The sequence below is a fragment of the Nocardioides sp. NPDC047086 genome, assembly GCF_040643685.1.
Classification (GTDB): domain Bacteria; phylum Actinomycetota; class Actinomycetes; order Propionibacteriales; family Nocardioidaceae; genus Nocardioides.
This window is the reverse complement of record NZ_JBEYUV010000006.1, coordinates 114,582-170,181: the sequence shown is the minus strand read 5'-3', so window position 1 is coordinate 170,181 and position 55,600 is coordinate 114,582. Positions and strand designations below refer to the sequence as shown.

General features: G+C 68.9%; 59 protein-coding genes and 1 tRNA gene (2 of these 60 only partly in view). 27 read left to right on the top strand and 33 right to left on the bottom strand.

Annotated elements, in window-relative coordinates; all coding sequences use genetic code 11:
- The 7 genes from ABZ796_RS07250 to bioB all read right to left on the bottom strand — a co-directional run.
- Positions 1-959, bottom strand: partial view of a metal ABC transporter permease gene (locus tag ABZ796_RS07250; protein WP_357335788.1) — the 5' portion only. 61 nt of this gene lie to the left of the window's left edge; 959 of the gene's 1,020 nt are visible here — the first part of the coding sequence; it begins with the start codon at positions 957-959; its stop codon lies beyond the left edge, outside the window.
- A complete protein-coding gene (locus tag ABZ796_RS07245; protein WP_357335786.1) occupies positions 959-1,783 on the bottom strand; it encodes an ABC transporter ATP-binding protein in 825 nt (274 codons plus the stop codon). The genes ABZ796_RS07250 and ABZ796_RS07245 overlap by 1 nt, the downstream gene beginning before the upstream one ends.
- The gene (locus ABZ796_RS07240; protein ID WP_357335784.1) at positions 1,780-2,745 is read right to left on the bottom strand and encodes a metal ABC transporter substrate-binding protein; all 966 of its coding nucleotides are present in this window, start codon (positions 2,743-2,745) and stop codon (positions 1,780-1,782) included. Before ABZ796_RS07240 ends, ABZ796_RS07245 begins: the two co-directional genes overlap by 4 nt.
- A gap of 11 nt (positions 2,746-2,756) precedes the next feature.
- Positions 2,757-3,404 (bottom strand): dethiobiotin synthase, encoded by a 648-nt coding sequence (gene bioD / locus ABZ796_RS07235; protein ID WP_357335782.1) that lies wholly within the window; start codon positions 3,402-3,404, stop codon positions 2,757-2,759.
- Between the two features lie 258 nt (positions 3,405-3,662).
- The gene (locus ABZ796_RS07230; protein WP_357335780.1) at positions 3,663-4,781 is read right to left on the bottom strand and encodes an 8-amino-7-oxononanoate synthase; all 1,119 of its coding nucleotides are present in this window, start codon (positions 4,779-4,781) and stop codon (positions 3,663-3,665) included.
- Positions 4,781-6,082 carry an adenosylmethionine--8-amino-7-oxononanoate transaminase gene (locus ABZ796_RS07225; RefSeq protein ID WP_357335778.1) on the bottom strand — a complete coding sequence of 434 codons (1,302 nt, stop codon included), beginning with the start codon at positions 6,080-6,082 and terminating at the stop codon, positions 4,781-4,783. Before ABZ796_RS07225 ends, ABZ796_RS07230 begins: the two co-directional genes overlap by 1 nt.
- A complete protein-coding gene (gene bioB, locus ABZ796_RS07220; protein WP_357335777.1) occupies positions 6,075-7,238 on the bottom strand; it encodes a biotin synthase BioB in 1,164 nt (387 codons plus the stop codon). The genes ABZ796_RS07225 and bioB overlap by 8 nt, the downstream gene beginning before the upstream one ends.
- Before the next feature lie 120 nt (positions 7,239-7,358).
- Here bioB and ABZ796_RS07215 point away from each other — a divergent pair, with 120 nt between their 5' ends.
- The 5 genes from ABZ796_RS07215 (at position 7,359) to ABZ796_RS07195 (ending at position 10,736) form a co-directional block, all read left to right on the top strand.
- Positions 7,359-8,594 (top strand): alpha/beta fold hydrolase, encoded by a 1,236-nt coding sequence (locus tag ABZ796_RS07215; protein ID WP_357335775.1) that lies wholly within the window; start codon positions 7,359-7,361, stop codon positions 8,592-8,594.
- 66 nt (positions 8,595-8,660) lie between these two features.
- Positions 8,661-9,131, top strand: a complete 471-nt coding sequence (locus ABZ796_RS07210; RefSeq protein WP_357335773.1) for a hypothetical protein — start codon at positions 8,661-8,663, stop codon at positions 9,129-9,131.
- Positions 9,132-9,155: 24 nt separating this feature from the next.
- A complete protein-coding gene (locus ABZ796_RS07205) occupies positions 9,156-9,701 on the top strand; it encodes a GrpB family protein (RefSeq protein ID WP_357335771.1) in 546 nt (181 codons plus the stop codon).
- Complete coding sequence (gene uppS / locus ABZ796_RS07200) at positions 9,701-10,375, top strand: polyprenyl diphosphate synthase (protein ID WP_357335770.1); 675 nt, start codon at positions 9,701-9,703, stop codon at positions 10,373-10,375. Before ABZ796_RS07205 ends, uppS begins: the two co-directional genes overlap by 1 nt.
- 85 nt (positions 10,376-10,460) lie before the next feature.
- Positions 10,461-10,736 carry an HAD family hydrolase gene (locus ABZ796_RS07195; protein ID WP_357335768.1) on the top strand — a complete coding sequence of 92 codons (276 nt, stop codon included), beginning with the start codon at positions 10,461-10,463 and terminating at the stop codon, positions 10,734-10,736.
- A gap of 13 nt (positions 10,737-10,749) precedes the next feature.
- On the opposite strand, the gene ABZ796_RS07190 is transcribed toward ABZ796_RS07195, so the two are convergent.
- A complete protein-coding gene (locus ABZ796_RS07190) occupies positions 10,750-11,082 on the bottom strand; it encodes a hypothetical protein (RefSeq protein WP_357335766.1) in 333 nt (110 codons plus the stop codon).
- A gap of 40 nt (positions 11,083-11,122) precedes the next feature.
- On the bottom strand, positions 11,123-11,989 hold the full coding sequence (locus tag ABZ796_RS07185) for a hypothetical protein (RefSeq protein WP_357335765.1): 867 nt from the start codon (positions 11,987-11,989) through the stop codon (positions 11,123-11,125).
- Positions 11,990-12,155: 166 nt separating this feature from the next.
- Between ABZ796_RS07185 and ABZ796_RS07180 the strand changes: the two genes are divergently transcribed.
- The 5 genes from ABZ796_RS07180 to ABZ796_RS07160 all read left to right on the top strand — a co-directional run bounded on the left by ABZ796_RS07180 (position 12,156) and on the right by ABZ796_RS07160 (position 17,909).
- Entirely contained in the window at positions 12,156-13,556 is a 1,401-nt protein-coding gene (locus ABZ796_RS07180; protein ID WP_357335763.1) for a glycine--tRNA ligase, read from the top strand.
- 80 nt (positions 13,557-13,636) lie between these two features.
- The gene (locus ABZ796_RS07175; RefSeq protein WP_357335761.1) at positions 13,637-14,314 is read left to right on the top strand and encodes a hypothetical protein; all 678 of its coding nucleotides are present in this window, start codon (positions 13,637-13,639) and stop codon (positions 14,312-14,314) included.
- 51 nt (positions 14,315-14,365) lie between these two features.
- Positions 14,366-15,502 (top strand): tRNA dihydrouridine synthase DusB, encoded by a 1,137-nt coding sequence (dusB, locus tag ABZ796_RS07170; RefSeq protein WP_357335759.1) that lies wholly within the window; start codon positions 14,366-14,368, stop codon positions 15,500-15,502.
- A gap of 366 nt (positions 15,503-15,868) precedes the next feature.
- Positions 15,869-16,639 (top strand): mucin-2 protein, encoded by a 771-nt coding sequence (locus ABZ796_RS07165; RefSeq protein ID WP_357335758.1) that lies wholly within the window; start codon positions 15,869-15,871, stop codon positions 16,637-16,639.
- A gap of 286 nt (positions 16,640-16,925) precedes the next feature.
- Entirely contained in the window at positions 16,926-17,909 is a 984-nt protein-coding gene (locus tag ABZ796_RS07160) for a mucin-2 protein (protein ID WP_357335756.1), read from the top strand.
- A gap of 143 nt (positions 17,910-18,052) precedes the next feature.
- Here ABZ796_RS07160 and ABZ796_RS07155 read toward each other — a convergent pair whose 3' ends face one another.
- Positions 18,053-18,484: a cupin domain-containing protein gene (locus tag ABZ796_RS07155; RefSeq protein WP_357335754.1), complete on the bottom strand. Its 432-nt coding sequence runs from the start codon at positions 18,482-18,484 to the stop codon at positions 18,053-18,055.
- A 105-nt stretch (positions 18,485-18,589) separates the two neighbouring features.
- The gene (locus ABZ796_RS07150) at positions 18,590-19,432 is read right to left on the bottom strand and encodes an SDR family oxidoreductase (RefSeq protein WP_357335752.1); all 843 of its coding nucleotides are present in this window, start codon (positions 19,430-19,432) and stop codon (positions 18,590-18,592) included.
- Positions 19,433-19,512: 80 nt separating this feature from the next.
- On the opposite strand from ABZ796_RS07150, the gene ABZ796_RS07145 reads away from it, so the two are divergent.
- The 10 genes from ABZ796_RS07145 to ABZ796_RS07100 all read left to right on the top strand — a co-directional run bounded on the left by ABZ796_RS07145 (position 19,513) and on the right by ABZ796_RS07100 (position 27,731).
- Complete coding sequence (locus tag ABZ796_RS07145; protein ID WP_357335750.1) at positions 19,513-19,974, top strand: Rrf2 family transcriptional regulator; 462 nt, start codon at positions 19,513-19,515, stop codon at positions 19,972-19,974.
- A gap of 129 nt (positions 19,975-20,103) precedes the next feature.
- On the top strand, positions 20,104-21,522 hold the full coding sequence (locus tag ABZ796_RS07140; RefSeq protein ID WP_357335749.1) for a citrate:proton symporter: 1,419 nt from the start codon (positions 20,104-20,106) through the stop codon (positions 21,520-21,522).
- A 17-nt stretch (positions 21,523-21,539) separates the two neighbouring features.
- Positions 21,540-22,784, top strand: a complete 1,245-nt coding sequence (locus ABZ796_RS07135) for a deoxyguanosinetriphosphate triphosphohydrolase (protein WP_357335747.1) — start codon at positions 21,540-21,542, stop codon at positions 22,782-22,784.
- A 42-nt stretch (positions 22,785-22,826) separates the two neighbouring features.
- Positions 22,827-23,144, top strand: a complete 318-nt coding sequence (locus tag ABZ796_RS07130) for a metalloregulator ArsR/SmtB family transcription factor (RefSeq protein ID WP_357335745.1) — start codon at positions 22,827-22,829, stop codon at positions 23,142-23,144.
- A complete protein-coding gene (locus ABZ796_RS07125) occupies positions 23,141-23,620 on the top strand; it encodes an SRPBCC family protein (RefSeq protein ID WP_357335744.1) in 480 nt (159 codons plus the stop codon). The genes ABZ796_RS07130 and ABZ796_RS07125 overlap by 4 nt, the downstream gene beginning before the upstream one ends.
- A 12-nt stretch (positions 23,621-23,632) precedes the next feature.
- Positions 23,633-23,803: a hypothetical protein gene (locus tag ABZ796_RS07120; protein WP_357335742.1), complete on the top strand. Its 171-nt coding sequence runs from the start codon at positions 23,633-23,635 to the stop codon at positions 23,801-23,803.
- 158 nt (positions 23,804-23,961) lie between these two features.
- Complete coding sequence (locus ABZ796_RS07115; protein WP_357335741.1) at positions 23,962-24,894, top strand: 2-hydroxyacid dehydrogenase; 933 nt, start codon at positions 23,962-23,964, stop codon at positions 24,892-24,894.
- The gene (locus ABZ796_RS07110; RefSeq protein WP_357335739.1) at positions 24,894-25,697 is read left to right on the top strand and encodes a carbon-nitrogen hydrolase family protein; all 804 of its coding nucleotides are present in this window, start codon (positions 24,894-24,896) and stop codon (positions 25,695-25,697) included. The genes ABZ796_RS07115 and ABZ796_RS07110 overlap by 1 nt, the downstream gene beginning before the upstream one ends.
- A gap of 11 nt (positions 25,698-25,708) precedes the next feature.
- Positions 25,709-27,592, top strand: a complete 1,884-nt coding sequence (gene dnaG / locus ABZ796_RS07105) for a DNA primase (RefSeq protein WP_357335738.1) — start codon at positions 25,709-25,711, stop codon at positions 27,590-27,592.
- A 66-nt stretch (positions 27,593-27,658) separates the two neighbouring features.
- Positions 27,659-27,731: transfer RNA gene (locus ABZ796_RS07100), tRNA-Asn, on the top strand.
- 81 nt (positions 27,732-27,812) lie between these two features.
- Here ABZ796_RS07100 and ABZ796_RS07095 read toward each other — a convergent pair.
- From ABZ796_RS07095 to ABZ796_RS07070, 6 genes are all read right to left on the bottom strand, one after another.
- Positions 27,813-28,427, bottom strand: coding sequence for a site-specific integrase (locus ABZ796_RS07095; RefSeq protein WP_357335808.1), 615 nt, complete (start codon positions 28,425-28,427; stop codon positions 27,813-27,815).
- A 498-nt stretch (positions 28,428-28,925) separates the two neighbouring features.
- On the bottom strand, positions 28,926-29,618 hold the full coding sequence (locus ABZ796_RS07090) for a GntR family transcriptional regulator (protein WP_357335736.1): 693 nt from the start codon (positions 29,616-29,618) through the stop codon (positions 28,926-28,928).
- A 95-nt stretch (positions 29,619-29,713) separates the two neighbouring features.
- Entirely contained in the window at positions 29,714-31,057 is a 1,344-nt protein-coding gene (locus tag ABZ796_RS07085) for an MFS transporter (protein WP_357335734.1), read from the bottom strand.
- Between the two features lie 31 nt (positions 31,058-31,088).
- Positions 31,089-32,030: a 3-carboxyethylcatechol 2,3-dioxygenase gene (locus ABZ796_RS07080; protein ID WP_357335733.1), complete on the bottom strand. Its 942-nt coding sequence runs from the start codon at positions 32,028-32,030 to the stop codon at positions 31,089-31,091.
- On the bottom strand, positions 32,027-32,944 hold the full coding sequence (locus ABZ796_RS07075) for an alpha/beta hydrolase (protein WP_357335731.1): 918 nt from the start codon (positions 32,942-32,944) through the stop codon (positions 32,027-32,029). Before ABZ796_RS07075 ends, ABZ796_RS07080 begins: the two co-directional genes overlap by 4 nt.
- Before the next feature lie 41 nt (positions 32,945-32,985).
- On the bottom strand, positions 32,986-34,878 hold the full coding sequence (locus ABZ796_RS07070) for an FAD-dependent monooxygenase (RefSeq protein ID WP_357335729.1): 1,893 nt from the start codon (positions 34,876-34,878) through the stop codon (positions 32,986-32,988).
- Between the two features lie 244 nt (positions 34,879-35,122).
- On the opposite strand from ABZ796_RS07070, the gene ABZ796_RS07065 reads away from it, so the two are divergent.
- Positions 35,123-35,716 (top strand): isochorismatase family cysteine hydrolase, encoded by a 594-nt coding sequence (locus tag ABZ796_RS07065; RefSeq protein WP_357335727.1) that lies wholly within the window; start codon positions 35,123-35,125, stop codon positions 35,714-35,716.
- 53 nt (positions 35,717-35,769) lie between these two features.
- Positions 35,770-36,897 (top strand): alcohol dehydrogenase catalytic domain-containing protein, encoded by a 1,128-nt coding sequence (locus ABZ796_RS07060; RefSeq protein ID WP_357335725.1) that lies wholly within the window; start codon positions 35,770-35,772, stop codon positions 36,895-36,897.
- 406 nt (positions 36,898-37,303) lie between these two features.
- Here ABZ796_RS07060 and ABZ796_RS07055 read toward each other — a convergent pair whose 3' ends face one another.
- The 16 genes from ABZ796_RS07055 to ABZ796_RS06980 all read right to left on the bottom strand — a co-directional run bounded on the left by ABZ796_RS07055 (position 37,304) and on the right by ABZ796_RS06980 (position 51,429).
- A complete protein-coding gene (locus ABZ796_RS07055) occupies positions 37,304-38,077 on the bottom strand; it encodes an ABC transporter ATP-binding protein (RefSeq protein ID WP_357335723.1) in 774 nt (257 codons plus the stop codon).
- On the bottom strand, positions 38,074-38,838 hold the full coding sequence (locus tag ABZ796_RS07050; protein ID WP_357335721.1) for an ABC transporter ATP-binding protein: 765 nt from the start codon (positions 38,836-38,838) through the stop codon (positions 38,074-38,076). The genes ABZ796_RS07055 and ABZ796_RS07050 overlap by 4 nt, the downstream gene beginning before the upstream one ends.
- On the bottom strand, positions 38,835-39,836 hold the full coding sequence (locus ABZ796_RS07045) for a branched-chain amino acid ABC transporter permease (protein WP_357335720.1): 1,002 nt from the start codon (positions 39,834-39,836) through the stop codon (positions 38,835-38,837). The genes ABZ796_RS07050 and ABZ796_RS07045 overlap by 4 nt, the downstream gene beginning before the upstream one ends.
- Complete coding sequence (locus tag ABZ796_RS07040; protein ID WP_357335718.1) at positions 39,833-40,711, bottom strand: branched-chain amino acid ABC transporter permease; 879 nt, start codon at positions 40,709-40,711, stop codon at positions 39,833-39,835. The genes ABZ796_RS07045 and ABZ796_RS07040 overlap by 4 nt, the downstream gene beginning before the upstream one ends.
- Complete coding sequence (locus ABZ796_RS07035) at positions 40,708-41,889, bottom strand: ABC transporter substrate-binding protein (RefSeq protein ID WP_357335716.1); 1,182 nt, start codon at positions 41,887-41,889, stop codon at positions 40,708-40,710. The genes ABZ796_RS07040 and ABZ796_RS07035 overlap by 4 nt, the downstream gene beginning before the upstream one ends.
- A gap of 164 nt (positions 41,890-42,053) precedes the next feature.
- The gene (locus tag ABZ796_RS07030) at positions 42,054-42,848 is read right to left on the bottom strand and encodes an IclR family transcriptional regulator (RefSeq protein WP_357335714.1); all 795 of its coding nucleotides are present in this window, start codon (positions 42,846-42,848) and stop codon (positions 42,054-42,056) included.
- 17 nt (positions 42,849-42,865) lie between these two features.
- Entirely contained in the window at positions 42,866-44,146 is a 1,281-nt protein-coding gene (locus ABZ796_RS07025; protein ID WP_357335712.1) for an FAD-dependent oxidoreductase, read from the bottom strand.
- Positions 44,143-44,340 carry a ferredoxin gene (locus ABZ796_RS07020; RefSeq protein ID WP_357335710.1) on the bottom strand — a complete coding sequence of 66 codons (198 nt, stop codon included), beginning with the start codon at positions 44,338-44,340 and terminating at the stop codon, positions 44,143-44,145. The genes ABZ796_RS07025 and ABZ796_RS07020 overlap by 4 nt, the downstream gene beginning before the upstream one ends.
- A gap of 39 nt (positions 44,341-44,379) precedes the next feature.
- Complete coding sequence (gene hcaB / locus ABZ796_RS07015; protein WP_357335708.1) at positions 44,380-45,183, bottom strand: 3-(cis-5,6-dihydroxycyclohexa-1,3-dien-1-yl)propanoate dehydrogenase; 804 nt, start codon at positions 45,181-45,183, stop codon at positions 44,380-44,382.
- The gene (locus tag ABZ796_RS07010) at positions 45,180-45,527 is read right to left on the bottom strand and encodes a hypothetical protein (protein WP_357335706.1); all 348 of its coding nucleotides are present in this window, start codon (positions 45,525-45,527) and stop codon (positions 45,180-45,182) included. Before ABZ796_RS07010 ends, hcaB begins: the two co-directional genes overlap by 4 nt.
- A gap of 7 nt (positions 45,528-45,534) precedes the next feature.
- A complete protein-coding gene (locus ABZ796_RS07005) occupies positions 45,535-46,122 on the bottom strand; it encodes a 3-phenylpropionate/cinnamic acid dioxygenase subunit beta (protein WP_357335704.1) in 588 nt (195 codons plus the stop codon).
- Entirely contained in the window at positions 46,119-47,537 is a 1,419-nt protein-coding gene (locus ABZ796_RS07000; protein ID WP_357335702.1) for a Rieske 2Fe-2S domain-containing protein, read from the bottom strand. Before ABZ796_RS07000 ends, ABZ796_RS07005 begins: the two co-directional genes overlap by 4 nt.
- Before the next feature lie 190 nt (positions 47,538-47,727).
- Positions 47,728-48,468 (bottom strand): class II aldolase/adducin family protein, encoded by a 741-nt coding sequence (locus tag ABZ796_RS06995; protein ID WP_357335700.1) that lies wholly within the window; start codon positions 48,466-48,468, stop codon positions 47,728-47,730.
- Positions 48,465-49,334 carry an NAD(P)-dependent oxidoreductase gene (locus ABZ796_RS06990; protein ID WP_357335698.1) on the bottom strand — a complete coding sequence of 290 codons (870 nt, stop codon included), beginning with the start codon at positions 49,332-49,334 and terminating at the stop codon, positions 48,465-48,467. Before ABZ796_RS06990 ends, ABZ796_RS06995 begins: the two co-directional genes overlap by 4 nt.
- 187 nt (positions 49,335-49,521) lie before the next feature.
- Positions 49,522-50,247, bottom strand: coding sequence for a FadR/GntR family transcriptional regulator (locus tag ABZ796_RS06985; protein WP_357335697.1), 726 nt, complete (start codon positions 50,245-50,247; stop codon positions 49,522-49,524).
- 9 nt (positions 50,248-50,256) lie between these two features.
- Positions 50,257-51,429: an MFS transporter gene (locus ABZ796_RS06980; RefSeq protein ID WP_357335695.1), complete on the bottom strand. Its 1,173-nt coding sequence runs from the start codon at positions 51,427-51,429 to the stop codon at positions 50,257-50,259.
- A gap of 38 nt (positions 51,430-51,467) precedes the next feature.
- Between ABZ796_RS06980 and ABZ796_RS06975 the strand changes: the two genes are divergently transcribed.
- The 5 genes from ABZ796_RS06975 to ABZ796_RS06955 all read left to right on the top strand — a co-directional run.
- A complete protein-coding gene (locus ABZ796_RS06975; RefSeq protein ID WP_357335693.1) occupies positions 51,468-51,680 on the top strand; it encodes a ferredoxin in 213 nt (70 codons plus the stop codon).
- A complete protein-coding gene (locus ABZ796_RS06970; RefSeq protein WP_357335691.1) occupies positions 51,677-52,930 on the top strand; it encodes an FAD-dependent oxidoreductase in 1,254 nt (417 codons plus the stop codon). The genes ABZ796_RS06975 and ABZ796_RS06970 overlap by 4 nt, the downstream gene beginning before the upstream one ends.
- 31 nt (positions 52,931-52,961) lie before the next feature.
- Positions 52,962-54,413, top strand: a complete 1,452-nt coding sequence (locus ABZ796_RS06965) for an aromatic ring-hydroxylating dioxygenase subunit alpha (protein ID WP_357335689.1) — start codon at positions 52,962-52,964, stop codon at positions 54,411-54,413.
- Complete coding sequence (locus tag ABZ796_RS06960) at positions 54,410-54,994, top strand: 3-phenylpropionate/cinnamic acid dioxygenase subunit beta (protein WP_357335688.1); 585 nt, start codon at positions 54,410-54,412, stop codon at positions 54,992-54,994. Before ABZ796_RS06965 ends, ABZ796_RS06960 begins: the two co-directional genes overlap by 4 nt.
- 110 nt (positions 54,995-55,104) lie before the next feature.
- A protein-coding gene (locus ABZ796_RS06955; protein ID WP_357335686.1) for an IclR family transcriptional regulator crosses the window boundary here: on the top strand, positions 55,105-55,600 show its 5' portion. 299 nt of this gene lie beyond the right edge of the window; 496 of the gene's 795 nt are visible here — the first part of the coding sequence; it begins with the start codon at positions 55,105-55,107; its stop codon lies beyond the right edge, outside the window.

The window sequence follows — 55,600 nt, the reverse complement described above, 5'->3', positions numbered from 1 at the left end:
TGGATGTAGTCGACGTGGTCGCCGTGCTCGACCGCGACGTGGCCGCACTTCTCGCCGTGGTGGTGCGGGTGTGCCTCGTCGACCGGCTTCTCCTCGGGCGAGGTCTCCGGGAACGGGGCCACCAGGGCGCGCCGGCGGCGCAGCCAGGCACCGAGCGGCCAGACCAGGAAGAACCCGGCCAGAGCGACCAGCACGATGCTGGGACCGGGCTGGACGTTGGCGCCGGTGCGGGAGAGTGCGGCGGCCAGCACCAGCCCGCCGACCGAGGCGATCAGCCCGGCGCCCATCGCGCCGAGCAGCGTCATTCGGAACGACCGGGTCAGCTGCTGCACGATCGCGACCGGTACGACCATGAGGGCGGAGACGAGGAGCAGCCCCACGGTCCGCATCGCGATCACCACGCTCAGGGCTGCGAGCACCGCGACGAGGATCGAGTAGAACCGCACCGGCAGGCCGGCGACCTTGGCGTAGTCGGCGTCCTGGGAGACCGCGAACAGCTGCGGTGAGAGGCCGACGCAGATCACGATCAGGACGACGGCGAGGGCCATCGTCACGAGCAGGTCGTCGACCGAGATCGTCAGGATGGAGCCGAAGAGGAACTCCTGGAGCCGGGAGGCGCCGGTGCCGGCGAGCCCGGTGACGAAGACGCCGCCGGCGAGCCCGCCGTAGAAGAGCATCGCCAGGGCGACGTCGCCTTCGGCGTGGCCGCGCTCGCGCACGATCTCGATGACCACGGCCCCCGCGATGGCCACGATCACCGCGGCCCAGGTCGGCGAGGTCTGGGTCCACAGGCCGATCGCGACGCCGGTGACGGCGACGTGACCGATGCCGTCGCCCATCAGCGCCAGGCGTCGCTGCACGATGTAGGTGCCGACCGCCGGCGCCGCGATCCCGACGAGGAACGCTGCGATCAGGGCGCGCTGCATGAACGGCACCGAGAAGAGCTCGAGGAGAGTCACTAGAGCTCCTTCAGCGGGGTCGGGACGGCGGGGTTGGGCTTCGGCGTCGAGGCGTCGTCGCAGTGGACGTGCCCGGCGTCGAAGCCCTGGGCGTGGACGTCGGCGTCGGAGAGGGGCGGGCCGTCGTAGGCCTTGCGCCCGTCACGCATCACCACGGCGCGGTCGACCAGCGGAGCCAGCGGCCCGAGCTCGTGGGCGACCAGCACGATCGTGGCGCCGTCGTCCTTGAGCCGGCCGAGCGCACCGGCCAGCGCGTGCTGGTTGGGCAGGTCGACGCCGGCGGTCGGCTCGTCGAGCAGCAGCAGCTCGGGACGGCCGGCGAGCGCCCGCGCGATCAGCACCCGCTGGTGCTGGCCGCCGGAGAGCTGGGCGACCCCACGGTGGGCGTACGCATCCATCCCGACCACCTCGAGGGCCGCCCGGATCGCGGCCCGGTCGGCGTTGCGCAGGGGCCGCAGCAGCTTGCGGTGGGTGAGCCGGCCGGACGCTACGACCTCCCAGACCGAGGCGGGTACGCCGCCGGTGGCGGTGCTCCGCTGCGGCACGTAGCCGACCCGCGACCAGTCGTGGAAGCCGGCCAGGGGGCGGCCGAACAGCTCCAGGCGGCCGGCGGAGAGCGGGTTGAGGCCGACCAGGGTGCGTACGAGCGTGGACTTGCCGGAGCCGTTGGCGCCCATCAGCGCGACGAACTCACCGCGCCTGACCGTCAGGTCCACCCCGCGCAGGACGGGGCGTCCGGACAGCGCGACATCCCCGTGCAGCAGCTGCACGGGGACATCGGCGGGGACGGTGCTGTTTCCAGGGCCGGTCCCTGATGTGGTCACTGACAACCGTTGGCCGCCTTCAGGGCGTCGAGGTTCTGGCGCATGAGGGAAAGGTAGTCCTCTCCCTCGGTGTCTGCCGAGAGGCCCTCGATCGGGTCGAGCACGGCGGTCTTGAGACCGAGGTCGTCGGCGAGGGTGTCGGCGAGCGCGGTGCTGACCAGACGCTCGGAGAAGATCGTGGTCACGCCGTGCTCCTTGGCGTGCTCGCCGATCTCGGCGAGCTGGGCCGGGTTGGGCTCGGCGTCGGGGGTCAGCCCGGCGATCGACTCGAACTCCAGACCGTACTTGTCCAGGTAGCCGAAGGCGTCGTGGGAGACCACGACCTCCTTGATCTTGCACTGCGCCAGGCCGGTCTTGAACTCCTCGTCGACCTTCGTCAGGTCCTCGGTCAGCGCCTTGGCGTTGGCCGCGTACGTCTCGGCGTTGTCGGGGTCGGCCTCGGCCAGTGCGGCACGGACGCTCTCGGCGTACTGCGCCATCAGCAGCGGGTCGTGCCAGAAGTGGGGGTCGGACTCGCCGTGGGCGTGCTCGTCCTCGCCGGAGGCCTCCTCCTTGTGGCCGTGCTCGTCCTCGCCATCCTCGGCCTTACGGAGCTCGACGACCTTCTCGACGTCGACGACCTCACCCTTGACGTCCTGCTCGACCGCGTCGTCCACGGCGGGCTGGAAACCGTGCTCGAGGAGGATCAGGTCGGCGCTCTGCAGGGCCGCGGTCTGGTTGATGCTGAGCTCGAGGTCGTGCGGTTCGACGCCCGGCTTGGTGAGGGGGGTGACCTCGGCGAGGTCGCCCGCTACCCGCTCCGCGACGAACTCCAGCGGGTAGAACGCGGCTGCGACCTGGACCTTCCCCGAGTCTGATCCGGAGGCGGAGGAACCGGAGTCGTCGGAGAGGGCGGCACAGCCGGAGGTGAGCAGGAGCGCGCCGACAGCAAGGAGGCCGGCGGAGCGAGCAGTGGGGGTCATGAGAACCATTCTCAGGTCAGTTGAGAATGGTTGTCAATTCCTTCCGGGATGCCGAACAGCAGGGGTACGCCGGTCACCCGGGGGAGGTCGATGCGGTTGCACCGCTCGGCCAGTCCCGGATCGCCCGGCCAGGAGCCGATGATCAGCCCGTCGGGCTCATACCCGCGAGCGCGCAGCGCGGCCACGGTCAGCTCGGTGTGGTTGAGGGTGCCCAGCCCGGCCGAGGTGACGACGACGAACGACGTCGGGGTGCCGCCGACGAGGAGCGCGTCGGCCAGGTCCAGGAGGGTGCCACCGTCGGTGTCCAGGCGCACCAGCAGACCACCGGCGCCCTCGACGAGGACCAGATCGTTGTCCCTGGTCAGGGCCGAGATCGTCGGAGCGTACGCAGCGACCGCCGGGATCTTCACCCCGGCCCTACGGGCGGCGGTGTCGGGCGCGAGCGGCTCTCCGAGCCGGGTCAGCTCGTGGACCTCGATCCCGGTCAGCCGGTGGATCTCGGCGGCGTCGCAGTCGCCGTCGTCGGTGCCGGTCTGGACCGGCTTGACGACCGTGACCTTCTCGCCGCTTGTGCGCGCCCGGGAGGCCAGCGTCGCGGTCGCGACGGTCTTGCCGACTCCCGTGCTGGTGCCGGTGACGATCACCACGCGCCCGCTCATGCTGCGCCCCGGGATGCTGACCGAGTTACCTCGGTGACCGTGCACTGCCCTCGTGGAGTTCCGCGAAGGATGTGAGCGCTGACCGAGTTACCCTTCGACAGGCTCAGGACATCGCCTCGGTGAGCATCCGGCCGCCCGCTCATGCCGCGCCCCGGGATGCTGACCGAGTTACCTCGGTGTCGGTCCACTTCCTTCGTGGAGTTCCGCGAAGGAAGTGGGCGCTGACCGAGTTACCTCGGTGAACATCCAACGGCCCGGTCACCGGACCTCACCCACGATCGTGTCGATGGCCTTGGTCGCCCGCTCCCACTCCTCTTCGGTGACGCCCGCCCCGGCGGTGACCCGAAGCCGGGAGACCCCGTCGGGGACCGACGGCGGGCGGAAGCAGCCGACGCGTACGCCCTCGGCGAGCAGGTCCGCCTGTGCCGCGATCGCGGCATCGGGGGAAGGCATCGGCACCGACAGGACCGCTCCGGCCGGGGCCGGGACCCCGAGCGTCCGGGCCAGCCCGGTGACCCGAGTGCGGATGGTGTCGGCGAGGTCCGGGCGCGACCGCGCGACCCGTGCCGCGGCCAGCGCTGCGGCGGCAGCGGCGGGTGCCAGGCCGGTGTCGAAGATGAACGGCCGGGCGGTGTTGACCAGCTGGTCGAGGACGGCTCGCGGTCCGAGTACCGCCCCACCCTGACTCCCCAGGCTCTTGGAGAGGGTCGCGGTGACGAGCACGTCCGCTCGCCCGGCGAGGCCGTGGCGGGCGACGAGCCCCGGCCCGTGCACGCCGACGCCGTGGGCCTCGTCGACGACCAGCAGAGCGCCGTACGCCGCGCACACCTCGGCCAGCCCGAGGAGCGGTGCCTCGTCGCCGAGCACCGAGTAGACCGACTCGGCGAGCACGAGCGTCCGGACGCCCGGGCGGGCGGCCAGCGCCGCCTGCACGGCGGCGACGTCGTTGTGCGGAACGACCGTGAGCTGGGCACGGGAGAGCCGGCCGGCGTCGATCAGCGAGGCATGGATGTGTGCGTCCGAGACGATGTGGGCGCTCCGGTCGGCCAGTGCGCCGACGATCGAGAGGTTGGCGTGGTAGCCGGTGGAGAAGGTCAGCGCGCCCGGCTGCCCCAGCCAGTCGGCGAGCTCGGCCTCCAGCTCGTCGTGGAGCGTCAAGGTCCCCGTGACCAGCCTCGACGCACCCGCACCGCCGCCCCAGAGAAGGGCTGCATCGGCCGCCGCGCGGCGGACGTCCGGATGTCCCGACAGGCCCATGTAGTCGTTGCCGGCCAGGTCGACGACACTGTCGTCGGGTCCGCGCGGCCGCAGCCGCCGGGTCAGCCCGGCCTCCTCACGACCCGCGGCCGCGTCGGCCAGCCAGCTCTCCCAGCTCATCAGGCCACCTCCGCGGCGGCGCCGACGGCGCGGCAGATCCGGGCGAGGTCGTCCTCGCCGGTGAGGTAGGGCGGCATCGTGTAGATCAGGTCGCGGAACGGCCGGATCCAGACCCCCTCGCGCAGCGCGGCGTCGGTCGCCTTCGCGACATCGACGGGGTGATCGAGCTGGACCACGCCGACGGCGCCGAGGACGCGGACATCGCTGATGCCCGACTGCTCGGCGAGAGGGGAGAGACCGGCCGTGAGCGCGCCGGAGACGCGAGCGACGTCCTGCTCCCAGCCGCGGGCGGCCAGCAGGTCGAGCGAGGCCAGGGCCACCGCGCAGGCGAGCGGGTTGCCCATGAAGGTCGGCCCGTGCATGAGCACGCCCGACTCGCTGCGGGAGATCGCGTGCGCGACCTCCGTGGTGGTCAGCACCGCGGCCAGGGTCATGTAGCCACCCGTGAGCGCCTTTCCGAGGCAGAGGATGTCGGGCGTGACCTGCGAGGACACGAAGAGGTCGCCGGTTCGGCCGAACCCGGTGGCGATCTCGTCGAAGATCAGCACCAGGCCGTGCTCGTCGGCGATCTCGCGGAGCACGACCAGGCAGCGGTCGTCGTAGACCCACATCCCGCCCGCGCCCTGGAGCCGCGGCTCCAGGATGATCCCGGCGAGCTCGTCGGCGTGCGCGGCCGCCAGGCGGCGTACGCCCTGGGCCCACGCCTCCACGTCGCCACCTGGTGCGGGCGGACGGTCGGCGAAGACCTGCGGCGCGAGCACCTCGGTGAACATCGAGTGCATCCCGCCGACCGGGTCGCACGTGCTCATGCATCCGAAGGTGTCGCCGTGGTAGCCGCCGCGCACGGTCAGCAGCCGGGTCCGCTCCGGCCGCCCGCGGCCGCGCTGGCTCTGCAGCGCCATCTTGATCGCCACCTCGACGCTCACCGACCCGGAGTCGGCGAGGAAGACGTGCTGCAGCGGATCGGGCGTGATCGAGACGAGCCGCTCGGCGAGGTCGACCGCCGGGGCGTGGGTCAGGCCGCCGAACATGACGTGCGCCATCCGGCCGGCCTGCTCGGCGAGCGCTGCGTCCAGCTCGGGGACGCGATAGCCGTGGACCGCCGACCACCACGACGACATCGCGTCGACGACCTCGAGGCGCTCGCCGTCGTCGTCGAGATGAAGGCGTACGCCCTCGGCACCGGTCACGAGCCGCACCGGCGCCGGATCCGTCATCGAGGTGTAGGGGTGCCAGAGGTGCTCGCGGTCGAAGGCGAGCAGCTTGGTGCCCCGGTCGGGATCGACGCCCCGATCAAGCATTGGCAGCGACATCGGTCCCCGCTCCGCGGCGCCGGATGACCGGGCCGTCCTGCTCGTCGTGGCCGCCACAGGTGTCGCCGCAGCCATCGCCGCAGCTGCTCCCGCAACCACCGCTCGCGACGCGACCCGCAACTTTGGCGCGGTGCTCCTCGATCAGCTCGTCGAACCCGCTCTCGTCCATGCCGAGGATGATGAAACCGCTGTCGCGCAGCATCTCCAGGTCGGCCAGGGCGTCCTGGCCCTCCGAGGTCAGGTAGTCGCCGAGGAAGATCGAGTTGGCGACGTGGAGCGCGGTGGCCTGCAGCGAGCGCAGGTGCATCTCACGGCCGCCGGCGATCCGGATCTCCTTGTCGGGGCAGACGAAGCGCGCCATCGCCAGGATCTTCACGCACCGGGCGGGGGAGAGCTCCCAGGTGTTCTCGTACGGCGTCCCGTCGAACGGCATCAGGAAGTTGACCGGGATCGAGTCGGCGTCGAGCTCCTTGAGCGCGAAGAGCGCCTCGACGAGCTGCTCGTCGGTCTCGCCCAGGCCCGCGATGAGGCCGGAGCACGGCGAGAGCCCGGCGTCCTTGGCCTTGCCGATGGTGTCGACGCGGTCGTCGTAGGTGTGGGTCTGGACGATGTTGTCGTGGTTGGACTCGGCGGTGTTGATGTTGTGGTTGTACGCATCCACCCCGGCCGCCTTGAGCCGCTCGGCCTGCCCGCCCTTGAGCAGCCCGAGACAGGCACAGACCTCGACGCCCTCGTGCGCCTCCTTCAGCGCGGAGGTCATCTCCACGACCTTGTCGATGTCGCGCTCGGAGGGTCCGCGGCCCGAGGAGACCATGCAGACGCGGGTGGCGCCACCGCGGAGCCCGGCGCCGGCCTGCTCGAGGGTCTCGTCCTTGGAGAGCCAGGAGTACTTCAGCACCGGCGCCTGCGACCCCAGCGCCTGGCTGCAGTAGTTGCAGTTCTCCGGGCACAGCCCCGACTTGAGGTTGACCAGGTAGTTCACCTTCACGGTGTTGCCGAAGTGCTCGCGGCGTAGCCGGCCCGCGGCCGCGACGACGCTCATCAGCTCCGCGTCGGGCGTACGCAGCACGGCCACTGCGTCCTCGGCGGTCGCGGCCCCGCCGGACAGGATCCGGTCGGCGAGCTGGTCGAAGGCTGTCGTCATGTGGTGCGCTCCTCGGCGATGGCAGAACTGAACGACGTTCAGGTGAACGGTGTTCAGGTTAGGTTCTGTCGGCCCGTACCGCAACGCCGCCGTCCATCCGAGCGGCACTAGGATCGGCTCGTGCGCATCGAGACGATCCCTGGACTGGTCCTGATCGAGCACGAGATCGAGGTGCCGCTCGACCATCGCGGCGGCGGGCCGGAGACACTGACCGTCTTCGCCCGCGAGGTGCGCCGCCCGGGCGATCGCGACGACCGCGACGCGCTGCTCTTCCTCCAGGGTGGCCCGGGCGGGGAGAGCCCGCGCCCGATCGACCTCCCGATGGTGCCGGGCTGGCTCGAGCGGGCGCTCCAGGACTATCGGGTGATCCTCCTCGACCAGCGCGGGACGGGGCGGTCGACGCCGCTGACCGCGATGACCGGGAGGAGCCCGCAGGAGCAGGCCGACCACCTGGCCCACTACCGCGCCGACTCGATCGTCGAGGATGCCGAGCTCCTCCGCGAGTCCCTGGGCATCTCCCGGTGGTCCCTGCTCGGTCAGTCCTTCGGCGGCTTCTGCTCGCTGCGCTACCTCTCGACGCATCCCGAGTCGTTGCGCGAGGTGCTGTTCACCGGGGGAGTGCCGCCGGTCGGTCTGCCGGTCGAGGAGGTCTACGCCGCGACCTTCGCCCGCACCATCGAGCTCACCGAGCGCCACTACGCCCGCTTCCCCGGCGACCGCGACCGGATGCGGGCGCTGGTCGAGCGCTGCGAGGCCGGCGAGATCCGGCTCCCGCACGGCGGCCTCCTCTCTGCCCGCCAGGCGCGCTGCATCGGCAGCCAGCTCGGGATGACCGGCGGTTCCGAGCGGATCCACTACCTCCTCGAGCGCGACCCGGCCGGGCTCGGCTTCGGTCACGAGGTCGCCTCGCTGCTGCCCTTCAGCGGACACTCGCCGCTCTACGTACTCGTCCACGAGGCCTGCTACGCCGATGCCCAGACGACCCGCTGGGCCTCCGCGCGCGTGCAGCCCGCGGCGTACGAGGACCCGACCCTCCTCACCGCCGAGCACCTCTTCCCCTGGCACCTGAGCGAGGACCCGCTGCTGGCTCCCTTCGCCGAGACGGCGGACCTGCTGGCCGAGCGCGAGTGGCCGGCACTCTACGACCGCAGCGCCCTGGCCGCCGTCGACGTCCCGTGCGCCGCAGCCGTCTACTACGACGACCCCTACGTCCTGCGCGAGCACTCTCTCGCCACCGCCGAGCTGGTCCCCACCCTCCGCCCGTGGGTCACCAACGCCCACCTCCACAACGGCGTCCAGGTCGCGCCCGACGAGGTCCTGGACCGGCTCATCCGCATGGTCCGCGGGCGGGTCTGACGACGATTCGTCAACGAATGGCCAACATCTGCGGACGCGCGCGGTGGTGCCGGGCATCATGAGCGCATGAGTATGCCCGAGACCGCCGTCCGCGCCGCTTCCTTCGTCGTCACCACGGTCCTCGTCGGGCTCGCCTACCCGGTCCTGGCCGGGATGGTCTACGTCGGTCTCCTGGTCGCCTCCGTGACCGGCGACCAGGGGATGGGCGGGCCCCTCGCGGGGCCGGTGCTCGTACTTCTCGGTGCTGCCGTCGGGGCGCTCTGTGTGGCCATCGCGGCGCCCGCGGCCCTCGCTGGGCGGGTCGTGGGTGGCCTCAAGGGTGCACTGGCCGGCTCCGCGACCCTCGCGTTCCTCGCCGGCGGATCCACCTGGCTGGCCTGGTTCCTCTTCGACCTGTCCGGGAGCCCGGCGGTCGCCGCTGCGGTCCTCATCGCCGCTGCCACCCCCGCGGCGCTCGTCCTCGCGCTCTCCGACGCCGTCGCCCGGTTCGTCACCGGCCTACGCCTTCGGCCCCGGCCTTTCGCCGCCGAAGCCTGAGCGACCTGCGAGACTCTGGTGCCTGTGAGCATCGAGGTAGTGGCGTACGACCCGTCCTGGCCGGACCGGTTCGAGAAGGTCGCCGCGGAGCTGCGCGGCGCGTTGGCCGAGGGCCCGTCGGCGAGTGTCGAGCACGTCGGCTCGACCTCGGTCCCGGGGCTGGCTGCCAAGCCCATCCTCGACATCGACGTGATCGTCGCGCCGAAGGATGTCCCCGCGGCGGTCGCCGCTCTCGAACGCATCGGCTACGTCCATCGCGGCGACCTCGGCGTCGCCGGCCGCGAGGCGTTCTTCGCTCCCGACGAGGATCCGCGCCGCCACGTCTACGTCTGTGCGGCGGGGACGCTCAACGTACGCAACCACCTCGCCGTCCGCGACGTCCTGCGCCGCCGCGACGACCTCCGTGACGAGTACGCCGCGGTGAAGCTGGCGCTGTCCGCCGACCCGAAGATGGGCATCGACACCTACATCGCCCGCAAGTCCGACGTCATCCAGAAGGTCCTCGCCGCCTCCGACCTGACCGACGCCGAGCGCCGCCGGATCCTCTCGCTCAACGATCCGAGCCGCTGATGCTGCCGATCCACGTCGGCGTCGTGATGGACGGCAACCGCCGCTGGGCGAAGAAGGCCGGCTTCGCGAACCCTGGCGCCGGGCACGACGTCGGTGCCGACCACGTCGAGGACCTGCTGGGCTGGTGCACGAGCTGGAGGATCGACCACCTCACCTCCTACGTCCTCTCCGCCGACAACATCCGGAAGCGACCGAAATCGCAGGTCAACCACCTGTTCGGCATCCTTTCCGACAAGCTCCCGCAGACCGTCGTACGCAGCGACCGCTGGGCCCTCCACGTCTCCGGCGACCTCTCCCTGCTGCCTGACGAGGCGGCCGCGGCATTGCGCGCCGCCGAGCGGGAGACCGCCGAGCGCCCGGCCCATCTCACGATGGCGATCGGCTACGACCCGCACGGTGACATCGTCGAAGGCATCCGCCGTGCGATCGCCGCGGGCGTCACGGAGATCGACGAGCAGGCCATCACGGCGGCGCTGCCCGGCGGCCCGGTCAAGGACATCGACCTCGTCATCCGCACCAGCGGCGAGCAGCGCCTCTCCGGCTTCTTCCCCTGGCAGACCTCGAACGCCGAGATCGTCGTCAGCGAGAAGCTCTGGCCCGACTTCACCCAGGACGACTTCGCCGAAGCTCTGGAGCTCTACGCCGCACGCCGATCCGCCGACCTTGCGCCCTGACCACCCGAGTCGAACTCGGCCCCACAACCGCGCATCTGCATGGAAATGGCGTACCGCATCGGCTGGCAAAGCGTCAGAGCCCCACATGTGTGCGGTTCTGGCAAACTCGAACGGCGGCGACGCGCACCTCAAGCTCGACCTGACCGGGCCGGCGAGCAAGCCGGACCCACGTGCCTACCTGCTCACCTGCGAGCGTGCAGGCATCGCACCGACGGAGGTGCTGATGGTCGGCAACAGCCTCGCCCATGACGTACTCGGTCCGCTCGACGCCGGCCTCGACGCCGTCCTCCTGGACCGGCACGACGCCCACCCCGACGCGCACGTGCGCCGGATCGACTCCCTCCACGACCTGAGCTGGTGACGGCTGTGTGCTCTCAGAGGCGAAGGGCGTGGGCCGCCATCCGGTAGGCGACCGCGGCGGCCTCGGGATCGTGCAGGGAATCGTCGGCCAGGGCCACCTCGGCGTGTGCGCGGATGCTCTCGGAGGGGTCGTCGGTGAGCAGGTCGGTGCACAGGCCGGCCACCACGCTGGCCGAGTCGTGGTCGTCGAGCTTGTCGAGGACGTTCCCGAGGTCGAGCAGCATCGCGGCCTCCTCGAAGATCTCGCGCAGGGTCTCCTCGTCGACCTCGACGCCGGGACGTGCCGCCACGACCGCGGCAAGCTCGAGGATCGGGGTGAGTCGGGGGTCGAGGTCTGGCATCGCCACGGTGTCCAGCATGAGCCGCTGGCCTCTGCCGGGCAACAGGTCAGCCGACGTCGTCGAGATCGAGCCCCATGGGGGACTGGTTCGGGATCTCGCCGGAGGCGACAACCGCCTTGGTGAGCGGGCGGAGGAGGGTGATGAGGTCGTCGACCTCGGCGTCGTCGAGGACGGCGTAGGCCGACTGGGCCAGATCGTCGGTGGTCGCCTCGATCCGGGCCTTGGTCTCCCGGCCGGCATCGGTGAGGGCGTGGCCGTCGTCGGTGACCAGCCCGCGCGAGCGCAGTCCGGAGACGAGGGCGTCCCACTCGGTCTCGTGGATGTTGCGGGAGGTGGCGTAGACCGACGGGGAGGTGCCGTTGGCGAGGGCATGGAAGACGTGCGACTCGCGGCCACCGATCCCGGCGGCGAGGAGGGTGGCGACGTGGCCGTCGCCGCGGTGCTCGCGCAGCAGGGTCGCGGCGTCCCACAGGAGGGTCAGCGGGTCCTCGGAGACGGGGAGCGAGCGGAGTGCGGCGTAGAGGGCCCGTCCCTCCGGCGGGGCGCCGAGCGCGGCTCGGGAGGCGAGCGAGGCAGCCCGGCTCAGGTCGTCGGGGTCGGCGAGCGGGCCGAGGTGACGACGGAGCGCGGCGACGGCACCGGTGCGGCGAGCCTCGTGCGCGGCCACGGGTGGGGCGTACGTCCAGGCGTCGGGAAGCGCCCGGGAGACGTGTTCGATGGCGAAGTTGTAGAAGACGGCATGGACCACCTCGGCCGGGACCGCCCCGAGCGGAGCGGACCGAGCAGCGAAGTAGCCCATCCAGTAGCCGCGGTAGCCTGCCTCCTTGAGCAGGGCGATCGGTTCGGGTGAGAAGTAACCCACCGCATGGATCGGCTCGAGCAGCTTCCACAGACGACGCGCGTTCGGCTCCATGCCAAGACGGTATCGGGACCCGCCCGAGCGGCCGAGCGATTTGGTGCAGCGGGCGGCGTACATAACAAGATGACACCGCAGATAGGATTTCCCTGTCTGTGCAGACATCCCCTCAACACCGGGCCCGGCAGCCGGCCGGGCTCACCTCGAGCAGAGAGCATTCATCGTGGCAAAGCCGCCAGCATCCACCCTTGACCTCGTCGTCTCCCTCGCCAAGCGGCGCGGATTCGTCTTCCCCAGCGGCGAGATCTACGGCGGCACCCGGAGTGCCTGGGACTACGGCCCCCTCGGTGTCGAGCTCAAGGAGAACATCAAGCGCCAGTGGTGGAAGGCGATGGTCCAGCAGCGCGACGACGTCGTCGGCCTCGACTCGAGCATCATCCTGCCGCGCCAGACCTGGGTCGCCTCCGGCCACGTCGAGACCTTCAACGACCCGCTGGTCGAGTGCCAGTCGTGCCACAAGCGCTACCGCTTCGACCACCTCCAGGAGGAGTACGCGGAGAAGAAGGGCATCGAGGACCCCGACTCGGTCGACATCAACGAGGTCGTCGCCTGCCCGAACTGCGGCACCCGTGGCGCCTGGACCGAGCCGCGCGAGTTCTCCGGCATGCTCAAGACCCACCTCGGCGTCCTCGAGGACGAGTCGGGCCTCCACTACCTGCGCCCGGAGACCGCGCAGGGCATCTTCGTGAACTTCGCCAACGTGGTCACGAGCACCCGCCAGAAGCCCCCGTTCGGCATCGCCCAGACCGGCAAGAGCTTCCGCAACGAGATCACGCCGGGCAACTTCATCTTCCGCACCCGCGAGTTCGAGCAGATGGAGATGGAGTTCTTCGTCAAGCCGGGTGAGGACGAGGAGTGGCACCAGTACTGGATCGACGAGCGCACCCGGTGGTACACGAACCTCGGCATCAACCCCGACAACCTGCGCCACTACGAGCACGCCCAGGAGAAGCTGAGCCACTACTCCAAGCGCACCGTCGACATCGAGTACCGCTTCAACTTCCCCGGCAGCGAGTGGGGTGAGCTCGAGGGCATCGCCAACCGCACCGACTTCGACCTCGGCACCCACATGAAGCACTCGGGCCAGGACCTGCAGTACTTCGACCAGGCCAACAACGAGCGCTACCTGCCCTACGTCATCGAGCCCGCGGCCGGTCTCACCCGTGCGCTGATGACCTTCCTCGTCGACGGGTACGCCGAGGAGGAGGCCCCCAACGCCAAGGGTGGCGTCGACAAGCGGGTCGTGCTCCGCCTCGACCACCGGATCGCCCCGGTCAAGATCGCCGTGCTCCCGCTCAGCCGCAACGAGGCCCTCTCCCCGAAGGCGAAGGCCCTCTCGGCAGAGCTGCGCGCCAACTGGGCCGTCGACTTCGACGACTCCCAGTCGATCGGCAAGCGCTACCGCCGCCAGGACGAGATCGGTACGCCGTACTGCGTCACCGTCGACTTCGACACCCTCGAGGACAACGCGGTCACCATCCGTGAGCGCGACACCATGAAGCAGGAGCGCATCCCGCTCGAGGGCGTGAGCCGCTACTTCGCCGAGCGTCTGATCGGCGCCTGAACAACACCGTTACCGCGTCGTAAACCTCGCCGGGGGCGTCCTGCCGCACGATCTGGAGAAGCGTGCGGCAGGATGTCCTCATGCAACGAGCGGGGTCTGTACTCGCCGCATCCCTCGCGGGTGCGGTCCTGGCCGTGTCACTGATGGGGTGCAGCGGCACCGCGCCGAGGACGAACGCGCCCAAGCCGTCCGAGAGCGCCTCCGCCTCTCCCTCGCCCTCCGCGTCCGCCTCGCCCTCCGCCGGGGCGCTCACCGAGCCCGGTGCCGACCGTAGGCTCGGCGAGACCGCGACGGTCGAGTGGACGCCCAAGGAGGGTGTCGACGGCAAGCTCTCGATCACCGTCACCAAGCTCGAGTCGACCTCCTACAAGCAGACGTTCTCCGGGTGGAAGCTCGACGAGGCGACGCTGTCGCGCGCCCCGTACTTCGTACGCGCCACCATCAAGAACGACGGCAAGACCGATCTCGGTGGCTACGACGTGCCGCTGTGGGGTCTCGACGGCGAGGGCAACCTGGTCGAGGCGGCCGCGTTCAAGGAGCCGTTCAAGCCCTGCGACGGCAAGACGTTCCCCAAGCCGTTCGCGCCCGGCAAGAGCGTCAACGCCTGCCTGGTCATGCTCGTCCCGGACCAGGGCAAGCTCGTCGGCGTGAGCTTCCGGCCCTACGAGGAGTTCGACCCGATCACCTGGGAGAGCGATCCGACGCCATACGTGGCGCCCAAGGCCTCCGGCTCACCTTCGGCTTCGCCTTCCTCGTGACGCCGACCGCTTGATTTCGTACGTCACGCCGCCGGCCGGACAATGGGAGGCATGTCCCTCCCTGGCCCCCTGAAGCTCGGCAGCCTGACCGTCGACACCCCCGTGGTGCTCGCGCCGATGGCCGGTGTCACCAACGCCGCCTTCCGGCGCCTGTGCGCCGAGCAGGGCGCCGGCCTCTACGTCTGCGAGATGATCACCTCTCGCGGCCTGGTCGAGGGTGACCAGCACACCAAGGACATGCTCGTCTTCGACGAGGCCGAAACCGTACGCAGCGTGCAGCTCTACGGCACCGACCCGGTCTACGTCGGCAAGGCGACCGAGATCCTCTGCGCCGACTACGGGGTGGCGCACGTCGACCTCAACTTCGGCTGCCCGGTGCCCAAGGTGACCCGCAAGGGCGGTGGGGGAGCGCTGCCTTACAAGCGCGGTCTGCTCGGCGAGATCCTCGAGCATGCCGTGCGGGCGGCGGAGCCCTACGACGTACCGGTGACGATGAAGACCCGCAAGGGCATCGACGACGCCCACCTGACCTACATGGACGCCGGCCGGATCGCCCAGGAGAGCGGCGCGGCCGCGATCGCGCTGCACGGGCGCACGGTCGCCCAGGCGTACTCGGGCACCGCCGACTGGGACGCCATCGCGGAGCTCGCCGCCTCGGTCGACATCCCGGTGCTCGGCAACGGCGACATCTGGGAGGCGGCCGACGCGATCCGGATGGTCGAGGAGACCGGTATCGACGGTGTCGTCATCGGCCGCGGCTGCCTCGGTCGCCCCTGGCTCTTCCGCGATCTGGCGGCCGCATTCGCCGGCGAGACGGTCAACGTGCTGCCGAATCTGGGCGAAGTGACCGACATCATGCGACGCCATGCCGAGCTGCTCTGCGAGCACATGGGGGAGGAGCGTGGCTGCAAGGAGATCCGCAAGCACATCGCGTGGTACCTCAAGGGCTTCAGCGCCGGTGGTGAGCTGCGCCGGACACTCGGCCTGGTGAACAGCCTCGCCGACCTCGACGAGATGCTCGCCAAGCTCGACCGGAACGAGCCTTTTCCCTCGTCACAGCTGGGTGCGCCGCGTGGTCGGCAGGGTGCTCCGCGGGACAAGGTGGTCCTTCCGGAGGGGTGGCTCGACGACGCCGACGGGCGCGGTTGCGGGTTCGCCGAGAACGTGTCGGAGACCTCCGGGGGCTGAGGTTCCGGAGCCCGTTCGGAGGGCTCTCGAGGGGTGTTTCGAGCCTTCGGAATCAGTCGCTCGACAGGTACAAAACTACGCAAAAACTCGGTAAGGGAATTGGAATACCCCCTGTCGTGTGTGCTGTACTCATTGCCGTGCCGAGCCCCCACCAGCACAAGACTCGACGGGTTTCATCCGTTGAAATCGTGGGAAACTCGGGCACTGACCATGTAGTCGAGCAAAGGATTGCGTGTGGCCGGCAGCCACAGAGGCGACACTCGGGCCGTCCGTAAGACCAAATCCATAGTTGTCAGCGCAGGGGTCGCGGTTCTCGCGACAGGTGCCGCAGTCGGCGCCGGAGCCGCGTTCGCGGAGCCGAGCTCCGTGATCGCCAAGAACGCAGGCGCTTCCCTCTCCTCGACCAAGGCCGACGTGCCGAGCACCCGTGACGACGCGCGCGTCGCCGGCGACCGTCGCGAGACCGTCGTCAGCCGTGACGGGGGCGACCGTGAGTCGGTCTCCTCCGTCGAGACGCTGACCAAGGGCCCCGAGCAGGTCGAGACCGGCACCGCCAAGGCGGTCAAGCGCTGGACCGAGGAGACGCTCAACCTGTGGTCCGCCTACGGCAAGCACGCCAGCCAGTCCGGTGAGATCGAGGCCGGCGAGCTGGTCTACGCGACCGGGCGCACCGAGTCCGGCCGCGACGAGATCATCGTCGACGGCGAGGTCGCCTGGGTGACCACCGGCAATCTCAGCGACGAGAAGCCCGAGACCACCGGCGTCGCGGCCGGCGTCAGCGCCGCCGCGTGCGGGGACCCCTCGGTCGAGAGCGGCCTGGTCGCCGACGCGGTCACCGTCTACCGCGCGGTCTGCAACGCCTTCCCCGAGGTCGCCTCCATGACCGTCGGTGGCTGGGACGGTCACGGTGAGCACTCCTCCGGCAAGGCGCTCGACTTCATGCTCTCCGACAAGGCGCTCGGCGACTCGATCGCCGCCTACCTGCAGCAGCACGCGGCGGAGCTCAACCTCTACGACATCATCTGGTACCAGCGGATCTGGACGCCGGTGCGTGCCTCGGAGGGCTGGCGCTACATGGAGGACCGCGGGTCCACCACCGCCAACCACTACGACCACGTGCACGTCTCGACCAACTGACGCGACTGCGACGTACGCAGGTCGGCCCGGGCTTCACAGCCCGGGCCGACCTGCGTTTTCGCTCGTTCGGCAGATCAACAACTTCGCAAAGTCTCCGGCCGAGAGTGGGATACCCCCGCAGGTGTGTGCTTGACTCAGGCGCTGTGCCCGGGCTCACGACCCAGCTTCAGCGGAAGTGGCGAAGGGCGTTTCTCGGGCGATACCCCCACATTGTCGAGCGAAGGATTGCACAGTGGCCACCAGCCACAGAGGCGATTATCGAGCTGTCCGTAGAACCAAGAACGCCGTGGCGACCGCAGGGATCGTGACGTTCGCGACCAGCGGTGCGATCGCCGCCGGAGCCGCCGCGGCGAACCCAGGCACCGTCATCTCCGAGGTGGAGGAGAAGTCCGGACTCCGGCTGCCGTCGCCCGCCGATCGACGCATCGAGGCCGAGGCCAAGGTGGCGGCGAAGATCCCGGCGCTGCCGAAGACCCGGGAGGACACCCGGATGTCGAACGACCGGCGTGAGCTCGCCGGCCGGGGGACGACGGTCAGCCGCGGCGGCGAGCGTGGGGGCGAGAAGACGACCAATGCGCTGAGTGATGTCGCGACGATCGAGTCGCTGATCGAGCGGCCGACGTCGGTCAGCGGCGGCGCCCAGAAGGCAGTGCTGCGCTACGTCCAGGACGACGTCACCGTCTACGCCTCCTACGGAAAGCGCGCCAAGGAGCTCGGTGAGCTGAAGCTCGGGCGCGCGGTCTACTACACCGGCCGCGACGAGGGTGGTCGCCAGGAGATCGTCCTGGAGGGCAACCCGGTGTGGATCCCCGAGGGCAACCTCGGTAAGACCAAGCCCGAGCCGCCGCCCGAGCCGACGCCGACCCCGACGCCTTCCCCGTCACCGTCCGAGGACGCCCCCGCGGGGCTGGACTTCTCGGCATGCGGAGACTCCTCGGTGGAGGACGGCCTGGTCGCCGATGCCGTCGACCTCTATCGCGCGGTCTGCAACGCGTTCCCCGCGGTCGCCTCCGGCACCACCTACGGCTACGACCCGCACGGCGAGCACATCGACGGCAAGGCGCTCGACTTCATGACCGACGACAAGGACCTCGGCGACGCCATCGCCGCCTTCGTCCAGGAGCACGCCGCGGCGCTGAACATCTACGACATCATCTGGTACCAGCGCATCTGGACCCCGGTACGCGCCGCCGAGGGCTGGCGCCCGATGGAGGACCGCGGCGACCCCACGGCCAACCACTACGACCACGTGCACGTAGCGGTCAACTGACCCGCCGAGTCGGCTCGTCTTGACCGAGAACAGCGCCGAGTCGGCGCGTCTTGACCGAGAGCGGCGCCGAGTCGGCTCGTCATGACGCGCCGACTCGGCGAGATGTCTTGTCAGGACGAGCCGACTCGGCGGGGGTTGGTGGCTCAGAGGGGGTCGGAGACCTTCAGCGGTGGACCGACGAAGTCGAGCCAGTTGGCCTGTCCCAAGGCACCGAGAGCCTCCGGATCGACGGGGTCGGACAGCACCTCGGCGCCCTGCTCGAAGAAGCGCTCCACCCCCGACGGCGTGGTGATCACCAGCAGCCGCCCGGGCGCCTCACCGATGTTCTGGAAGCAGTGCGGCACACCGCGCGGCCCGAATGCCATGCCGCCGGTCGAGGCCTGAAGCATTGCGTCCCCAGCCTTGAACCGGAACTCTCCCTCGAGGACGTACCAGAGCTCGTCCTCCCGGAGATGGGTGTGGAGCGCAGGGCCCTGCATCGGGCCCATCGCGAACTCGAGCACCGTCATCGAGGCGTTGGTGCTCGCGGTATCGGCCTTGACCGTGACCTGGTCACCCGTGGGTGTCGCCAGCACCCGGCCGGCACAGCAAACGGATGAGTCGTGTCGTCCTCCTCCGGCCATGCTAGACCCGCCGGGCCGCGATGATGCCGGGGTGCGCGGCACCCCGGCATCACGACGTCAGATCAGGGCGCTCAGGGGAGTGGGCGTGCGGCCGCCGACCCGCTCGACGACGTCGGTGACGGTGGCGAGCTTGCCGAGCCGGGTCGCGGTGCCGAACGAGGTGAGCAGAGGGGCGATGAAGTCCGGGAGACCGGCGGCGACCAGGCCGGCGGTGTAGGCCTCGTCGTCGACCTGGACGACCTCGACCGGCTTGCCGGACTTCTCGGTCGCGAGCGCGGCCAGGTCGGTCGCGGTGTAGGCCTGCGGGCCGGTGACGTCGTACGCCTTGCCCTCGTGTCCCTCGCCGGTCAGCACCCCGACAGCGACGGCCGCGCAGTCGGCGCGGGTGACGTAGGCGGCGCCCCCGTCGCCGGTGTTGGTGACCAGCTGCCCGGTCGCGGCGGCCTGGGCGACGGAGTCGACCTGCATGTCGGCATAGAGGTTGTTGCGCAGCATGGTCCAGGCCAGGCCGCTCTCGCGCAGTGCGTCCTCGGTGGCGGCGTGGTCGGCGACGACGCCGGCGGGGTTGTCCGGGGTCGGCTCGGGAACGGAGGTGTACGCCATGTGGCGCACGCCCGCCTTGACGGCGGCGTCGATGGCGGCGCGGTGGCCCTCGACGCGGGCGCCGACGACGTCGGTGGAGATCAGCAGGACGCGCTCGACGCCGGCGAAGGCGTCGACGAGCTCGTCGGGCCTGCCGAAGTCGGCGGCGCGTACGTCGGCACCGCGCTCGGCATAGTCGGCGAGCTTGGCGGGGTCGCGGGTGAGGAGCACGACCTCGGCGGGGTCGACGGTCGCGAGGAGCTGGTCGGCGACGAGGCGGCCGAGCTGGCCGGAGGCGCCGGTGATGGCGATGGTCATGGAGAGATCCTATCTGTAGTCACAGTGATGACGGTTCTTCAAATGTAGTCATAGCGATGGCAATAAGGCAAGATGGGGGTATGGCCAGCCCGACGAACACCCGTTTCGCGGTGGCTGTTCATGTCCTGACCTACCTCGCCTCGTGCGCTGCGGCCGGCCGTACCACGCCGGTCAGCTCCGACGAGCTCGCCGGCAGCACCGCGGTCAACCCGGTCCACGTGCGCAAGGTGCTGGGGCCGCTGCGTACGGCCGGTCTGGTCCGGTCGCGGCCCGGTGCCCACGGGGGATGGGAGCTGGCCGCGGACCCCGCCACCGTGAGCCTCGCCCAGGTGTGGCAGGTGCTGCAGGGTGACGACCAGATCCTCGGCATCCATGGCCCCAACCCCGCCTGCGCGGTGGGCGCCAGCATCCAGGGCGTCCTCGTCGACCTCGACCGCCGGGTGGCCCGGGCCGTCCTCGACGAGCTCGACAGGATCTCGCTCGAGGACGTCATGTCGACGGCCGGTTTCAATGCGGAGGACGACGCGGCTCTGCTGCCCTGAGGGGCCGTTTCGCGCTTGACCGCAACGTCCACAACGTCCGTTATCTCGCGAACGTTGACCTGTGGTGCGGGTCACCCACAGTCTCGGGTGTCACCACGTGACGGTCAGCACACGGCGTAGAGAACCAGGATGGCAATGCTCGTAGCACTCGGCTTCATGATGGTCGCCCTCTTCATGTACCTGATCATGTCCAGACGGGCGACCCCGGTCGTCGGCCTCATCGCGGTGCCGGTGGTGTTCGGCATCGCCGCGGGTGCCGGGCTCGGGATCGGCGACATGATCGTCGACGCCGTGAAGGAGCTCGCGCCCACCGCGGCGATGCTGTTCTTCGCGATCATCTTCTTCGGGATCATGATCGACGTCGGCCTGTTCGACCCGCTGGTGAAGCTGATCCTGCGGATGGTGGGCCGCGACCCGATGCGCCTGGTCGTGGGGACCGCTGTCCTCGCGATGGTCGTCTCGCTCGACGGCGACGGATCGACCACGTTCATCATCGTCACCTCCGCGCTGCTCCCGCTCTACCTGAAGCTCGGGGTCAGTCCGGTCGTGCTCACCGTCGTGGCCGGCCTCGCCAACGGCGCGATGAACATCCTCCCGTGGGGCGGCCCGACCGCCCGCGCTGCCGCCTCGCTCGGGGTCTCGCCCTCGGAGGTGTTCGTGCCGATGATCCCGTCGATGATCGCGGGCCTCCTCGTCGTGCTGGCCTTCGCGGCCCACCTGGGCTACCTGGAGCGCCGCCGGATCGGCTCGCTGGAGCTGACCGAGCTGGCCGTGCCCGCCGAGAAGCGCGTACTGGTCGGCGCGGGTGCCCCGGCGACGGTCTCCGGAGGAGCTGGCGGCGGAGCCGGCGGTGCGGCCCGCAGTGACGGCGGGGACGACGAGGACGGCTCCGACTGGTTCGCGGAGGGGCTCGACCCGAAGCGCTCGACGCTGCGACCGGGGCTGTTCCGGTTCAACGCGCTCCTGACCGCCACGCTGCTGGTCGTCCTCGTGCTCGACGTCCTGCCGATCCTGGTGCTCTTCATGGTGGCCGCCGCTATCGCGCTGGTCGTGAACTTCCCGCAGGTCAAGGAGCAGCAGGAGGCGATCACCCGGCATGCCTCGAGCATCGTCTCCGTGGTGGCGATGGTGTTCGCGGCGGCCGTGCTGACCGGCGTCTTCCAGGGCACCGGCATGGTCGAGGCGATGGCGCGCTGGCTGATCGACATCATCCCGCCGGCCCTCGGCCCCCACCTGGCGGTGATCGCCGGCGTGCTCAGCCTTCCGTTCACGTTCTTCATGAGCAACGACGCCTTCTACTTCGGCGTCCTCCCGGTGCTCTCCGAGGCGGCATCGAGCTATGGCATCGCCCCGGAGGAGATGGCGCGCGCCTCGATCACCGGTCAGACCTTCCACATGCAGAGCCCGCTGGTGCCCGCCATCCTGCTGCTGGTGACCTTGGCGCGGGTGCCCCTGGCCGATCACCACAAGAAGGTGCTGTGGCGTGCGGCCGCGGTGTCGCTCACGATGCTGGCCATCGGGGTGCTGACGACGGCGATCCCGCTGTAGCCCGCTAGCCTCGGGGCGTGGAGCTATACGGGGCCGCCGACCGCGAGCGGATCGTCGCCGAGCCGCCCAAGCGGGTGGCCGCGCCGGAGCGTACGCAGTTCGAGCGCGACCGCGCCCGCGTGGTGCATGCCGCCTCGACCCGGCGGCTGGCGGCGAAGACCCAGGTCGTGGGGCCCCAGGCCGACGATTTCGTACGCAACCGGCTGACTCACTCGCTCGAGGTCGCTCAGGTCGCGCGCGACCTGTCGCGTGCCCTGAACGGGCCGGACTCGCCGCAGCCCGACATCGCCGAGACCGCGGCTCTCGCGCACGACCTCGGGCATCCGCCGTTCGGTCACAACGGGGAGAACGTGCTCGCCGAGCAGGCGAAGGGGATCGGTGGGTTCGAGGGCAACGCGCAGACGCTGCGGATCCTGACCCGGCTGGAGGCGAAGACCTTCGACGCCGACGGGCGCTCGGTCGGGCTCAACCTGACCCGCGCGACGCTGGACGCGTGCACGAAGTATCCGTGGGGCTTCGGCGAGCGGAAGGGCTCGAAGTTCGGGGTCTACGAGGACGACCTGCCCGTCTTCACCTGGCTGCGTGCCGCGGACGCAGGGCAGCGGCAGTGCGTCGAGGCGCAGATCATGGACCTCTCCGACGACGTCGCCTACTCCGTCCATGACGTCGAGGACGGCATCGTCGCCGGCAAGATCGACCTCGCCCGCCTCGACCTCGACGGCGTCGCCGCGACCGTGGCCGACTGGTACGTCCCGGGCTTCGACCGCGCCCTGGCGGTCTCGACCATCGCCGACCTGGGCGCCGCCGGCTGCTGGATCGCCGACGGCGCTGCGTACGACGCCTCTCGTCGTTCCCGGGCCATGCTCAAGAACCTGACCTCTGACGTCATCGGCCGGTTCTGCGGGGCCGTGCGGGAGGCGACGTACGCCGCCGGCGGCGGTCCCTACGTCCGCTACGGCGCCGACCTGGTGGTGCCGGAGCAGACCCGCCTGGAGATCGCGCTGCTGAAGGGGATCGCGGCGCACTACGTGATGCGCACCGACGAGCGGGCCGCGAACCTGGACCGCCAGCGCAACCTGCTCGGCGAGCTCCTCGAGCACCTCGTCTCCACCGGGCCGGACGATCTCGACCGGCAGTTCGCCGACGACTGGCAGGCCGCGGCCGACGACGCCGCCCGGCTCCGCGTCGTGATCGACCAGGTCGCCTCGCTCACCGACATCACCGCGCTGGCGTGGCACGAACGGCTCTGCCGTCGTTCCTGAGGCCCGTTGCGGGCACGACGTTTAAGCGTTACCTTAAATGTCGTGACCGATGCCTGGTACTCCGTCTCCGACTCCACCCGCCGCCAGATCCTGGCTCGGGTGGCCGCAGGGCCGTGCTCGGTGGGGGAGATCACCGACGCCCTCCCGGTGAGCATGGCCGCGGTGTCCCAGCACCTCAAGATCCTGCGCGAGGCCGGGCTGGTGTCGATGACGCCGGCCGGCCGTCGCCGGATCTATCAGGCCCGGGTCGAGGGCCTGGCCGAGCTGCGCGCCGAGCTGGACACCTACTGGACCCAGGCGTTGCATTCGTTCAAGCAGGTGGCCGAGGCCAGCTACCTGGCCGAGAAGGAGCAGCCATGAGCAGCACCCGCGAACCCACGTCCGTGGACCTGGAGATCACCGTCGACGTCCCGGTCGAGCACGCCTTCAAGGTCTTCACCGAGGACTTCGACCGGATCAAGCCGCGCGAGCACAACCTGCTCCCCGTCGAGATCGCCGAGACGGTGCTGGAGCCGCACGTCGGCGGTCGGGTCTACGACCGTGGCATCGACGGCAGCACCTGTCAGTGGGCGCGCGTCCTCGCCGTCGAACCGCCCCACCGGCTGGTGATCTCCTGGGACATCACCCCCGCCTTCCAGGTCGAGCCCGACCCGGCCCGGTGCAGCGAGGTCGAGTTCACCTTCACCTCGGTGGGGCCCGAGCAGACCCACGTACGCCTCGAGCACCGGCACCTCGACCGGCACGGCGCCGGGTGGCAGGGCTGGCGTGACCGGGCCGCGGGCACGGATGCCTGGGGGATCTACCTGGAGCGGTTCCGAGTCCTGGCGCAGTCGTGAACCGGGGGGACGGTGCGGGACGTCGTCGCGCACGTGATCAGCTATGAGGAGCTCGGGCTCGGCGAGTTCGCCGGAGGATTCCTGCGCGCCGGGTTCCGGTTCGGCCGGATGAACGCCCGCCGGCTCGAGGAGTTCGGCGCCCGGTCTCCGCGGGAGCGGCGAGGCGGTCACCGGACCGGGTGAGGCGCTGCTGATGGCGGTCTGCGGCCGCGCGGTGGCACTGTCCGAGCTCTCCGGCCCGGGGTTGGGGAGGCTGGCGAGCCGGGTGCGCGCAGACCGAGGCACCCGCCGACGTACGCCGCTGCCTGTGCGGTCTCGCCGGTCTGAGTAGTCTCACCCGGGTGAGCGATCCACTCGTCTGGCTGCCCTTCGACCCGTCCGAGCTGGGCAAGGTGCCCGCGGGCCTCCGCTTCGAGCTCTTCGACCACACCCGCTTCGCAGGCGGCGAGGTGGAGGTGCCGGACTCGGTGGGCGAGGTGGCCTTCTACCTGCCGCCCTACATGCTCGGCTCGCGCATCTTCGACGTCGTCAGCCAGATGACCTCGCTCCAGGTGGTGCAGCTGCTCACCGCCGGGGTCGACGCCGCCCGCGGCCACATCCCCGAGGGGGTGACGCTCTGCAACGGCCGCGGCATCCACGACACCTCGACCGCCGAGCTCGCCGTCACGCTGGTGCTCTCGTCGCTGCGGGGGATCCCCGGCCACGTACGTCATCAGGACGAGCACGCCTGGCGGCCGGGTTGGTTCCCGTCGCTGGCCGACAAGCGGGTCCTGATCATCGGGTACGGAGCGATCGGGCGGGCCATCGAGGCGCGGCTGGTTCCGTTCGAGACCGAGGTGGTCGGGGTCGCGCGGACCGCGCGCGAGGGCGTGCACGGTTTCGACGAGCTCGACACGCTCGTCCCCGAGGCCGATGTGATCGTGCTGGTCACGCCGCTGACCGACGAGACCCGCGGCCTGGTCGACAGCGAGTTCCTGGCACGGATGAAGGACGGCGCGCTGCTGGTGAACGTCGCCCGTGGTGGTGTGGTCGTGACCGACGACCTGGTCGCCGAGCTCGCTACCGAGCGGATCCACGCGGCGATCGACGTCGCCGAGACCGAGCCGCTCCCCGCCGAGAGCCCGCTGTGGGGCTCGCCCAACCTGCTCATCACCCCGCACGTCGGCGGTGCGTCGAGCGCGATGTGGCCCCGCGCCTACCGGGTCGTACGCGAGCAGCTCGAGCGGTTCGCCGCCGGCGAGCCGCTGGCCAACGTGATGTCGGGCAGCTACTGATGCTGAGGGTGGCGGTCGTCCAGGAGACGGCGGTGCCGGGCGAGGTGGCGGCCAACGTCGCGACGGCAGCGGACCGGGTCCGCGAGGCGGCGGCGAGGGGCGCGCGTCTGGTCGCGCTGCCGGAGACGTTCACGACCTCGTGGGACCTCGACACCTTCGATGGCCCGCTGCCCTCGCTCGACGACACCGACTGGCTCGCCCCCGCACAGGCCGCGGTCGACGAGACGGGCGCGGTGCTCGTGCTCAACTCGCCCCTCGACCTGGCCGGGCGACGGGCGATCACCAGCCTGGTGATCGCGCCGGGGGAGGAGCCGGTCGCGGCGTACGACAAACAGCACCTCTACCCGCCGGAGGTGGAGCGTTTCGAGCCCGGCGAGCACGGCACGACGATCGAGATCGACGGCCTCCGGGTGGCGCTGTCGGTCTGCTACGACGCCAACTTCCCCGAGCACGCCGCCGCGGCGGCCGCCGACGGCGCGATCCTCTACCTCAACACCGGTGCGTACTTCCCCGGCGGCGGCCACCGGCGCGACCTGCACTACGCGGCCCGGGCGCTGGACAACTCGATGTACGTCGCCTTCGCCGGTCTCGTCGGCGGCCCGCTGGGCTTCATCGGCGGCTCGGCGGTCTACGACCCGCTCGGCCGTCCGGTCGAGCGGCTCGACGACGCCATTCCGGGCATGGTCGTCGCCACGATCGACCCGGCCGAGGTCGCACGCGTTCGGGACGAGCAGCGGATGTGGGCCGACCGCCGAGCGGACCTCGGCCCACGGCGTACGCTCCCCATCGCTGCCGCCCCGTAGGATTCACTCTCGTGGCGGGCCGCATCAAGGAGACGAGCATCCAAGAGGTGCGCGAGAAGGCGCGTCTGGACGACATCGTCTCCCAGTACGTCACTCTGCGCCGCGCAGGCCCCGGGACGTACAAGGGCCTGTGCCCGTTCCACGACGAGAAGTCGCCCTCCTTCAACGTGAACCCGTCGCGGGGCTTCTTCAAGTGCTTCGGCTGCCAAGAGGGCGGCGATGTCATCGACTTCGTCATGAAGCTCGAGGGACTGAGCTTCTTCGAGGCGGTCGAGCGGCTCGGCGACAAGGTCGGCGTGCAGGTCCAGCGCGAGGAGGGCGACGAGGCGCCGGTACGGCGCGGCCCCGGGCGCGGCAAGCTGGTCGAGGCCCACAAGGTCGCCGCCGAGTTCTACGCCGAGCAGCTGCTGACCCCCGACGCCGTGGTCGCGCGCCAGTTCCTCGACGAGAAGGGCTTCGATCGCGACGCGGCGCTGCACTTCGGGGTCGGGTACTCGCCGCGCGGGGGAGACGACCTCTACCGCCACCTGCGCGCGCGTGGGTTCTCGGACGAGGAGGTCGTCACCGCCGGCCTGGTGGCGCACGGACGATCGCACTACGACCGGTTCCGCGGGCGGCTGATGTGGCCGATCCGGGAGTCGGGCGGCGACGTCATCGGCTTCGGTGCGCGCCGGCTCTTCGACGACGACCGCATCGAGGCGAAGTACCTCAACACTTCCGAGACCCCGATCTACAAGAAGTCGCACGTCCTCTACGGCATCGACCTGGCCCGCAAGGAGATGGCCCGCACCCGCGAAGCGGTGATCGTGGAGGGCTACACCGACGTGATGGCCTGCCACCTCGCCGGGATCACCACCGCCGTGGCCACCTGCGGAACCGCGTTCGGTGACGACCACGCGAAGGTGCTGCGCCGGTTCATCTCCGACGACCAGCAGCTGCGCGGCGCGGTCGTGTTCACCTTCGACGGCGATGCCGCCGGCCAGGCCGCCGCGCTGAAGGCGTTCAAGGGCGACGGCAACTTCACCTCGCAGACCTATGTCGCCGTCGAGCCCGACGGTCTCGACCCCAACGACCTGCGCATCAAGAAGGGCGACGAGGCGGTCCGCGAGCTGCTCGCGAACCGCGTCCCGCTCTACGAGTTCGTGCTGCGCAACGTCGCCTCGAAGTACGACCTGGACCGTGCCGACGGTCGGATCGACGCCCTGCGGGAGGCGGCCCCGCTGGTCGCCTCCGTGCGCGACGAGTCCAAGAAGATGGGCTTCACCCGGGACCTGGCGCGGTTCCTCGGTGTCGATCCCGACGAGGCCGCCCGGGAGGTACGCCGCGCCGCCGGTCGCCCCGCGCCGTCGGCCGTTCCGCCCCGGCGTGAGGCCGTCGCCTCTCCCGAGGCCCCCGCCGCGCCGCAGCGGCCGCCCATGCCGCACCCGCGCGAGCCGCGCTTCACCGTCGAGCGCGAGACCCTCAAGCTCTTCGTGCAGCACCCGGTCGCCCTGGGCCGCACCACCGGCGAGATCACCCCCGAGGCCTTCACCCACCCCCTCTACCGGGCGCTGTGGGAGATCATCGCCGGCCTCGGTGGCCCCGGCGCCGGCACCGGCGACGCCAACTGGGCCCAGAAGCTCGGCGCGGCCGCCTCCGATCCGCTCGTCAGCCGCATCCTCGCCGAGCTCGCCGTAGAGCCGATTCCCTCCGCGAAGGAGCCGGACTCGGCGTACGTCCTGCAATATGTCGTACGCCTCCTCGAGCTCCTCGACCAGCGCCGCATCGCCGACGTGAAGAGCCGTCTGCAGCGCTCCGACGCGACCGCCGACCCCGAGGGCTACAACCGTCTTTTCGCCCAGCTCGCGGCCCTCGAACAGCACCGCCGCGGCCTGCGCAACCTGGTCGCCGAATGACGGCCTGCCGATTTCCGATCGCCGCTTCCGGGTTGCTAAGGTTTCACCCGCGCCGCAAGGTGCAATTCCCCTGTAGCTCAATTGGCAGAGCATTCGGCTGTTAACCGGAGGGTTGTTGGTTCGAGTCCAACCGGGGGAGCAAGAAAAGGGCCGCTGACCAGGCAAAACGCCAAGGTCAGCGGCTCTCGTCATTTCGATCCAAGGCCGTTTCTCCCGGAATTCACCCGGTTTTGGGGCTCGGAGTGGACTCCTTGAAGAACTTCTCAAGGGTCTCGGCGACCTTCGGTGCTTCCGTATTGAGTCCGACGTAGAACGTCTCCGTCGTGGTCTGACTTGCGTGGCCGAGCTGCTCCTGAGCCGTGCGGAGGTCGTACTGCTCGGTGAGCAGCTTCGCCACGGCTTTGCGGAACGTCTTGAAGGTGACCCAGGCGTACTTGGTCCCTGCCACAGCGGAGACCCAGCGGCGCCGCATGTTGGAGTACGGGATCCAGGAGCCGACGCGTGAGGGGAAGACCGCGTCGATGGGGTTCGGTCCGGTCTGGATGACCTGCCGTTCCAGGAGCATGGCGACGAGCGACCCGGGGATCTCGACTGGACGTTCCGACGACTCGGACTTCGGGTACTCCTGTCGGTAGACCCCGAGGCCCTTCTCCTGCTTGATGGTGCCCGTGACTTCGAGGTACGGGCGCGGTGCTAACAGGTTCACGTCCGTCCACCGAAGTGCGAGAAGCTCGCCAGGGCGAAGGCCGGTGACCACTAGCAGCATGACGAACAGGAATAGGTCGTCCGTGGCCTTTGGGCCGGGGCGGTCCTTCGTCTGCCATGCTGTGATGATCGCGCGGATCTCGGCAACCTGAGCCGCAGTCTCGATGCCCTTGACCTTCCGGCCGCCTGACCTCTTGGTGTTGACCTTGGCTACCGCGTCGACTGGATTCGTTGCCAGCGCGTCGTGACGGATCGCTACGTCGAATAGCTGGTTCAGGTGCTTCCTAAGGGCTTGATGTAAAGCCGTGCCGACGACTCGTAGTGAAGCGCCCCGGGTTCCCTGCCGCTTCTGTACGGGTTGCGGCTCTCGGTTGAGGGCTCATTATGGTGTGAGGCGGGATCCCTTCTTCTAGCCGTTGGCTGGATCTCGTCGACGACGACGACCGCGGCCGCGAGTCGGTGCCCGAGGCCACGGGGCCAACGGCACACCTCGTGTCATCTCCCCCAGGAGTTACCCAGCGTGCCCCGTTAGCGCCGACCACGGTAACCACCCACGCGCCGCCGATGCACGCGACTACGTACACCCGCCGCGATATTTTGACGATCACTGAGGCGGATATCGACACGGTCAGGCGGTGTCGTCAAGGGTGGCTTCGAAAAGCGCGACGGTGCTGACGATGTGGGACTCCATCGCGACTCGTGCGATGTCAGCATTGCCCGACCGGATCGCGGTGCGGATCACGTCATGGTCGTGGTTTCGGTCGTGGAGCGAGGCCGACAACGGCCGTGCGCCGCCGATGGTGTTGATGAAGAAGTCCGATAGATCCCACATTCGCTCGCTGAGGTCGGCCATCACACGTGAATGGGCCATCCGATGGATGACCAAGTGGAACTCTCGGTTCTGGAACCGGTATCCGTGAGAGCGATCGTGAGGGTTGGCGAGTTGCTCGAGATCCTCCATGCGTTGCCAGGCTGCGTCCATCTCGGCGAGCTGTGCATCTGATCGCCGAGAAGCTGCGGCAGCCGCGATCTCGCCTTCGAAGCGACCGAACAGATTGAAGAAATCCCTGACCTCCTGCACCGAGTAGTTCGCGACGCGGCATCCACTCTGAGGGACGATCTCAACGATGCCCGTGGCTTCCAGCCTGCGCATCGCGTCCATGACAGGCTGCTTGCTCACACCGAACTCGGCCCTGACCTCCTCGATGGAGATGCGGGATCCCACCTGGTAGTGACCAGAGAGAAGGCGCTCGCGCAGCTCGTCTAGGACGACCTTGCCCAATCGCTGTCCAGAGCGGGTGTTGAAGGCGGGTTCGGGCACGTTGGACTCCTCGGAGCGAGATGAGGATCTGAGTCTAGATGCGGCTCCTGCTCCGCTCTGTTCGCTGCCACCCTTCGTGGGGGCGGGGTTGGTGGTCATGCGGCGCTCGGGGCAGGGCCCGGTGATGACGCCGCGGAGATCCGAGTCACGGTGCCGTGTGGGTCGGGCCGGCCCACACGCCCAGGGAGCAGGAGAACCGACACGACGGAGATGCCGGCAACGATCAGGAGATAGATGACAACCGGTCCGCTGGTGCCGTTGGCCGCGTAGAGCGCGGTGGCGATCGTCGGTGCGAACGCGGCACCGCAGATCTGGGAGATGGTGTAGCCAACCGATGCGCCGCTGTAGCGGACTTCGGGGACGAAAACCATGCTGAACAGGGAGCCGGTGACGCCACCGGCAGGTGCCATGGCGATACCGAACACCATCACTATCGCGGCACCGAAGGCGACCGGGGAGCCGGTGTTGATGAGCGCGAAGGCCGGCGCGATCGAGACCAGCATCAGGGCGGCTCCGAGCAGATAGATGGTCTTGCGGCCCCAGCGATCAGCGAGAGCGCCGAACGCGGCGTAGAGAACGACGGCGACAACTGCGGCGATGAAGACGCCGATGAGCACCGAAGGGCGGGCGACGCCGACTTCCTGGGTGGCGTAGGAGACGAGGTAGGACATGCAGATGTAGGCGAACACGCCTTGGGAGAGGTAGGTGCCTGCGACGAGCAGGATCTCTCGGGGGTGGCGTCGCCAGGCTTCGGCAACGGGGAGTTTGATGCTCTCGGCGCGCTCGCGGACTGCTTCGAACTCGGGGCTCTCGGCGATGGTGAGGCCGATGATGACGAGGAGTGCGCTGAACAGGAATGGCAGGCGCCAGCCCCAGTTCTCGAAGTGGGCGGGGCTGAGCTTGGTGGCGAGGAAGAACGCGATGGTGGCAAGGCCGACACCGGCGGGTGCACCCATCTGGGGGAAGGCGCCGTAGAAGCCGCGCTTGCCCTGAGGTGCGTGCTCGACGGCCATCAGGGTGGCGCCGCCCCACTCACCGCCTACGGCGAAGCCCTGGACCAGACGGAGCAGGGTGAGCAGGATCGGCGCTGCCAAGCCGATCTGGGCGTGGGTTGGCATCAGACCCATAAGGGTGGTTGCCAGGCCCATGGTGACCAGGGAGATGACCAGCATCTTCTTGCGGCCGACCTTGTCGCCGAAATGGCCGAATACGACGCCGCCGACGGGGCGGGCGAGGAACCCGACGCCGAAGGTCGCGAAGGACAGCAGGGTGCCGACCAGTGGGCTTGAGTCGGGGAAGAACAGCGCTGGGAAGACCAGTGCTGCGGCGGTGCCGTAGATGAAGAAGTCGTAGTACTCCACGGTGGTGCCGATGAAGCTGGCCGAAGCGACCTTGAGTGGAGACGTGGCGGTGGGGGTGGCCCGGTTGGAGGTAGTCATCAGGATCTCCGAAAAGTGGTGGCTCGGACTGTCAGTCGAGGGTGACGGTGGTGAGGGCGAAGCCGGCGATGAGTTCGCGGATGGGGCGGTAGTAGCTGAACTGGACCGAGTACTTTCCGGCGGCGCCGAGGGCGGCGTAGCCAGCGATCCACGCGCGGACCTCGTGGGAGGAGTTGCCAGCGATGCGGGTCATCTCGTCAGGGGTCCAAGCGTCGAGCGGGGTGAGGTCGTCGGAGGCGAGGATGCGCAGGAGTTCTTGGTCCCACTCGGGCGCGAGGTCTTGGATGGTGGAGGCGCCGGCCGCGAAGTCGCGGGCGGCATCGATGACGCGTTGTTGGCGTGATGCGCGGGCCTCGGGGGAGAGCGGCCCGGTTTGGCCGAGCAGCATGCGGCGCTGGTCGGTGGTGGCGGTCGGCAGCCGCGGGACCGGCGGGTCGTGGGACAAACCTCCGGAGGAGATGAGCAGTACCTTCTGGTCGAGGGTGGCTAGGTGGCGCCCGATGGCTTCGCCGAGCAGTCGAACTCGGTTGAGCGGTGTGAACGGAGGGGCGACGGAGTTGATGAAGATGGGGATGAAGGGCTTGGCGGTGATGTCGCCGTAGACGATTTCCATGGGCTGCACGGCTCCGTGGTCGACTACCATGTCCAGGGACACGGCAAGGTCGATGCCGTCGGCGATGACCGCCTCGGCAAGGTCGCGGGCAAGGGCCTCTGGGACGTCGAGGGGACCGGCTTGGGAGCCGTAGTCACCGACGCTGGTGGCGGCGTAGCCGATGCAGAAGGCCGGCATCAGGCGGTAGAAGAACCCGTTGTAGTGGTCGGGGCCGAGGTTGACCACGATGTCGGGGTCGAAGTCGTGGACGAACTGCTTGGCTTCCGCGAACGCGTTCTCGAGCTCGCCAGAGACGTCCTTGGGGAGGTTTGCGTACTCCAGGAGTGGGCTGTGGCTGGTGGCCAGAAGTGCCAGAGTCATGACGTTGCCTCCTGGTTGCGTCCGAGGAGGAAGTCGAGGTGGATCCGGTTGAAGGTTGTGGTGTCCTCGTACTGGGGCCAGTGGCCGCAGTTCTCGATGACCTCGAGCCGTCCGCTGGGGATAAGCGAGGCGATGCGGCGGCCTTCGTCGACGGGGCCGGAGGGGTCCTTGGTGGTCCAGATGACCAGGGCATCGGCCTGGATGGCACGTAGGTCGTCGTCAGTGATCATGTTGCGCTTTCGGGTCTCGAGGTCCTGCAGCGCCATGTTGGCCTCGCACGCCTTGAGCCAGTCAGGCTGCTGGAAGATGGCCTGGCGGGTGCGGATGAGGTCGTCGGTGACCATGGTGGGGTCGGCCATCAGCCATTCCAAGCGTGCCTTGACCCGTTCCCAGGACGGGTCCTTGGCGGCCTCCATCGACAGGGTGTAGAGCCGTTCCATCACCTTGGGGTTTGCCATGGTGCCACCCATGGTGTTGAGCACGATCTTCTCGACGCGCTCGTGGTGGAGTTGCGCGAACCGTGCAGTGACCCAGCCGCCGAGAGACTCGCCACTGAAATAGGCCTTCTTGCCGCCGAGGGCGTCGAGGACATGGTTGATCTGGTCGATGTAGTGCGGGATCTCGAGCGGGTGGTCGGGCTTGGTGGAGTACCCGTGGCCGATGAAGTCGATGGCGTACACGTTGAAGTGCTCGGCGTGTGCGGCGAGGTTGCGGACGTAGGCCTCGGCGTGCCCGGTGATGCCGTGCAGCAGCAGGAGCAAGGGCTTCGAGGCGTCACCGGCGTGCAGGTAGCGAGTGCGGTAGGGCCCGGCCTGCAGATAGCCCTGGGCAAACTCGACCTGGGCTAGGTCGCTCCACACGCTGGTGTACGGACGGTCGGGCTCGGTCGCGGAGGCGGTCGTGGGGACGGTCATGGAATGCTCCTTGTAATGGTGGTCTTGTCGCGCAACGTGGGTCAGGCGTCGGCGGTGTCGGGGATGTGCATGGGGACGGTGATGTCGACCGAGCGGGTGCTGTACTCGTGCCGGCCCGCTGCCGAGTCGGACTCGGCGGGACGGTTGGGCCGGTCGAGAACTCGACACAGCGCGGTCTCGAGGAACTGCAGAGCTTCGTCGGTGTCCCAGACCTCGGCGTTGTGCCGCCAGGCGATGTAGCCGTCCGGGCGGACCAGCAGCGCACCAGCCTCTGGGATCTGCCGGATCCGCTCCCAGTAGCCGTACGGGTCGATCGTCCCGGGCTCGCCGATCAAGACCGTGCGAAGGAAGGGCAGGTCGAGCTTGTCGGCTGCGTGCTTCCATGCAGCACCGCCGATCCCGGTCAGCAGGGTCATCTGGCCCTTGCCGGTGACGTCAAGGGTGGAGATCCGCCGTCCATCGGGGCCGACGAGCCAGGCGTGGGGAAGCTTGGCGCCCGGACGGGTGGAGGCCTGAAGGTAGAGCTCACGGTGCCGCGGCCACTCTTCTTCTCCCACGCTCTCATCGGGCAGAACGGCAGATGAGGCGTAGCGCTGGTTGAGCTCGACCCCGTGGGCGTTGAATTCGGTGTTCTTCAGCTCCAACGCCTCGTAGAGTCGCTCGCGCAGCGCCACACCTTCGGGGGTCGCGGCCTTGAGCTCGGCCAGGCCGGCCGTCACCGGGTCCTCCGAATTGCGGTCGAACCACTCGCGCAAGCCGGCATAGTCTTTGCGGGACTGGTTGGCACGCGCGACGATCTGCTGCCCGACGGGAACCCGCTCCTCGGAGTAGGACTCCAGGAGGCCAGGGCCGGCATACCCCTTGACTGCGAACGCGACCTTCCATGCGAGGTTGAAGGCGTCCTGCATCGAAGTGTTCGAGCCCAGGCCGCTGCTGGGTGGGTGGCGGTGGACGGCGTCGCCGCCGCACAGGACGCGGCCCTGCGAGTACTGGGTAGCGTGCTGTTGGTTGACGTACCACAGGGACTTGCTGATGACTTCCGGCTCGATGCTCGGGTCTCCAACCAGCGTGCGGATCTGGGCGATGACCTTCTCATCCGACAGGTCGGGTTCCCCGGCGGCCATGTCGAAGCCCCAGCCTGCGATCCATTCCTCCCACGGGCGGATCGCGCGCAGCAGGCCCATGCCGATCTCGCCGAAGCCGGCCTTGGAGTTGAAGATCCAGTACAGGATGCTCGGCCGGTGCTCGACATAGCGCGTCAGGTTGGCGCGGAAGCGGATGTAGGCGGTGCCGGCGCGGGCGACCTCGCCCTCGAGCGGGAGATCGAGCTGCTCGACGATGCGCGACCGGGCGCCATCGAAGCCCAGTAGGTAGCGAGCCCGTTGCGTGAAGACCTCTCCGGTGCGGCTGTCGCGAAGGCGGACAGTGACGCCGTCCTCGTCTTGGACGTGGTCGAGGTACTCGGTGTTGAAGCTGATCACGGCGCCGCGTGAGGCGGCAGCGTTGATGAGGATGGGCTCCATCCGTGGCTGCGGTAGGTCGAGCATGGTGCAGGGGCTGCCCTTGAGGTAGTCACCGAAGCGCAGGTCGCCGGTTCCCCAGGTTTGCAGGCGGACGATCTCCTCGCCCGCCAGGCTCGTGGTGAACAGCGTGTCACCCATCTGGTCCCACGGCGTGGCCTGGGAGCGAGCCTCATCCTCGAGCCCGAGGTCGCGTAACACCTCAACCGCACGCTGGTTCGTGATGTGTGCTCGCGGGCTATTGGCAACCCAGGGGAACGCTGTCACCGCATGCACTCGGACGCCGTAGCTCGCAAGCGCGGTAGCGGCGACGCCGCCCGCCGGCCCGAGACCGACCACGATCACGTCGGTGTCGAACCCATTCGGATCGCGGTGGAAGGGCTCGAACATCGGAGCCGGAAGCAAGTCGTTCATGAGGGACCTCGTTGCGAGTGGACGGGTTGAGCACCGGAGTGACCAGCATCACTACAACTAGCATGCTAGTTGGTTGAGCGTCAATCTGCCAGAGGGGCACGGATCACAGGAAGAACGTCGCTGTTTGTAGCGAGACTCACAAACTTCGCCTGCAGGGTTGTGGGCGGCGTCACAGTGTGGTTATGGTCACTGGACCACTAGAAGGTCAGTTGTGACCTCACCTGTCCTACCAAGGAGCCCACCCATGGAGCTGAACAAGTCCACTACGGCGTTCCTCGCCTGCCACTTCGAGAACGATGTCGTGGGGGCCGAAGGCGCGTTCGCCCCCTTCTTCCGCGCCGAGGTCGAGCGCCGGGGTGTTCTGGAGGTAGCCAAGCGCCTTCTCGATGGTGCCCGGTCGGCTGGGGCGCGAGTCGTCTATACGCGCGTTGCGTTCCAGGAGGGGCACAGTGACCTCGTCACGAACATCCCACTGCTGGGCGTAGTGGCACAGCAGGGCAGCCTGCTCGACCATACTGCCGCCACGGAGATCGTGGACGAGGTCAAGCCGGAGGCTGACGACTGGGTCGTCACCAACCCGAAAGTGAGCGCGTTCGCCTCCAGTGACCTCGACGAACGACTGCGCGCCTCCGGCATCGACACGGTCGTCCTGTTCGGCGTGGCCACCAACATCTCGGTCGAGAGCGCCGGCCGTTCGGCAGGCGACCTCGGCTACCGCGTCATCGTCGTGGAGGACGCCTGCTCCGCGGCAGCGCCGGAAGCCCACGACGCCACCATCGCCTCATTCGGCCTCCTCGGCGAGGTCGCCTCGGCCGATGAGGTCCTCGCTGCCCTCTGACGCACTCCCACTGACAGCGCCCCATATCGACCCAACCATCAATAGGAGAACTAATGCAGGACATGCTCGCGGCCCGGCTTCACACCATCGGCGAACCGATGCAGCTCGAGCGAGTGCCCCGCCCGGCGCCCCGCTCGACCGACGTCGTCGTCAAGGTCATGGCGTGCAACATCGTGCCCAACCTCAAGAACGTGCTCGCGACCTACGCCGAGTGGTTCCCCTACCTGCCCCTGCCCAAGCTTCCAGCCATCTTTGGTCTCGACACGGCGGGCGTCGTCTCCGAGGTCGGTGACCAAGTCACGAACGTGGCCGTCGGTGACCGCGTCTACATCAACCCCGGTATCTCCTGCGGCGGATGTCGAGCCTGCAAGCGCGGCGAAGCGCCCAACTGCGAGCTCTATACCTTCATGGGCTACTTCTCCTTCGGCAAAGATGGCCAACGGCTCTTCGACGCCTACCCGTACGGCGGGCTCGCCGAGTACATGACGGCCCCGCAGGAGAACCTCATCAAACTCCCCGACACGGTCACCTTCGAGCAAGGCGCACGGTTCGGCTATCTCGGCACGTCCTACTCAGCCCTCAAGAAGGCCCAGGTCGGCCCGGGCAAGACCGTCCTGATCGACGGCGCCAGCGGCACCCTCGGCCTCGGCGGAGTCCTCAACGCCCTCGCCATGGGAGCCACCAAGGTCTTCGGGACCGGCCGCAACGCCGACCTCCTCCAAGACGTCAAGGCTCTTTCGCCCGACCGCATCGAAGTCCACGCCGTCGGCAACGGCAGCCTGCGAGACTTCGTTCTCGAGAACAACGACGGTCACGGCGTCGACGCCGTCATCTCCACCCTCGGTCCCGGCGCCCCCAAGGAGACCCTCCTCGAGGCTCTGGCCAGCCTGGCCCGCGGGGGCAGCCTCGTCGACATCGGCGGCATGATGGAACACCCAGAGCTCGACCTGTTCCACATGATGTGCAGCCAGAACTCCGTGATTGGCAGCCTCTGGTTCACCAACGGCGAAGCCCAAGAGATGTCCGACCTCGCCGGCAGTGGTGCGCTCGACCTCTCGGTTCTCGAGAACCACGTGTTCCCTCTTGAGAAGGTCAATCAGGCACTCGACGAGGGCATCCCGAACCGCCACGGCGGGTTCACCAACTTCATCATCGCCCCCGACCCAGTCCTTCCCGCTTAGGTGTCCAGGAGCAGGGCCTGAGCCTCGCAGTCCAGTGACGCTCAGGCCCTGCTGGCAGCTCGTTGACGTCGAACAAGCGTTCTTCTCAGAATCTGTGTGGGAGGCGACACAGGTCTGGGTTGATGTGACGGGCTCACAGTCATCAGTGCCTTGCGGGGAGATTCGACGGGACTTGGGGAGTATCCCGCTTATCTCCCGCTTTTGGGCGAATGATACTGATTGACGGTGAGTACCGCCCTTCGAGGTTTGGGCAGGTGAGAGCGGCCGTTCGTCAACGCGCGTCAAGCGCTGTTGGTGGCCCTCCGAAACGGAGGGTTGTTGGTTCGAGTCCAACCGGGGGAGCAAGAAAGAGCCGCTGACCAGGCACGATGCCAAGGTCAGCGGCTCCCCTCATTTCCAGGTGTGATCAGCTGATCGGGTCGAAGATCCTTGTCGGGAGCACCGCGCGGTCGGCGACCTCGACGGCCTCCTGCTCGACGCCGAGATAGTGGTTGCTGACCTCGGGATCGTTGAGCAGCATCTCTGCGGTGTCGCTCCGGACCACGACGCCGTTCTCGACGATGACCCCGCGCTGTGAGACGCCCAGCGCCGCTCCGGCGTTCTGCTCGGCGAGCAGCACGCCCACGCCGGTTTCGGTCAATGTCGAGAGCACACCGAGGATCTGTTCCACGATCTGCGGCGCCAGCCCCATCGACGGCTCGTCGAGGAGGAGGTAGGCCGGCTGCCGGACCAGTGCTCGCGCGATCGCCAGCATCTGCTGCTGACCACCCGAGAGCAGCCCGGCCGGCCGGGAGGCGAAGTCACGCAGGATCGGGAAGAGCGCGAGCACCTGATCGAAGCGCTTCGCCTGCTCGCCGGCATCGAGGCGGGTCCCGTGCAGGCCGACCTGCAGGTTCTGCTCTACGGTCAGCTCCGCGAAGATCTGACGCCCGGCGGGCACCAGCGAGATCCCGCGACGCGTACGTTCGGAGGCGTTGAGGCCGGTGACGTCATCTCCGTCCAGAGTGACCTGTCCGGTGACGGCCCGGTGTACGCCGACGATGCTGTGCAGCAACGTGGACTTGCCCGCACCGTTGGCGCCCAGCAGGGCGACGACCTCGCCGGGCTCGACATGCAGATTCACCTCACGCAGGACGCCGACCCGGCCGTAGCGGGCGGAGAGGTTCTTCAGCTCGATCACGAGGCGACTCCTAGGTAGGCCTTGCGGACGACGTCGTCCTCGCGGACGACCCTCGGGACGTCGTCCGCGATCACCTTTCCGGCGTCCATCACGGTCACCTGATCGCTGATCGCCAGGACGAGAGACATGTTGTGCTCGATCAGCACCATGGAGACCCCACCCTCCCGGACCGCGTGCAGCACGTCAGCCAGCTCCCGGGTCTCGCTGTCATCGAGGCCCGCGGCGGGTTCGTCGAGAAGCAGCAGCTTCGGTGCGGCGGCCAGACCACGGGCCACCTCGACCAGCCGCTGCGCACCGGCCGGAAGGTCGGTCGCCAGGCTTCCCGAGAAGCGGGTGAGGTCCAGGAAGGCGATCAGCTCGTCGGCACGGGCTTGCAGCTCACGCTCCTCCCGACGGGTCCGCGGCAGGCGCAGGGCATCCGAGAGGAAGCGTGCCCTGGTGAAGCGGTACGCCCCGAGCATGATGTTCTGGCGGACGGTCAGTGTCGGCACCAGCCGGGCCGACTGGAAGGTGCGCATCAGGCCCAGCGCCGGCAGATCCCGGGGCGAGCGGCCGACCAGTTGGTGGCCGTCGAAGTCGACGCTGCCCCCGTCCGGCTTGGTGAATCCGGTGACCAGGTCGAGCAGGGTCGTCTTGCCGGCGCCGTTCGGCCCGATCACCGCACGGATCGTTCCCTCCTTCACCTCCAGGTCGACGTTCTGCACGGCGGCGAGGCCGCCGAAGCTGCGGCTCAGCCCGCGTACGGTCAACAGTGCGCTCATCTCTGCTCCTTCGAAGGGGACGGGGCAGTGCTCCGGAGCGCGCCCGCGACATCGCTGATCGCGCCCCACAGACCGGCCGGGAAGTAGGTCATCACCACGATCAGGACGACTCCGGCGAACAACGGCACCCAGATGGCGAAGGTCTGGCCCATCTGTGGCACGCCCTGGATCACCAGCGCGCCGATCAGCGGCCCGAACGCGCTGCGCGAGCCGCCGATCGCCACCATGATGACGATGCTGAAGGCGACCGTGACGGTGATGATCTCGGGGGAGAAGAACCGCAGGTAGAACGCGTACAGGCTGCCGGCCAACGAGGCGGTGACGGCCGAGATCGCGAAGGCGGTCGCCTTGTAGCGGGAGCCGTTGATACCGAGCATCCCGGCGGCGATCGAGTCGTGGCCCACCGCGGCAAGGGCCCGGCCGGTCTGCGACTTTCGCAGGTTGGTGGTGATCCAGGCCGCCAGCCCGCCGAGCACGACGAGCAGGTAGAAGTTCGCCTGATCGGAGAACACCTCATAGCCGAACAGGTTGAGGCTCGGGATGTCGACCATGCCGGACGGGCCACCGGTGACCGCGATCCAAGCCGTGCTCAGCGAGGCGATGGCAACCGCCAGACCGAGCGTGGCCAGCGCGAAGTAGTAGCCGCGCAGCCGGAGGAAGGCGGCACCGAAGAGCAGCGCCATGCCGCCGCACAAGAGCGCGAGAACGATCGCGGCGACCGCGGTCGGCCACTGCCACTTCAGGGTGAGCAGCCCGGCGCCGTAGGCGCCGATCGCCATGAACATGGTCTGGCCGAGCGAGACCTGGCCGGCCTGTCCGATCAGCGGGGTGAGACCGATGCAGGCCAGGTAGAAGATGCCGACCGTGACGAGCAGACTCATCTGGGTCGGGACCAGATACGGGAGCGCGAGCGCCACCGCGATGCCGATGACCGCCAGAGCGGCCGTACGTCCGGACAGCGCGCTGTCGCGCACAGGAGCAATCTGCGTGGCACTCATCGACGCACCCTTTCTGGAGTTCCGAAGATTCCCTGTGGGCGAACCACGAGCAGGGCGACGAGCAGGGCGATCGCGGTCAGCTGAGCCAGGTCGGCGTTCCAGTAGCGACCGAAGACTCCTTGGAGCAGGCCGAGCAGCAGGCCGCCGGTCACCGCGCCCAGGTTGCTCCCCAAGCCACCGACGACGGCGGCGATGAAGCCGGCAACGGCGTACGGGGTGACGGTGGTGAACTGCAGGAAGGTGATCGGGACGATGGTGGTGCCGGCGACGGCGGCCATCGCGCCCGCGAGGCCGAACGCGATCAGGCGCATCCGCTCGACTCGGATGCCCTGCAGCGCGGCCGCGCCTGGGTTGGAGGCGGTCGCACGCATCGCCAGGCCGATCTCGGTCTTGGTGAACAACAGCCAGAGCCCGACGATCGAGACGATCAGTCCACCGAAGAGCCAGAAGTACTGCGTCGGCAGGCTCAGCCCGGCCACCTCGAGCGGGGTGTCACCTGTGAAGGCAGGCATCGTGTAGGGCAAGTTGCCCCAACCGATGAGCAGCAGGCCGCCCACCGCCTGGAGCACGCCGACGGTCACGAGCAGGAGCCGCTCAGGTGTGGCCCGCTTGGCGGCGGGCTGGATGACGATCCGGGCGAGGCCGACCATGCCGACCGAGAAGATGACGATCACGATCGGCAGCGTGGCCAACGGGCTGATCCCGAACGCGCTCTGCAGCGAGACCGCGGTGAGCGCGGCGAGAACGACGAAGCCACCCTGCGCCAGGCTGATGATGCGGCTGATGGAGTAGATCACGGACATGCCGAGCGCGATCAGTGCGTACACGCATCCGTCGGCGAGGCCTCCGAGGACCGATTGCAGATAGTCGCTCATTCGACTCCTCCGATGAACTCGAACCCGTCCTCGGTCGCCTGCACGATGGCGACGTCCTTCTCGGTCAGGCCGCGGTGGTCCTCGACGGAGAAGTTGTACGTCCCCACGACACCGTCGAAGTCTTTGATCCTCTCCAGCTCGGTCCGTGCCTCGGCAGAGTCGCCTCCGGCGCGCTCGAGCGCCTCCGCGACGAGGTAGACGCCGTCGTAGGCGACGCCCGGGCCGAAGTCTGGCTGCTCGCCGTGCGCGGAGACGTACGCGTCGTGGTAGTTCGCCTCGAGCTCCCGAACCTCGTCGTTCGGGTACTCCGCGGGGTCCCAGAAGTCGCGGGTCGCGGGGATCAGGAGAGGGTCGGGGAGGAAGTGCTTGACCCGGTCGACGAAGGCGTAGGTGAGGTTGCCGTCCGTGGTGGCGACGGGGATGTCCAGGCCGACCTGGCCCATTCCCTTGAACGCGACGCCCGCGCCGGCGCCGGTGGCCCAGACGACCAGTGCCTGCGGCTTGTGCTTGGCGATCTGTTGCAGCTGCGCGGTCACCGACACGGCGTCGGGGCTGAAGGTCGCTTCCCCGGCGAGCTCCATGCCGTCGATCTCGTCGATCGCGGCCTTGGTGGACTCCGCGCCCTCGGCGCCGGAGGAGTCGGTCTGCGTCAGCAGGCCGACCCGGGTGATGCCTTCGCTCTTCCAGTAGTCGACCAGCCGGCTCGTCAGGTCGTGCGTCGCGACGCTGGCCGACCACTGCCACCCGCCGGGCTCGGGCTTGAGGCCGGGGGACAGGCAGTAGTCGATCACCTTGGCGCTCTCGGCCAGCGGAGCGATCGCCTTGCACGGACCCGATGTCGAAGGGCCCACGAAGGCGTCGACGCGGCCCAGCATCTTGCGAGCCTGGAGGACGGCCTGTGACGGGTTGCTCTGGTCGTCGGCCGTGATCAGCTCCAGCGTCGCGCCGTTGACGCCGCCGTCGGCGTTGATCTGCTCGACGGCCAGCTCGGCACCGCGCAGCTCGCCGATTCCCAGCTGACTGCCGGGTCCGGTCTGGCTGGTGATGAGGCCGATCCGGTACACGCCGTCATCTGCGGCTGCCGGCGTGGAGCACCCGGAGAGTGCCAGCGCGGCGGCCACTACCCAGGGCGCCAGGCGGCGTGCACGCGGAGACCGCGCCGCGGTGATCGCACTCATAAAGTTTTCCTCTCTGAAGAATTCAATTCTGTTCTACAGTGAGCACGATCACAGGTCAAGAGTTCCTGGCGAGACTTTGCCGGTTCGGGTAGCGCCTGCCTGCTACGTGAAAGGACCCTGCCCACGTGCGTGGGCAGGGTCCTCGGCGTCGGCGGCGGCGCAGGTCAGCTGAGCTCGGCCTCCAGGTCAGCGGCGGCGCTCTTGGCGAGTGCGGCCAGCTCCTTGCGGCGCTTGGCATTCATCCGGCTGATCGGCACCGAGATGTTGATGGCGGTCGGCACCGGAGCGCCGGCGACCGCGACCGCGACCGACCAGACGCCCTCCTCGCTCTCCTCGTCACCGATCGCGTAACCGCGGGCGCGCACCTCGGAAAGCTCGCTCAGCAGCGCGGTGCGGGTCGCGACCGACTTCGGTGTCTGTTGCGGCAGCGCCTCGTCGGGGTAGAGGCCGCTCACCTGAGCATCGTCGAGGGTGGCGATCATCGCCTTGCCGGTCGACGTGCAGTGCGCTGGCATCGCCCCGCCCGAACGGGAGGCGACCCGCACGGCCCGCGAGCTCTCCAGCGAATCGAGGTAACGCACGGTCGACCCCTCGAGGGTGCCGAGGTGCACGGTCTCACCGGTCGTCTCGTTGAGCTTCTCCAGCACCGGCCGAGCGAGATCGCGGATGTCGAGGCGCCGCAGCAGCGCGAACGCGATCCGGTCCAGCGAGGGGCCGGACTCATACGCCTTGCTGCTCGGGTTCTGCCGGACGAAGCCGCGGTACTGCAGCATCGCCAACAGCCGGTGCGCGGTCGAGGACGCCACGCCGAGATACTGGCTCGCCTCGGTGAGGCGCAGCGAACGGCGCTCGCTGAGCAGCCAGAGCAGGCGCAGCGCGTTGTCGACCGACTCGATCGGATACTGCGGCGAGGCGGTGTGCTCGGGTGCGAGCGGGAAACCCTCAGAGGTCGCGGTCACTAGAGCACCCTATGCCGTCACCTCCTCGACCCGTCGCCTGATCCGAGCGCGGATTCGCCGTCCGTACGAACCGGCGATGGGCCCGCAGCCAGCTTGTCGGCGACCTCGACCAGAGAGTGGCCGGCAGCCATCGCCTTGCGGGTGGTGACCAGCGCCTTGGGCCAGTTCGCCACCGCGGCTCCCCGCAGCGCGCCATCCTCGGTCGCGTAGAGGACCACGAAGCGGCCGCCCTCGGGATTCCCGATGGTCCTGCTGGAGGCAGCGCCATGGTGAGCGCCGACGACCTGGATCTTCCAGTCGTACTGATCGGTCCAGACGTACTCGATCGCCCGATAGGCGTGCAGTTCGTCGGGGTGCACGATGTTGCGCGCCGCGCAGGACGCTTGGTCGACGGCATTGGTCCAGTGCTCGGCGCGGATGAGGTCGCCGGTCTCTGCATCTCTCCAGCGGCACACGTCGCCCACGACGTAGATGCTGCCCGGCTCCCCGGGGCTCTCGGCGCGCAGATGCTCGTCGCAGACGATGCCGTCGTCGAGTGTGACGCCGGAGCCCCGCAGCCAGTCGGTGACGGGGTGCGCCCCGATCCCGACGACCACCACGGCGGCAGCAAGGACGGAGCCGTCGCTGAGACGTACGTCGAGGCCGCCGCGAGCGCGCGAGACATCCTCGACACCGACGCCGAAGTGGGTGATCACGCCACGGTCCTGGTGCAGCTCGGCGAAGATCGCGCCGACGCCAGGCTCGAAGGAACGGCTCATGGGCGTCGGTACGGGGTCGATCAGGTGGGTCTCCAGGCCGAGGGACCGTGCGCTCGCGGCCACTTCGGCTCCGATGAAACCGCTGCCGATCACCACGACCGGACCGCCCGCGATCAGCTCCTTCCGCAGGGCCGATGCGTCGGCAAGGGTGCGCACCACATGCACGCCGCTCCCGTGCAGGCCGCCCCACGGTCCCCGGCTGGCAGCCACGCCGGTGGCGACGACGAGCGTGTCGTACGCCTCGGTGGATCCGTCGGCGAGAGCGACCTGCCTCGCCACGGCGTCCAGCCCGATGGCTGCGACCCCGAGCCGCAGCTCGACATCGAGCTCTGCGGCCTTCTCCTCGGTGAGGAGCCGGATCCTCTCCGGGTCGGTGGTGCCCAGCAGCAGTCCCTTGGAGAGCGGCGGCTTGTCGTAGGGGAGCTCGCTCTCGGCGTCGATGAGCACGATCTGGCCGACGTAGCCCTCCGCGCGGAGCGCCTGCGCGACGCGTACGCCACCGACCGAGGCTCCCACGATCAGGGTCCTGGGGACGTTCATTCGTCGGCGACCTGGAGTGCGTTGACCGGGCAGCTGCGGGCCGCTTCCTCCACCCGGGGACGGTCGGACTCGTCGATCGTCTCCGTCAGGAGGACCACGATCCCGTCATCGTCGATGTCGTAGACGTCGTCGGCGGCCACGACGCAGTTGGCGTAGCCCTGGCAGGCGGCGAAGTCGGCAGTGAGCCTGGCCATCGGTTTGCTCCTTCGAATCTCGTGCTGAGCTGTCTTCGGTCACCGCTTCACGGCGATGCCGCCGTCGGGGTGGACCACGTCGCCGGTGATGCCGCGGGCGCGCCGGGAGGCGAGGAAGACGTAGCTCCAGGCGTGGTCCTCCCCGCTGAGCGCGACGCCCAGCGGAACCCTGCCGGCGAGCTCCTTCTCCCGGCCGGGGGTGTCGTCGAGGCGTTTGTCGTTGAGCCCGAGGCTGTCCAGACCGCGCAGGTCGGTGTTGAGGGTTCCGCCGGGGGCGACGCCGTTGACCCGGATCTTCCTGCCTGCCAGCTCGTGGGCCAGCGAGGTGACGGCACCTCGGACCGCGAACTTCGAGGGGACGTAGAGGATCCCGCCGCGACCTGGATAGTAGGCCGAGGTCGACTCGGTCAGGATGACCGAGGCCTCCCCGTGATCGCGGCCGGCCGTTTCCAGCGCGGGCAGCGCCGCCTTGACCGACATCAGATGCGACTTCACGTTGATGCTGAACATCTCGTCGAAGGCGGAGTCCAGCACGTCCGCGTCGATCTGGTCGATCCCCTGGTAGAAGTCGAAGATCCCGACACAGTTGACCAGGATGTCGAGGCCGCCGAAGGCATCCACCGTGGCAGCCACGGCCTCCTGGTTCGAGGCGTACGTGGTGGCGTCACCGGCGACGACCGGCATGTCCGGGTGGGCCTCGGTGATCGCGTCACACTTCTCCTGGGACAGCTCGAGCACCGCGACCCGGGCGCCCTCGCTGATGAAGGCGTCGACCACGGCACGGCCGATGCCGGAACCGGCGCCGACGATCAGGGCACGGCGGCCCTCCAGCCACTGGCTCATTCGCCCTCCTCCTCGAGACCATCGTCGGGGTCGTCCGGAATCAACGGTGCCGCGACCTTGCCGACCATGGCCGCCAAGGTGGCGTCGTTCTGCCAGGTCAGAGCCTCCAGCTCGAGCGGGTCGAGAGTGATCCACTGGCCCGACTTCGGGGAGTCGATGAAGAGTCGGACGCCGTTGCGAGTGTTGACGCGCAGGACCCGGATCTCGGAGAACTCGTTGGCGATCACGATGGGCTCGCCGACGGCCAGGTCGAGGAACTCCGCACGTCGCTCGGCGGCGGAGATCGCAGCGGCCCGGTCCGCGGACTCGCCCTCCCACTCCAGGTGGGGTCGCTTGGGTGTCATCGCGGCCTCACAGGAAGATGGCCAGGTTCTGCGTACGCAGCACCGACTCGTCGACGGCCAGGTGGCGGCGGGCGAGCAGCCAGCTGTCGCCGTTCGCGCGGAGCAGGTCGCGGCGCCCGGCCGAGACGATCGCCGGCTCGTTGACGTCGCCGCGGCTGCGGAACAGCAAGGTCGCCGACTCGACGACGATCTCCTCGGCCTGGTCCGTCGCAAACGTTCGTACGTTGGTCACGAAGTGGCGCAAGCGCGAAGGCGGGTCCTCGGTCCAGGCGTGCTCGGTCTCGAAACGAGCGACGCGACGGGAGAGGGAGTACTTGTTCTCGTCGAAGTGCGCCATCCCGGGCGCGGTGTCGTAGCCCGCACCGAGGGCGGTGGTCACCTTGACCGGCATGTAGTAGTGGATGTCGTCGGCGAGGAGGGCCAGCCAGTCCTGATAGCGCTGCTCGTCGAGGATGTAGGTCTCGTCCACGATCCAGCGGTGGGCCGAGAGGTGACGCGGGTCGTCGAAGGGCAGGGAACGGCCGACCTTCGTGGTCTTCGAGGCGTGCCCGCCGAGCTGTGAACGGCTCGCGTCGATGGGGTAGTGGGTCGTCATCGCGTCTGCTCCTCGCTGCTCCTGTGGTGGCCCTGCTCGCCGCGGATGGCGCCGCCCAGGCTGATGCCGCCGACCTTCTCCGGCTCGCGCTCGAGGTAGTCGGCCCACTTGTTGAGCAGGTTGCGCTGCCCATATTCGCCATAGCCGACGTACGCCGTGCCCGGGCCCGCGAACTCCTCCTTGGTGAGCGCCGGGACGACGTTCGAGCCGTCCATCTTGATGCCCATCCGGGAGTTGAGGTGAAGACGGCGGGCCATCGAGCCGGCCGCGGTGTTGGTCAGCGAGACCCAGTTCTCCACGTCGTCCTGCTCGAACATGCCGCTGGACCCGAAGCACATCAGGTAGGCCTTGTAGGAGAGGGCCTTGAAGTCCTCGGGGGCGTTCTTGTCGACGATGAACCAGGACAGCACCTCGGTCTCGTTCTCCGAGATCGGCTGCCACTGGCGAAGCGAGATGAAGGGGAGCACCTCGTCGGAGTCGCTGTCCTCGACCTTGGGCCAGTTGTGGACAAGAGAGAGGTTGGGGAAGATCGAGGCCGCGGAGATCATGAAGCCGTCGCGGCCGATGACGTCGAGCTGATCGGGCGACCAGACCTCTTTCATCCTCTCGATCATCTCCTCGGGATAGCCCACGTACGCCAGCCGCTCCTCGAGGGTGCCCGGCGGAAGCTTGTAGGTGGTGCCGCCGCCGGACGTGGCCCAGTAGGTGTTGCCGTCCTTGCGCTTCTCCGCCTTCGGCTCGCGGAAGAGACCGATCTCCACGACGGACGTGTGCGTCTGCGGGGTGTGGTACATGTCGCCGACGAAGTTCTCGGCGCCGATCTTCCAGTTCGCCTTCACCCGCCACCGCTGAGGACCGCGCACCTCGACGCCGTCCCCGCTCTGCCTCGTGTAGTAGTCCAGGTAGAACCTGAAGTCGCCCAGGAAGTCCTCGAGCGGTTCGGCGTCCGGGTCGAGACTGATGAAGATCAGACCGTTGTACGTGTCCATCGACGGCGCCGGGAGCAGGGTCTGCCCCTTCTTCTTGAAGCCTTCCTCGCCACCGTACGCCTCCTGGTGGAAGGGCAGGCCCAGGACGCGACCGTCGTTGCGGTAGCTCCAACCGTGGTAGGGGCAGCGGAAGTTGGACGCGTTGCCCATCTCCGCGCGGCATACCTGCATGCCACGGTGCAGGCACATGTTGAACATGACCCGCACCTGGCCGGAGTTGTCACGGGCGACGATGAACGAGTCGTCCAGGACGTGACGCACGACGTAGTCGCCGACGTTGGGGATCTCGGACTCATGGGCGACGAACATCCAGGACCGGTTGAACACTCGGTCCCTCTCCAGCTCGAAGATCTCGCGGTCGTTGTACACGTGCGCGGGAATCATGCCCTCTCGCACGGCCTCGATTACCGCCGTCTGATCTGTCATCTGCACTCCTCCACGGCCTCTGTCTGTCAGAACATGATTCTGCTAGAAAGAAAGAGCGAGGGCAAGTGGTGGGTGCGACTTCTTCTCTCCAGAGAGCCGCACGTGCTGCGCGACGATGCGGGTCCACGGCTCTGAGGTCACCGAGGTCTCAGCGCCGCGCCGTATGCGCTCGACGAGATGCGGCGGGGGATCAGGCTGGGAGAGCGAAGCCCGCCGCGGCGAGGCTGGTCGAGTGGAACCGCCAGATCAGCTGGTCGTTGAACCCCGAACCGAGGTCCGGAAGCTGTGCGACATCCTCGTTCGACATCGGTCGAGGGGCGCTGCCGGCGTTGGCTGCGCGGAGGATCATCCGGGCGAGCGTGTCGATGCTCAGGGCGCGGCTCAGCGCCTCCTGGACGCTCTTGCCAGTGGTCACGATTCCGTGACCGCGCAGGACGCAGCTGCTCTTGTCGCCCAGCGCGTCTGCGAGGTCCCGCCCGAGGTCGGGAGTGTTGACCAGGACGCTGCGGGGGTAGACCGGGATGCCATCGCGTGCCATCCGCGCGGCGGGGATGTTGTAGGCCCCGACGACTGGCGCAAGCTCCAGGCCGGCGAGGTCGAGTGCGACCACTGCCGGCGGGTGCGCGTGCAGCACGACGTCCACGTCGCCCCTGGCCTTGAGGATCTCGGTGTGGATGTGAATCTCGTTGGGGACCGAGTACGCATCGTCCGGGTCGAGCAGGTTGCCGGCATAGTCCGCCGCGCGGATGTCATCGAGCCCGGTGAAGAGGAGGCCGCTCTCCTGGGGGCCGCGGCAACGGATGAGCAGGCCGTCCTCGTGTCGGCTGCTGATGTGGCCGAGGATGTCCTCGCACAGTCCGCGGAATCCCGCTATGCGGCAGCCGGTGGCGATCTGGTGTCGAAGGTCGTGGCTCAGATCGGTGCTGGTCATCGATGGCTCTCTGTCGTGAATCGGAAGTCCGCGAGGAGGTCGATCGCCTCGGGATAGGGGCGGCCGGTGTGATCGCCGGCGTCGACGGTCAGGAAGAACTCGGCGAGAGCGCTGAAGGAGGGACTCTCGAAGCCGGCGTCGAGGAACATGGTGCGCGTCAGCTCGATGTCCTTGGCGATGGTGGCCACCGGAGCATGCGAAGCGATTCCATCGACGTCGCGGAGGAAGTACTCCTCGGCGGTGGCCAGGCCCGGTCGTGCTCCGGTGCCGGAGGAGAGGGCGCGGACCGTCTCGGGAATGTCGAGGCCCTCGTGCTCCGCGAAGCTCAGCGCCTCGGCGGCGACCAGGAACCGCGCGTACTTCACGTACTGCTGCAGGAGCTTGACGCCGTAGCCGGCGCCGATGGTGCCGAGATAGCTGACGTTGGTGGCGAGCTGGCCCACCAGGGGAGCGGCGTCGCCGAAGATGCCCTCGTCGCCGCCGACGAGCATGGAGGTGTGGGGCGGCTTGCCGCTGACCGGGCAGTCGACGAACCGTACGCCTCGCTCGGCGAGCCGAGCAGCAGCGTCCCGGGCGAAGGCGGGGGAGCAGGTCGAAGTCTCGATGACGAGGGCTCCCTCGGGCAGCTGTGCACCGAGGTCGAAGACGACCTGGCGCGCCGCGCTCACCGTCGGGAGAGACGTGAGCACCACGTCGCTGTTGTGCGCGACGTCTGCGAAGTCCTCCAGCACTCGGATGCCCTGCCGTTCGGCCCTCTCCTGCGCCTCCGGCGAGATATCGAACCCGGCGACCTGGATGCCGGCGTCCACCAGCGCGGACGCCAGCGCGGCGCCCATTCGGCCGAGTCCTACAAAAGTAACGTGCACAACACCATCCCGCGATACAGAAATCTTTTCTGAAATGGCAATCTACACAGCGGTGCAGCATGCGGCAACTCGTTCGTCCGACGGTCTCGCCAGGCGTGCGTGCCGCTGATCGCAGGCGCGCGAACGGCGCCTGCGCATCAGCGCAGGCGCCATGTGGTCGGCTCGGCGTGGCCGAGGCGACGGCGGGTCAGTTGTCGGTCGTGGCCTGAACGGTGCGGTCGAGGTGCCTGCTCAGCTCTGCGACGGCGGTGTCGAGATCGCGAGCGGCGATGGCATCGACGACCCGACGGTGCTCGGCGACCCCGGAGGTGCCCCGGTGGTGCGCCTCGACCAGCGACGTCAGGATCGAGTCGCGCATCGCATCGAGCAGCAGCGTCGTCGCCGAGTTGTGGGCGCACGAGGCCAGCGCACGGTGGAACTCCAGCGACATCGCCACGGTGTAGGTGCCGTCCTCCCGCGCCGCCTCGTGCTCGTCGCACATCGCCCGCAGCCGCGCGATGTCGTCCTCGGTCGCGCGATCGACGATCAGCGGCAGGAAGCCGAGCTCCATGATCGTGCGGACCTCGGTCACTTCGGCGGAGCTGAGTGCCGCTGTGGAGATCAGGTCGGTGAGTCCCTCGCCCACCAGAGAGACCGACGGGGCGGAGACGAAGGCGCCGCCCTCCTTGCCGAGCTTGATGACGATGTGCCCGGTCGCCTCCAGCATGCGAAAGGCCTCGCGGACCGTACGTCGGCTGACCTGGAACTGGTCGCACAGCGCCCGCTCCGAGGGAAGCCTGGATCCGACGGGAAGCTCGCCCGCGCGGATGCGCGCCCGGATCTGGTCCACGATCGTCGCAGAGATGCGTACGTTGGCAACCGGTTGGAACACGATCGAGCCGTTACCCTCGGGCACGTCCATGTCTGCGCTCACACCACTCCTCTAGCCGTGCTGCGATCCTAGTCGATCGCGCCGGGACCGGACGGCCAACGCCGCCGGGGCGGTCATCGCCGCGCCCAGCACGAGCAGTGCGACCGGCGCCGCCACGACCGTGACCAGTCCCGAGACCACCAGCGGCGCGGCCAGCAGCGCTGCTGCTCGGTAGGTGCCGGCAGTGGCCAAGGCTTCGCCCCGCTCCTCGGGCCGGACCGTCTCGCTTGCCAGTGCCGGGCCGACCGTCTGCAGCAACCCGGCGCCTGCGCCCGACACTGCGAGCAGGACCGCGGCGGCCACGAGATGACCCGCGAGCGCAGCGAAACCCGCGAACCCGATGCCGGTGACCGCGATACCTGCCACGAGGAAGGAGGTCAGGCGACCCGCGTGGATCCTGCCGGCGGCCGCGCCGCCGGCGATGTTGGTGGTGTTGGCCACCGCCGCGACCATGCCGATGGCCGATGCGCTCTGCCCGGCTCCGGCGAGCACGATCGGCACGAACGAGTTCATCATCGCGCGCCAGGCGCCGGCGGCGGCGCCCGCCCAGCTCGCCAGCCCGACGCCCGTGCCACGCCGCTGCCCACGCCTCGCGCCCTTGCTCCGGTCCGGACGCAGCGGCTCGAGCCGCATCAGCAGCGAGGCCGGCACGACCACCAGCGCGGCCGGGAGCGCCCCTGCCGCCAGGGCCCAGGCGACCGAGACATGCTCGATGATCGGCCCGGCGAGGAACGGGCCCACGATCTGCCCGACCCCCGAGCTCAGGTTGACCTGGGCGAGAGCGGTGACGGACGAGGGACTCGTGCGCACGGCATGCGTCTGCGCCGCGGTCCAGACGAAGCCGCGCGCCGCACCCTGCGCCAGCTGCGAGAGCGCGAAGGCCCACCATCCTGCCGAGGCCAGCAGCACCAGGCACGACGCCGCCATCAGCAGCCCGGCGGCGCTGACGAAGTGCTTGTCGGGAAAGCGCCGCATCAGCGCGCTCATCACGGTGCGGATGCCGAGCTGCGCGCAGGCGGAGAGGGCCACCAGCACGCCGACCTCGGCCCCGCTGAACCCCGACTCGAGCGCGAACAGCGGGACGGCGACGGCCGAGAGTCCCATCGCGAAGGAGAACAGCGAGCCGCTGGCGGCCACGTAGAGCCCCTCGAAACGTGACGGTTGACACTTCAATTCCGGGGCCATACGGTAATGGTACCTCCATTGACCCAAACAGGAGAAACATGAAACTCGCGAGTGACGTCGTCAAGTGCCAGGGCTACGGCAACTGCATCGCCGCAGATGAGAAGCACTTCGACCTCGATGACGACGGCCTGGTCGTCCTTCTCGAAGAGACCGTGGCGGACGAGGACCGCACCTCGGTAGAGGCCGCCATCCGCAGCTGCCCGGTCGACGCGATCTGGCTCGAGGGCGTCGGCAGCGAGGCCGCGCGGTGAGCGATCACGTCGTCATCATCGGCGCCTCCGTCGGTGGCATCCGCACAGCCCAGGAGCTGCGCAAGCTCGGCTTCGACGGTGACATCACGGTGGTCGGAGCCGAGCACGAGCAGCCGTACGACAAGCCGCCGCTGTCCAAGCAGCTGCTGCTCGGCACCCAGTCCGAGGCCGAGATCTCGCTGCTCGGCGAGGGTGGCTGGGAGGCGCTCGGCGTCACCCCCCGCCTGGGCGTGCGTGCCGAGAGCCTCGACATCGACTCGATGGCGGTCCACCTCTCCGACGGTGAGGACCTCCAGTACGACGCGTTGGTGATCGCCACCGGCGTACGTCCTCGTACGCTCGCGCCGGAGGTCCACGAGCTCGACAGCGTCTTCACGGTCCGCGAGATCGCCGATGCCCGCGCCTTGCGTGAGCGGGCCGACCGCGGCCCGGTCGTGATCATCGGCGCCGGGTTCATCGGTGCCGAGGCGGCCTCCTCCTTCCGCGCCCTGGGTGCCGAGGTCACCTTGGTCGAGGCGCTCGGTGCGCCGTTCGGGCGCGTGCTGGGTGACGAGGTAGGTGCCTTCCTGGCAGACCTGCAGCGTGACAACGGCGTCGAGCTCCTCACCGGGGCAGCCGTCGAGACGATCGAGAAGGACGGCGACCGGACCCTGGTCCGCCTGGCCGACGGCCGGACCCTGAGTGCCGGCACGGTGGTCGTCGGGATCGGTTCGCTCCCCAACACCGAATGGCTCGAGGGCTCCGGCCTCAAGCTCGGCGACGGAGTCTTCACCGACGCCGGTTGCGCAGTACAGCCGGACGGTTTCGGCCCGCATGCCGAGAGCGTCTTCGCCGTCGGCGACGTGGCTCGCCAGATCGACCCGCGCACGAACAAGGACTACCGGGTAGAGCACTGGACCAACGCCGCCGAGCAGGCGTACGTCGCTGCCCGCCAGATCATGGATCCGACCATGGCGCCGTCGCCGCCCAAGGCGCCCTACTTCTGGTCCGACCAGTTCGGGCTCAAGATCCAGATGGTGGGCCGCCCCTCCGAGGCCACCTCGGTGACGGTGCACCGGTTCAGCGTCAGGGGCAGCGAGAAGAAGGTCGCCGTCTACGAGAACGACGGCGCTCTCGTTGCCGCGGTCACCTTCGGCTGGCCGCGCGCTCTCGGCACCTGCCGCCAGGCCTGGGAGGCCGGCGCCACCGCGGCCGAGGTCGTCGAGAAGCTCGCCGCGCTCGCCGACCAGAACACCGTCGCCTCCGCCTGAGGCCACAGACACATCACGAAAGGAAACAACCATGACGATCGAGGATGCGCAGCCCATGCAGCGCCGCGTCGCCGACCTGGTCGACGTCGAGAACGGTGAGATCAGCCGCGAGATCTTCGTGTCCGAGCAGATCTTCAAGCAGGAGATGGAGAACCTCTTCCCGCGCGCGTGGCTCTTCGTCGGGCATGCCTCGCAGGTGCCCAACCCGGGCGACTACTTCAGCTCCTGGATGGGCTCCGACCCCGTCCTGCTGACCCGCGACGCCCAGGGTGAGATCCACGTCCTGCTCAACTCCTGCCGCCACCGCGGCATGAAGGTGTGCCGCTACGACGAGGGCAACACGATGCAGTTCACCTGCCCCTACCACGCCTGGTCGTACAGCATGGACGGGTCGCTGGTCGACGTTCCCGGTGACCTGCACGGCGTTCCGCACATGAAGACCGCCTACCAGGGCCAGCTCGACAAGGCCAAGTGGGGCCTGGTGCGTACGCCTCGCATCCACAACTACAAGGGTCTCGTCTTCGCCTGCTGGGACCAGGAGGCACCGGACTTCCTCGACTACGTGGGCGACTTCCACTGGTGGCTGGACAACCTGGCCGACGCCTTCGACGGCACCGAGGGCGGCACCGAGGTCTTCCACGGTGTGCTCAAGTGGCGGATCAAGTCGAACTGGAAGTTCGTCTCGGAGAACTTCCTCGGCGACACCTACCACGGCGCCTCCACGCACGCCTCGGTCGAGGCCGTCGGCATCGGCCCGGGCGGCAAGGGCAAGCGTCGCCACGGCGAGCGGCAGAACCAGGGCGGCTTCTCCAAGGGCCGCATGAAGACCTCGTTCCGCCTCGGCCACGGCGCCTCGGACAACCTCGAGTACGAGCTCCCCTATCCCGAGTTCGCCGAGCCCGAGCTGACCGAGTACTTCGACAAGGCATGGGAGACCCGTGCCGAGAAGCTCCGCGAGGAGGGTCGCCCGCTGGGTGGTCGCGGCCCGGCCACGCTCTTCCCGAACATGTCGATGGCTGCCGGCTTCCCGCGCTCGATCCTGGTCGCGCACCCGATCAGCTCCACCGAGACCGAGGTGTGGCGCTGGTTCCTGGTGGACAAGGGCGCTCCGGAGTTCGTACGCGAGTGGCTGCGCCAGTACTACATGCGCTACGGCGGCCCCGCGGGCATGACCGAGCAGGACGACATGGAGAACTGGGACTACGCGACGCAGGCGAGTCTCGGCGTGGTCGCCCGTCGCTACCCGTACAACTACCAGCAGGGCATCGGCCGGGAGAACCTGAGCGAGCTCGACCGCGCCGTCCACTCCGACCACGCCATCGCCGGCGAGGTCAACGCCCGTGGCTTCTACCGCCGCTGGACCGAGTACGTCGACAACCACTCCCAGGCCGAGCTGGCCGAGGCCGCCAAGACCGAGGAGCGGATCGCAGAGATCGAGGCGCGCGAAGCCGCCGCCGCTGCAGCGAAGGAGGAGAACGCGTGAGCACGCTGACCGAGAACGAGGGCGCCCCGCAGTTCGTCAACGACTCCGCCCTCACCAAGCCGGAGCTCCGGGACCTGCTCGCGGACATCAGCGACTTCTTCTACCGCGAGGCCGACCTGCTCGACGAGCGTCGCTACCCGGAGTGGCTCGAGATGATGGCCGAGGACTACCGCTACTCGGTTCCGCTGCGGATGAACGTGCCGTTCTCCGACGTGGCCGCCAACGAGCAGACCAAGACCGGCGAGAGCGGTGGCGAGCTGGCCTGGTTCGACGAGCCCAAGTCGACCCAGGAGATGCGCGTCACCCAGCTGATGACGGGCGTGCACTGGGCCGAGGAGCCGGTCTCGCGCGTCTCTCACCTGGTCACCAACCTGCGCCTGACCAAGGTCTCGCTGCCCGAGGTCGAGCTCTCCAGCCGCTTCCTGGTCTATCGCAACCGGGTCTCGGACGAGACCGACATCCTGGTCGGTCGCCGTTACGACGTCGTCCGCCAAGACGGCGAGGACTGGAAGCTCGTGCGTCGCAAGCTGCTGCTCGACCAGACGGTACTGACTGCGAAGAACCTCTCGATCTTCCTCTGACATCCCCCTCCAGACCAGGGCCCGGTACGACGTACCGGGCCCTGGTTCGGCCTTTTCGGCCCTGCCGCCGCCTATGATGAACATAAACCGCAAGACAGAAAGCTTTTCCGTTGACTGAACAGCGGCCAGGTGAGCAGCCCGATTCACCGAAGTCGAAACGTACGAAACCTGCCTACGCGATCTCCTCGGTCGACAACGCGCTCCGCCTGCTGCTGATGTTCCGTGACCAGAAGCAGCTGCGTCTCTCCGACGTCTCGAGCTCGCTGGGGGTTTCCCCCTCGACGGCACACCGGCTGCTGGCGATGCTGGTGCATTACGACTTCGTCCACCAGGACACCGGGCACGGCGTCTACAGCGCCGGCCCCGCGCTGCTCGACATCGGCTACGGCGCCGTACGCAGCCTCGACCTGCGCAGCGTCGCCGAGCCGATCCTCGCCCAGCTGGCCCGCACCCTCGACGAGACCGTGCACCTGGCCCAGCTCGAGGCCGGCCACATCCGCTACATCGCCGGCGCCGAGTCGAGCCGTCCGCTGCGCGTCGCCGACCGCACCGGGCAGCTCTTCCCTGCTCACCAGACCGCGACCGGGAAGGCGATCCTGGCCGGCC

Excerpts from the sequence above, each read along its gene's own strand:
- bioD (WP_357335782.1), bottom strand. The coding sequence starts at position 3,404 with ATGAGCGGGCGCGTGGTGATCGTCACCGGCACCAGCACGGGAGTCGGC.
- ABZ796_RS07020 (WP_357335710.1), bottom strand. The coding sequence starts at position 44,340 with ATGGCCAGGCTCACTGCCGACTTCGCCGCCTGCCAGGGCTACGCCAAC.
- ABZ796_RS07080 (WP_357335733.1), bottom strand. The coding sequence starts at position 32,030 with ATGACTCTGGCACTTCTGGCCACCAGCCACAGCCCACTCCTGGAGTAC.
- hcaB (WP_357335708.1), bottom strand. The coding sequence starts at position 45,183 with ATGAGCCAGTGGCTGGAGGGCCGCCGTGCCCTGATCGTCGGCGCCGGT.
- ABZ796_RS07110 (WP_357335739.1), top strand. The coding sequence starts at position 24,894 with ATGCTGAGGGTGGCGGTCGTCCAGGAGACGGCGGTGCCGGGCGAGGTG.
- ABZ796_RS07065 (WP_357335727.1), top strand. The coding sequence starts at position 35,123 with ATGGAGCTGAACAAGTCCACTACGGCGTTCCTCGCCTGCCACTTCGAG.
- dusB (WP_357335759.1), top strand. The coding sequence starts at position 14,366 with ATGTCCCTCCCTGGCCCCCTGAAGCTCGGCAGCCTGACCGTCGACACC.
- ABZ796_RS07045 (WP_357335720.1), bottom strand. The coding sequence starts at position 39,836 with ATGAGTGCCACGCAGATTGCTCCTGTGCGCGACAGCGCGCTGTCCGGA.
- ABZ796_RS07075 (WP_357335731.1), bottom strand. The coding sequence starts at position 32,944 with ATGACCGTCCCCACGACCGCCTCCGCGACCGAGCCCGACCGTCCGTAC.
- ABZ796_RS07085 (WP_357335734.1), bottom strand. The coding sequence starts at position 31,057 with ATGACTACCTCCAACCGGGCCACCCCCACCGCCACGTCTCCACTCAAG.
- uppS (WP_357335770.1), top strand. The coding sequence starts at position 9,701 with ATGCTGCCGATCCACGTCGGCGTCGTGATGGACGGCAACCGCCGCTGG.
- ABZ796_RS06965 (WP_357335689.1), top strand. The coding sequence starts at position 52,962 with ATGACGATCGAGGATGCGCAGCCCATGCAGCGCCGCGTCGCCGACCTG.
- ABZ796_RS07150 (WP_357335752.1), bottom strand. The coding sequence starts at position 19,432 with ATGACCATCGCCATCACCGGCGCCTCCGGCCAGCTCGGCCGCCTCGTC.
- ABZ796_RS07060 (WP_357335725.1), top strand. The coding sequence starts at position 35,770 with ATGCAGGACATGCTCGCGGCCCGGCTTCACACCATCGGCGAACCGATG.
- ABZ796_RS07050 (WP_357335721.1), bottom strand. The coding sequence starts at position 38,838 with ATGAGCGCACTGTTGACCGTACGCGGGCTGAGCCGCAGCTTCGGCGGC.
- ABZ796_RS07230 (WP_357335780.1), bottom strand. The coding sequence starts at position 4,781 with ATGAGCTGGGAGAGCTGGCTGGCCGACGCGGCCGCGGGTCGTGAGGAG.
- ABZ796_RS07185 (WP_357335765.1), bottom strand. The coding sequence starts at position 11,989 with ATGGAGCCGAACGCGCGTCGTCTGTGGAAGCTGCTCGAGCCGATCCAT.
- ABZ796_RS07070 (WP_357335729.1), bottom strand. The coding sequence starts at position 34,878 with ATGAACGACTTGCTTCCGGCTCCGATGTTCGAGCCCTTCCACCGCGAT.
- ABZ796_RS07145 (WP_357335750.1), top strand. The coding sequence starts at position 19,513 with ATGGCCAGCCCGACGAACACCCGTTTCGCGGTGGCTGTTCATGTCCTG.
- ABZ796_RS06980 (WP_357335695.1), bottom strand. The coding sequence starts at position 51,429 with ATGGCCCCGGAATTGAAGTGTCAACCGTCACGTTTCGAGGGGCTCTAC.
- bioB (WP_357335777.1), bottom strand. The coding sequence starts at position 7,238 with ATGACGACAGCCTTCGACCAGCTCGCCGACCGGATCCTGTCCGGCGGG.
- ABZ796_RS07035 (WP_357335716.1), bottom strand. The coding sequence starts at position 41,889 with ATGAGTGCGATCACCGCGGCGCGGTCTCCGCGTGCACGCCGCCTGGCG.
- ABZ796_RS07225 (WP_357335778.1), bottom strand. The coding sequence starts at position 6,082 with ATGCTTGATCGGGGCGTCGATCCCGACCGGGGCACCAAGCTGCTCGCC.
- ABZ796_RS07240 (WP_357335784.1), bottom strand. The coding sequence starts at position 2,745 with ATGACCCCCACTGCTCGCTCCGCCGGCCTCCTTGCTGTCGGCGCGCTC.
- ABZ796_RS06995 (WP_357335700.1), bottom strand. The coding sequence starts at position 48,468 with ATGACCAGCACCGATCTGAGCCACGACCTTCGACACCAGATCGCCACC.
- ABZ796_RS07140 (WP_357335749.1), top strand. The coding sequence starts at position 20,104 with ATGGCAATGCTCGTAGCACTCGGCTTCATGATGGTCGCCCTCTTCATG.
- ABZ796_RS06975 (WP_357335693.1), top strand. The coding sequence starts at position 51,468 with ATGAAACTCGCGAGTGACGTCGTCAAGTGCCAGGGCTACGGCAACTGC.
- ABZ796_RS07000 (WP_357335702.1), bottom strand. The coding sequence starts at position 47,537 with ATGACAGATCAGACGGCGGTAATCGAGGCCGTGCGAGAGGGCATGATT.
- ABZ796_RS07175 (WP_357335761.1), top strand. The coding sequence starts at position 13,637 with ATGCAACGAGCGGGGTCTGTACTCGCCGCATCCCTCGCGGGTGCGGTC.
- ABZ796_RS07005 (WP_357335704.1), bottom strand. The coding sequence starts at position 46,122 with ATGACGACCCACTACCCCATCGACGCGAGCCGTTCACAGCTCGGCGGG.
- ABZ796_RS07210 (WP_357335773.1), top strand. The coding sequence starts at position 8,661 with ATGAGTATGCCCGAGACCGCCGTCCGCGCCGCTTCCTTCGTCGTCACC.
- ABZ796_RS07025 (WP_357335712.1), bottom strand. The coding sequence starts at position 44,146 with ATGAACGTCCCCAGGACCCTGATCGTGGGAGCCTCGGTCGGTGGCGTA.
- ABZ796_RS07040 (WP_357335718.1), bottom strand. The coding sequence starts at position 40,711 with ATGAGCGACTATCTGCAATCGGTCCTCGGAGGCCTCGCCGACGGATGC.
- ABZ796_RS07125 (WP_357335744.1), top strand. The coding sequence starts at position 23,141 with ATGAGCAGCACCCGCGAACCCACGTCCGTGGACCTGGAGATCACCGTC.
- ABZ796_RS07195 (WP_357335768.1), top strand. The coding sequence starts at position 10,461 with ATGTGTGCGGTTCTGGCAAACTCGAACGGCGGCGACGCGCACCTCAAG.
- ABZ796_RS07010 (WP_357335706.1), bottom strand. The coding sequence starts at position 45,527 with ATGACACCCAAGCGACCCCACCTGGAGTGGGAGGGCGAGTCCGCGGAC.